44 protein-coding genes, 3 tRNA genes and 36 pseudogenes (2 of these 83 cut by a window edge) are annotated in these 55250 nt (G+C 48.0%); 35 read left to right on the top strand and 48 right to left on the bottom strand.

Annotation, left to right across the window (positions count from 1 at the left end; all coding sequences use genetic code 11):
- On the bottom strand, positions 1-768 hold the 5' portion of the coding sequence (locus ACQGXV_RS35125) for an Rpn family recombination-promoting nuclease/putative transposase (RefSeq protein ID WP_440864590.1). Its footprint begins 225 nt before the window's first position; the window shows 768 of its 993 coding nt (coding positions 1-768); the start codon lies at positions 766-768; the stop codon falls past the left edge of the window.
- A 23-nt stretch (positions 769-791) separates the two neighbouring features.
- Positions 792-1175 (bottom strand): hypothetical protein, encoded by a 384-nt coding sequence (locus ACQGXV_RS35120; RefSeq protein ID WP_440864589.1) that lies wholly within the window; start codon positions 1173-1175, stop codon positions 792-794.
- A gap of 87 nt (positions 1176-1262) precedes the next feature.
- Between ACQGXV_RS35120 and ACQGXV_RS35115 the strand changes: the two are divergent.
- The 3 genes and pseudogenes from ACQGXV_RS35115 to rmf form a co-directional block, all read left to right on the top strand.
- A pseudogene (locus tag ACQGXV_RS35115) lies at positions 1263-2033 on the top strand (ABC transporter ATP-binding protein); the annotation flags it as partial.
- Positions 2026-3081 (top strand): annotated as a pseudogene (locus tag ACQGXV_RS35110) (ABC transporter ATP-binding protein). The pseudogenes ACQGXV_RS35115 and ACQGXV_RS35110, both read left to right, overlap by 8 nt.
- A 267-nt stretch (positions 3082-3348) precedes the next feature.
- Positions 3349-3516: a ribosome modulation factor gene (rmf, locus tag ACQGXV_RS35105; RefSeq protein ID WP_195312963.1), complete on the top strand. Its 168-nt coding sequence runs from the start codon at positions 3349-3351 to the stop codon at positions 3514-3516.
- Between the two features lie 37 nt (positions 3517-3553).
- Here rmf and ACQGXV_RS35100 read toward each other — a convergent pair.
- From ACQGXV_RS35100 to ACQGXV_RS35085, 4 genes and pseudogenes are all read right to left on the bottom strand, one after another.
- Positions 3554-4688, bottom strand: a pseudogene (locus ACQGXV_RS35100) (IS256 family transposase); the annotation flags it as partial.
- Positions 4616-5149 (bottom strand): IS630 family transposase, encoded by a 534-nt coding sequence (locus ACQGXV_RS35095; RefSeq protein ID WP_440867641.1) that lies wholly within the window; start codon positions 5147-5149, stop codon positions 4616-4618. The pseudogene ACQGXV_RS35100 and the gene ACQGXV_RS35095, both read right to left, overlap by 73 nt.
- Positions 5073-5438 (bottom strand): IS630 transposase-related protein, encoded by a 366-nt coding sequence (locus ACQGXV_RS35090; RefSeq protein ID WP_440862584.1) that lies wholly within the window; start codon positions 5436-5438, stop codon positions 5073-5075. Before ACQGXV_RS35090 ends, ACQGXV_RS35095 begins: the two co-directional genes overlap by 77 nt.
- 39 nt (positions 5439-5477) lie before the next feature.
- Positions 5478-5768 (bottom strand): annotated as a pseudogene (locus ACQGXV_RS35085) (transposase); the annotation flags it as partial.
- 658 nt (positions 5769-6426) lie between these two features.
- On the opposite strand from ACQGXV_RS35085, the pseudogene ACQGXV_RS35080 reads away from it, so the two are divergent.
- Positions 6427-6621: pseudogene (locus ACQGXV_RS35080) on the top strand (holin); the annotation flags it as partial.
- A 221-nt stretch (positions 6622-6842) separates the two neighbouring features.
- Here the strand turns inward: ACQGXV_RS35080 and ACQGXV_RS35075 are convergent.
- A pseudogene (locus ACQGXV_RS35075) lies at positions 6843-7160 on the bottom strand (integrase core domain-containing protein); the annotation flags it as partial.
- Positions 7161-7202: 42 nt separating this feature from the next.
- Here ACQGXV_RS35075 and ACQGXV_RS35070 point away from each other — a divergent pair.
- Both ACQGXV_RS35070 and ACQGXV_RS35065 read left to right on the top strand, forming a co-directional pair.
- A pseudogene (locus ACQGXV_RS35070) lies at positions 7203-7639 on the top strand (transposase); the annotation flags it as partial.
- A 246-nt stretch (positions 7640-7885) separates the two neighbouring features.
- Positions 7886-8056, top strand: coding sequence for a hypothetical protein (locus tag ACQGXV_RS35065; RefSeq protein WP_440864588.1), 171 nt, complete (start codon positions 7886-7888; stop codon positions 8054-8056).
- A 13-nt stretch (positions 8057-8069) separates the two neighbouring features.
- On the opposite strand, the pseudogene ACQGXV_RS35060 reads toward ACQGXV_RS35065, so the two are convergent.
- Positions 8070-8507 (bottom strand): annotated as a pseudogene (locus ACQGXV_RS35060) (transposase); the annotation flags it as partial.
- A 124-nt stretch (positions 8508-8631) separates the two neighbouring features.
- Here ACQGXV_RS35060 and ACQGXV_RS35055 point away from each other — a divergent pair.
- Positions 8632-9384: pseudogene (locus ACQGXV_RS35055) on the top strand (transposase family protein); the annotation flags it as partial.
- A 29-nt stretch (positions 9385-9413) separates the two neighbouring features.
- Here the strand turns inward: ACQGXV_RS35055 and ACQGXV_RS35050 are convergent.
- On the bottom strand, positions 9414-9947 hold the full coding sequence (locus ACQGXV_RS35050; RefSeq protein ID WP_440862665.1) for an IS630 family transposase: 534 nt from the start codon (positions 9945-9947) through the stop codon (positions 9414-9416).
- The gene (locus tag ACQGXV_RS35045) at positions 9871-10236 is read right to left on the bottom strand and encodes an IS630 transposase-related protein (RefSeq protein ID WP_440862584.1); all 366 of its coding nucleotides are present in this window, start codon (positions 10234-10236) and stop codon (positions 9871-9873) included. The genes ACQGXV_RS35050 and ACQGXV_RS35045 overlap by 77 nt, the downstream gene beginning before the upstream one ends.
- 143 nt (positions 10237-10379) lie before the next feature.
- Here ACQGXV_RS35045 and ACQGXV_RS35040 point away from each other — a divergent pair.
- Positions 10380-10553 (top strand): annotated as a pseudogene (locus ACQGXV_RS35040) (transposase); the annotation flags it as partial.
- Between the two features lie 76 nt (positions 10554-10629).
- Here ACQGXV_RS35040 and ACQGXV_RS35035 read toward each other — a convergent pair.
- Positions 10630-11301 carry a transposase family protein gene (locus ACQGXV_RS35035; protein ID WP_440867803.1) on the bottom strand — a complete coding sequence of 224 codons (672 nt, stop codon included), beginning with the start codon at positions 11299-11301 and terminating at the stop codon, positions 10630-10632.
- A gap of 72 nt (positions 11302-11373) precedes the next feature.
- Between ACQGXV_RS35035 and ACQGXV_RS35030 the strand changes: the two genes are divergently transcribed.
- Positions 11374-12585: an IS256 family transposase gene (locus tag ACQGXV_RS35030; RefSeq protein ID WP_440862551.1), complete on the top strand. Its 1212-nt coding sequence runs from the start codon at positions 11374-11376 to the stop codon at positions 12583-12585.
- A 27-nt stretch (positions 12586-12612) separates the two neighbouring features.
- On the opposite strand, the gene ACQGXV_RS35025 is transcribed toward ACQGXV_RS35030, so the two are convergent.
- Entirely contained in the window at positions 12613-12822 is a 210-nt protein-coding gene (locus tag ACQGXV_RS35025; RefSeq protein ID WP_440864587.1) for a hypothetical protein, read from the bottom strand.
- Between the two features lie 85 nt (positions 12823-12907).
- On the opposite strand from ACQGXV_RS35025, the pseudogene ACQGXV_RS35020 reads away from it, so the two are divergent.
- From ACQGXV_RS35020 to ACQGXV_RS34995, 6 genes and pseudogenes are all read left to right on the top strand, one after another.
- Positions 12908-13015: pseudogene (locus tag ACQGXV_RS35020) on the top strand (transposase); the annotation flags it as partial.
- 77 nt (positions 13016-13092) lie between these two features.
- Positions 13093-14016 (top strand): IS5 family transposase, encoded by a 924-nt coding sequence (locus ACQGXV_RS35015; protein WP_440864586.1) that lies wholly within the window; start codon positions 13093-13095, stop codon positions 14014-14016.
- A gap of 55 nt (positions 14017-14071) precedes the next feature.
- Positions 14072-14677, top strand: a pseudogene (locus tag ACQGXV_RS35010) (IS256 family transposase); the annotation flags it as partial.
- Between the two features lie 38 nt (positions 14678-14715).
- Positions 14716-15603 (top strand): annotated as a pseudogene (locus ACQGXV_RS35005) (M3 family metallopeptidase); the annotation flags it as partial.
- A gap of 59 nt (positions 15604-15662) precedes the next feature.
- On the top strand, positions 15663-16637 hold the full coding sequence (locus tag ACQGXV_RS35000) for an IS30 family transposase (RefSeq protein ID WP_440862690.1): 975 nt from the start codon (positions 15663-15665) through the stop codon (positions 16635-16637).
- Positions 16638-16673: 36 nt separating this feature from the next.
- A pseudogene (locus ACQGXV_RS34995) lies at positions 16674-16922 on the top strand (M3 family metallopeptidase); the annotation flags it as partial.
- Between the two features lie 127 nt (positions 16923-17049).
- Here ACQGXV_RS34995 and glnQ read toward each other — a convergent pair.
- The 5 genes and pseudogenes from glnQ to rhtA all read right to left on the bottom strand — a co-directional run.
- Positions 17050-17772 carry a glutamine ABC transporter ATP-binding protein GlnQ gene (gene glnQ / locus ACQGXV_RS34990; RefSeq protein ID WP_440864585.1) on the bottom strand — a complete coding sequence of 241 codons (723 nt, stop codon included), beginning with the start codon at positions 17770-17772 and terminating at the stop codon, positions 17050-17052.
- Positions 17769-18428: a glutamine ABC transporter permease GlnP gene (gene glnP / locus ACQGXV_RS34985; RefSeq protein ID WP_222160302.1), complete on the bottom strand. Its 660-nt coding sequence runs from the start codon at positions 18426-18428 to the stop codon at positions 17769-17771. Before glnP ends, glnQ begins: the two co-directional genes overlap by 4 nt.
- A gap of 26 nt (positions 18429-18454) precedes the next feature.
- Entirely contained in the window at positions 18455-19198 is a 744-nt protein-coding gene (gene glnH, locus ACQGXV_RS34980) for a glutamine ABC transporter substrate-binding protein GlnH (protein WP_440864584.1), read from the bottom strand.
- Positions 19199-19554: 356 nt separating this feature from the next.
- Positions 19555-20061: a DNA starvation/stationary phase protection protein Dps gene (dps, locus tag ACQGXV_RS34975; RefSeq protein ID WP_440864583.1), complete on the bottom strand. Its 507-nt coding sequence runs from the start codon at positions 20059-20061 to the stop codon at positions 19555-19557.
- Between the two features lie 340 nt (positions 20062-20401).
- A pseudogene (gene rhtA, locus ACQGXV_RS34970) lies at positions 20402-21100 on the bottom strand (threonine/homoserine exporter RhtA); the annotation flags it as partial.
- Between the two features lie 60 nt (positions 21101-21160).
- Between rhtA and ACQGXV_RS34965 the strand changes: the two are divergent.
- Positions 21161-21424: pseudogene (locus ACQGXV_RS34965) on the top strand (transposase); the annotation flags it as partial.
- Between the two features lie 40 nt (positions 21425-21464).
- Here ACQGXV_RS34965 and ACQGXV_RS34960 read toward each other — a convergent pair.
- Positions 21465-21989 (bottom strand): annotated as a pseudogene (locus tag ACQGXV_RS34960) (IS30 family transposase); the annotation flags it as partial.
- Between the two features lie 127 nt (positions 21990-22116).
- Positions 22117-22533, bottom strand: coding sequence for a transposase (locus tag ACQGXV_RS34955; protein WP_440864582.1), 417 nt, complete (start codon positions 22531-22533; stop codon positions 22117-22119).
- 94 nt (positions 22534-22627) lie between these two features.
- Here ACQGXV_RS34955 and ACQGXV_RS34950 point away from each other — a divergent pair.
- Positions 22628-23666: pseudogene (locus ACQGXV_RS34950) on the top strand (IS256 family transposase); the annotation flags it as partial.
- A gap of 403 nt (positions 23667-24069) precedes the next feature.
- Here the strand turns inward: ACQGXV_RS34950 and ompX are convergent.
- Positions 24070-24585 (bottom strand): outer membrane protein OmpX, encoded by a 516-nt coding sequence (gene ompX / locus ACQGXV_RS34945; RefSeq protein WP_440864581.1) that lies wholly within the window; start codon positions 24583-24585, stop codon positions 24070-24072.
- Between the two features lie 387 nt (positions 24586-24972).
- Between ompX and ACQGXV_RS34940 the strand changes: the two are divergent.
- Positions 24973-25466 (top strand): annotated as a pseudogene (locus ACQGXV_RS34940) (IS5 family transposase); the annotation flags it as partial.
- A 47-nt stretch (positions 25467-25513) separates the two neighbouring features.
- Here the strand turns inward: ACQGXV_RS34940 and ACQGXV_RS34935 are convergent.
- Positions 25514-26440, bottom strand: coding sequence for an IS30 family transposase (locus ACQGXV_RS34935; protein ID WP_440864580.1), 927 nt, complete (start codon positions 26438-26440; stop codon positions 25514-25516).
- Here ACQGXV_RS34935 and ACQGXV_RS34930 point away from each other — a divergent pair.
- The 6 genes and pseudogenes from ACQGXV_RS34930 to ACQGXV_RS34905 all read left to right on the top strand — a co-directional run.
- A pseudogene (locus ACQGXV_RS34930) lies at positions 26384-26602 on the top strand (recombinase RecT); the annotation flags it as partial. The gene ACQGXV_RS34935 and the pseudogene ACQGXV_RS34930 sit on opposite strands and share 57 nt — an antisense overlap.
- Positions 26599-27279: a lambda exonuclease family protein gene (locus ACQGXV_RS34925; protein ID WP_440864579.1), complete on the top strand. Its 681-nt coding sequence runs from the start codon at positions 26599-26601 to the stop codon at positions 27277-27279. The pseudogene ACQGXV_RS34930 and the gene ACQGXV_RS34925, both read left to right, overlap by 4 nt.
- 17 nt (positions 27280-27296) lie before the next feature.
- On the top strand, positions 27297-27590 hold the full coding sequence (locus tag ACQGXV_RS34920) for a DUF1317 family protein (RefSeq protein ID WP_440864578.1): 294 nt from the start codon (positions 27297-27299) through the stop codon (positions 27588-27590).
- Between the two features lie 4 nt (positions 27591-27594).
- Positions 27595-27831 carry a hypothetical protein gene (locus tag ACQGXV_RS34915; RefSeq protein WP_440864577.1) on the top strand — a complete coding sequence of 79 codons (237 nt, stop codon included), beginning with the start codon at positions 27595-27597 and terminating at the stop codon, positions 27829-27831.
- On the top strand, positions 27824-28057 hold the full coding sequence (locus ACQGXV_RS34910; RefSeq protein ID WP_440864576.1) for a DUF4224 domain-containing protein: 234 nt from the start codon (positions 27824-27826) through the stop codon (positions 28055-28057). The genes ACQGXV_RS34915 and ACQGXV_RS34910 overlap by 8 nt, the downstream gene beginning before the upstream one ends.
- The gene (locus ACQGXV_RS34905; protein ID WP_440864575.1) at positions 28057-29067 is read left to right on the top strand and encodes a tyrosine-type recombinase/integrase; all 1011 of its coding nucleotides are present in this window, start codon (positions 28057-28059) and stop codon (positions 29065-29067) included. Before ACQGXV_RS34910 ends, ACQGXV_RS34905 begins: the two co-directional genes overlap by 1 nt.
- A 115-nt stretch (positions 29068-29182) precedes the next feature.
- Here the strand turns inward: ACQGXV_RS34905 and ACQGXV_RS34900 are convergent.
- Positions 29183-29269 (bottom strand) — tRNA-Leu (locus ACQGXV_RS34900).
- Positions 29270-29275: 6 nt separating this feature from the next.
- Positions 29276-29349, bottom strand: a tRNA-Cys gene (locus tag ACQGXV_RS34895).
- 572 nt (positions 29350-29921) lie between these two features.
- On the opposite strand from ACQGXV_RS34895, the pseudogene ACQGXV_RS34890 reads away from it, so the two are divergent.
- A pseudogene (locus ACQGXV_RS34890) lies at positions 29922-30083 on the top strand (transposase); the annotation flags it as partial.
- Positions 30084-30105: 22 nt separating this feature from the next.
- Here ACQGXV_RS34890 and ACQGXV_RS34885 read toward each other — a convergent pair.
- Positions 30106-30639, bottom strand: coding sequence for an IS630 family transposase (locus ACQGXV_RS34885; protein WP_440862665.1), 534 nt, complete (start codon positions 30637-30639; stop codon positions 30106-30108).
- Positions 30563-30928, bottom strand: a complete 366-nt coding sequence (locus tag ACQGXV_RS34880) for an IS630 transposase-related protein (protein ID WP_440862584.1) — start codon at positions 30926-30928, stop codon at positions 30563-30565. The genes ACQGXV_RS34885 and ACQGXV_RS34880 overlap by 77 nt, the downstream gene beginning before the upstream one ends.
- A 34-nt stretch (positions 30929-30962) precedes the next feature.
- On the opposite strand from ACQGXV_RS34880, the pseudogene ACQGXV_RS34875 reads away from it, so the two are divergent.
- Positions 30963-31201: pseudogene (locus ACQGXV_RS34875) on the top strand (transposase); the annotation flags it as partial.
- A 38-nt stretch (positions 31202-31239) separates the two neighbouring features.
- Here the strand turns inward: ACQGXV_RS34875 and ACQGXV_RS34870 are convergent.
- Entirely contained in the window at positions 31240-32214 is a 975-nt protein-coding gene (locus tag ACQGXV_RS34870) for an IS30 family transposase (protein WP_440863778.1), read from the bottom strand.
- 87 nt (positions 32215-32301) lie between these two features.
- On the opposite strand from ACQGXV_RS34870, the pseudogene ACQGXV_RS34865 reads away from it, so the two are divergent.
- Positions 32302-32655: pseudogene (locus tag ACQGXV_RS34865) on the top strand (ABC transporter ATP-binding protein); the annotation flags it as partial.
- A gap of 52 nt (positions 32656-32707) precedes the next feature.
- Here ACQGXV_RS34865 and ACQGXV_RS34860 read toward each other — a convergent pair.
- From ACQGXV_RS34860 to ACQGXV_RS34845, 4 genes are all read right to left on the bottom strand, one after another.
- Complete coding sequence (locus ACQGXV_RS34860) at positions 32708-33607, bottom strand: transposase family protein (protein ID WP_440862939.1); 900 nt, start codon at positions 33605-33607, stop codon at positions 32708-32710.
- Between the two features lie 158 nt (positions 33608-33765).
- Positions 33766-34272: an IS630 family transposase gene (locus ACQGXV_RS34855; RefSeq protein WP_440867802.1), complete on the bottom strand. Its 507-nt coding sequence runs from the start codon at positions 34270-34272 to the stop codon at positions 33766-33768.
- A 148-nt stretch (positions 34273-34420) separates the two neighbouring features.
- A complete protein-coding gene (locus ACQGXV_RS34850; protein WP_440864574.1) occupies positions 34421-34786 on the bottom strand; it encodes an IS630 transposase-related protein in 366 nt (121 codons plus the stop codon).
- Positions 34787-35513: 727 nt separating this feature from the next.
- Positions 35514-35663 carry a hypothetical protein gene (locus ACQGXV_RS34845; protein WP_440867846.1) on the bottom strand — a complete coding sequence of 50 codons (150 nt, stop codon included), beginning with the start codon at positions 35661-35663 and terminating at the stop codon, positions 35514-35516.
- Here ACQGXV_RS34845 and ACQGXV_RS34840 point away from each other — a divergent pair.
- A pseudogene (locus ACQGXV_RS34840) lies at positions 35596-36219 on the top strand (ABC transporter permease); the annotation flags it as partial. The gene ACQGXV_RS34845 and the pseudogene ACQGXV_RS34840 sit on opposite strands and share 68 nt — an antisense overlap.
- A 60-nt stretch (positions 36220-36279) precedes the next feature.
- Here the strand turns inward: ACQGXV_RS34840 and ACQGXV_RS34835 are convergent.
- A tRNA-Ser gene (locus tag ACQGXV_RS34835) sits at positions 36280-36369 on the bottom strand.
- A 183-nt stretch (positions 36370-36552) separates the two neighbouring features.
- On the opposite strand from ACQGXV_RS34835, the gene ACQGXV_RS34830 reads away from it, so the two are divergent.
- The gene (locus ACQGXV_RS34830; RefSeq protein WP_440864573.1) at positions 36553-37242 is read left to right on the top strand and encodes a transposase family protein; all 690 of its coding nucleotides are present in this window, start codon (positions 36553-36555) and stop codon (positions 37240-37242) included.
- A gap of 41 nt (positions 37243-37283) precedes the next feature.
- On the opposite strand, the gene ACQGXV_RS34825 is transcribed toward ACQGXV_RS34830, so the two are convergent.
- From ACQGXV_RS34825 to ACQGXV_RS34805, 5 genes and pseudogenes are all read right to left on the bottom strand, one after another.
- Positions 37284-38207 (bottom strand): IS5 family transposase, encoded by a 924-nt coding sequence (locus tag ACQGXV_RS34825; RefSeq protein ID WP_440864572.1) that lies wholly within the window; start codon positions 38205-38207, stop codon positions 37284-37286.
- A gap of 414 nt (positions 38208-38621) precedes the next feature.
- Positions 38622-39062: pseudogene (locus ACQGXV_RS34820) on the bottom strand (RpiB/LacA/LacB family sugar-phosphate isomerase); the annotation flags it as partial.
- A 37-nt stretch (positions 39063-39099) separates the two neighbouring features.
- A pseudogene (locus tag ACQGXV_RS34815) lies at positions 39100-40593 on the bottom strand (IS3 family transposase).
- 64 nt (positions 40594-40657) lie between these two features.
- Positions 40658-40858, bottom strand: a pseudogene (locus tag ACQGXV_RS34810) (hypothetical protein); the annotation flags it as partial.
- 92 nt (positions 40859-40950) lie between these two features.
- Positions 40951-41202 (bottom strand): hypothetical protein, encoded by a 252-nt coding sequence (locus tag ACQGXV_RS34805; protein WP_440864571.1) that lies wholly within the window; start codon positions 41200-41202, stop codon positions 40951-40953.
- On the opposite strand from ACQGXV_RS34805, the pseudogene ACQGXV_RS34800 reads away from it, so the two are divergent.
- Positions 41176-41574 (top strand): annotated as a pseudogene (locus ACQGXV_RS34800) (FecCD family ABC transporter permease); the annotation flags it as partial. The gene ACQGXV_RS34805 and the pseudogene ACQGXV_RS34800 sit on opposite strands and share 27 nt — an antisense overlap.
- 113 nt (positions 41575-41687) lie before the next feature.
- Here the strand turns inward: ACQGXV_RS34800 and ACQGXV_RS34795 are convergent.
- The 5 genes and pseudogenes from ACQGXV_RS34795 to ACQGXV_RS34775 all read right to left on the bottom strand — a co-directional run.
- Positions 41688-42498: pseudogene (locus ACQGXV_RS34795) on the bottom strand (IS3 family transposase); the annotation flags it as partial.
- A gap of 180 nt (positions 42499-42678) precedes the next feature.
- Positions 42679-42984, bottom strand: a pseudogene (locus ACQGXV_RS34790) (transposase); the annotation flags it as partial.
- 289 nt (positions 42985-43273) lie between these two features.
- Positions 43274-44179 (bottom strand): annotated as a pseudogene (locus tag ACQGXV_RS34785) (IS256 family transposase); the annotation flags it as partial.
- A gap of 62 nt (positions 44180-44241) precedes the next feature.
- Positions 44242-44760 (bottom strand): bifunctional 3-hydroxydecanoyl-ACP dehydratase/trans-2-decenoyl-ACP isomerase, encoded by a 519-nt coding sequence (fabA, locus tag ACQGXV_RS34780; protein ID WP_440864570.1) that lies wholly within the window; start codon positions 44758-44760, stop codon positions 44242-44244.
- Between the two features lie 90 nt (positions 44761-44850).
- The gene (locus ACQGXV_RS34775) at positions 44851-46578 is read right to left on the bottom strand and encodes an AAA family ATPase (RefSeq protein ID WP_440864569.1); all 1728 of its coding nucleotides are present in this window, start codon (positions 46576-46578) and stop codon (positions 44851-44853) included.
- A gap of 213 nt (positions 46579-46791) precedes the next feature.
- Here ACQGXV_RS34775 and matP point away from each other — a divergent pair, with 213 nt between their 5' ends.
- Positions 46792-47268, top strand: a complete 477-nt coding sequence (gene matP, locus ACQGXV_RS34770) for a macrodomain Ter protein MatP (protein ID WP_440864568.1) — start codon at positions 46792-46794, stop codon at positions 47266-47268.
- A gap of 85 nt (positions 47269-47353) precedes the next feature.
- Here the strand turns inward: matP and ompA are convergent, their stop codons facing one another.
- Together ompA and sulA are read right to left on the bottom strand one after the other, a co-directional pair.
- Positions 47354-48427 carry a porin OmpA gene (ompA, locus tag ACQGXV_RS34765; protein WP_440864567.1) on the bottom strand — a complete coding sequence of 358 codons (1074 nt, stop codon included), beginning with the start codon at positions 48425-48427 and terminating at the stop codon, positions 47354-47356.
- 359 nt (positions 48428-48786) lie between these two features.
- Positions 48787-49296, bottom strand: a complete 510-nt coding sequence (gene sulA / locus ACQGXV_RS34760) for an SOS-induced cell division inhibitor SulA (RefSeq protein ID WP_440864566.1) — start codon at positions 49294-49296, stop codon at positions 48787-48789.
- A 221-nt stretch (positions 49297-49517) separates the two neighbouring features.
- Here sulA and ACQGXV_RS34755 point away from each other — a divergent pair, with 221 nt between their 5' ends.
- Positions 49518-50135, top strand: a complete 618-nt coding sequence (locus tag ACQGXV_RS34755; protein ID WP_222157409.1) for a TfoX/Sxy family DNA transformation protein — start codon at positions 49518-49520, stop codon at positions 50133-50135.
- A gap of 128 nt (positions 50136-50263) precedes the next feature.
- Here the strand turns inward: ACQGXV_RS34755 and ACQGXV_RS34750 are convergent, their stop codons facing one another.
- The gene (locus ACQGXV_RS34750) at positions 50264-50482 is read right to left on the bottom strand and encodes a hypothetical protein (protein ID WP_440864565.1); all 219 of its coding nucleotides are present in this window, start codon (positions 50480-50482) and stop codon (positions 50264-50266) included.
- A gap of 21 nt (positions 50483-50503) precedes the next feature.
- Positions 50504-51259, bottom strand: a pseudogene (locus ACQGXV_RS34745) (IS3 family transposase); the annotation flags it as partial.
- 85 nt (positions 51260-51344) lie between these two features.
- Here ACQGXV_RS34745 and ACQGXV_RS34740 point away from each other — a divergent pair.
- A pseudogene (locus ACQGXV_RS34740) lies at positions 51345-51600 on the top strand (transposase); the annotation flags it as partial.
- A gap of 188 nt (positions 51601-51788) precedes the next feature.
- A pseudogene (locus ACQGXV_RS34735) lies at positions 51789-52466 on the top strand (IS5 family transposase); the annotation flags it as partial.
- Here ACQGXV_RS34735 and ACQGXV_RS34730 read toward each other — a convergent pair.
- Both ACQGXV_RS34730 and ACQGXV_RS34725 read right to left on the bottom strand, forming a co-directional pair.
- Positions 52453-52632, bottom strand: a complete 180-nt coding sequence (locus tag ACQGXV_RS34730) for a hypothetical protein (RefSeq protein ID WP_440864564.1) — start codon at positions 52630-52632, stop codon at positions 52453-52455. The pseudogene ACQGXV_RS34735 and the gene ACQGXV_RS34730 overlap by 14 nt on opposite strands.
- A gap of 73 nt (positions 52633-52705) precedes the next feature.
- Positions 52706-53039: pseudogene (locus ACQGXV_RS34725) on the bottom strand (FUSC family protein); the annotation flags it as partial.
- 54 nt (positions 53040-53093) lie between these two features.
- On the opposite strand from ACQGXV_RS34725, the gene ACQGXV_RS34720 reads away from it, so the two are divergent.
- The gene (locus ACQGXV_RS34720) at positions 53094-54305 is read left to right on the top strand and encodes an IS256 family transposase (protein WP_440864563.1); all 1212 of its coding nucleotides are present in this window, start codon (positions 53094-53096) and stop codon (positions 54303-54305) included.
- A gap of 35 nt (positions 54306-54340) precedes the next feature.
- On the opposite strand, the pseudogene ACQGXV_RS34715 reads toward ACQGXV_RS34720, so the two are convergent.
- A pseudogene (locus ACQGXV_RS34715) lies at positions 54341-55250 on the bottom strand (FUSC family membrane protein) (its annotated part continues 336 nt past the right edge of the window); the annotation flags it as partial.

Here is a 55250-nt window from a genome sequence, read left to right as displayed (position 1 = left end):
CTTCTGGATGCCCTTGGCTTCAAGCTGCTCTGCAATGGTCATGATGTCCTCCCGATAGTCAATGGCTGTGGCGGCGATATATTGTAGGAATTGCTCTTCATCCGACGTATTTCCCCGCTCTGCAATATAGTATATCAGGCTACGGAACTGCTCTTTCGGTATCGCCCATAGATTGAGTAGGCGGGCGATATCGGTTGCCAGTTCCAGCATGTCCCGTGTACGGATGTGTTTTTGCACCAATTCTAGCAGGGCTACCCGCCGATGGGACAGTATTTCATCATCCGGCATAGCGGTGATATCAACCAACGGGAATGCCTGCGTATAGACTGATTCTGCCATTTCAGGGTCAGCAAAGCAATCGAGCCATTGTGTGCTGTAGGGGTAGGGCGACGTGGTGCCGTGGTAGAACAGGAGCGGGATGACCACGGGCAAGGTCTCGTTACCTTGCTCAAGGTGCCGCTGCATGGCTGCCACACTGTACCGTAGCAGCCTGAATGCCATGAGCTTTTCTGGCCTGCTCTGGTGCTCGATGAGTGTATAAATGTAGCCTTTCCCCGCATTCGTCTGCACGGAATAGAGCATATCCGAACACTGGGTGCGCAGGTCGTCTTCGATAAAGCTGCCCGACTCCATTGCCAACGTACTGAAGTCGCAGCGTTCACGCAGGTGGGGCGGCAGATGGATTTCCAAAAAGTCTCGGGCCACAGCGATATCGCCGAGAAACTTTTTGAACAGCGAATCGTGTTGTGAGAGTGAAGATGTTGTCATTGGCGCAGTATACCTTGCTCAGGTTACGGTATGCCATCGAAATCCCCCTCCCTCAAGTCTGTCAAATTTGGGCGATTCTGGCGTAGTCGGCAAGTCGAAATGGACGGTAACGTATTGATAAAAATGTCGTGTATTGTTGTGTTTTGTTGTGTTTTTTCGCCTATTTTTTGAGTAGGAAAAACAATTATGATATTGATATTTATGGTTTTCATGTGTTTTAAGTCTGCTACAACATCAACATCAACATCAACATCAACATCAACATCAACATCAACATCAACAGCGGCAGCGTTACCCTGTTGGGACAGGATATGCTCAATGCCTCGGAGCGGACCCTGCGCCAGATGCGTGGCGGCTTTGTTGAATAATTTAAGATACTGATTTATATAAGCATTATAAAATTTCAACGACTAATTTTTCCTCTCGGAATGCTTTTTATTGTGCTAACTATTTGATTTGTCGTTCTAACAAAATACATTCTCTGTAAATGCATTCTAACTAAAGAAGATGTAAATCAAACGGTTAAATTATTCAACAAAGCCATGCGTGGCACCAAAGTGGCCATGATCTTTCAGGAACCGATGACGGCACTGAACCCAACGCGCCGCGTCGGTGATTTGATGCGCGAAGTTATCCAACAGCACCAACCGTTGAATAAACGTGATGCACACGCCCATGCGCGGGTATTGCTCTCAGAAATGCAAATTTCTGATGCGGAGCAGGTGATGAAGCGTTATCCGTTTGAGCTTTCCGGCGGGATGCGTCAGCGCGTAATGATTGCACTGGCCTTTTCCTGTAATCCTGAACTGATCATTGCCGATGAGCCCTCAACCGCCCTGGATGTTACGGTGCAGCGTCAGGTGTTGCGACTGTTAAAACAAAAGGCGCAGGAGCGCGGGACAGCAGTATTGTTTATCAGTCACGATATGGCGGTTGTATCACAACTGTGCGATCGGTTGTACGTCATGTATGCCGGAACGGTTATTGAGAGTGGAGCCACACAGGCCGTGATCCAAGGTCCCGCCCATCCCTACTCGCAAGGGTTGTTACGCTGCGCACCGGATGATGCTATACCGCGCGCTGTGCTGCCGGCTATCCCCGGCACGGTACCCAATTTGTCGCAGTTGCCTGAAGGCTGTGCGTTTCGTCCACTCTGTACGGAGGCGACGGAACGCTGCTATCAACGTCCTGAACTGCATACGCTGGCAACGTCCTCTCAACAGGTTGCCTGCTGGAATCCTCAGACGGAGGTGGGAAATGAATGACGCCTTATTGACGCTGCGTGATGTACACGTTCGCTTCCCGGCAAAGCGTAACTGGCGTGGCAAGGTGGTTGAACACGTCCATGCGCTTAACGGCCTCGATCTGACGATCAGCGATGGCGAAACGTTGGGCGTGGTCGGTGAGTCCGGCTGCGGGAAAATCACCTTGTGACAGGTATTGATGGGGATGCTAGCGCCTTCGCAAGGCGAGTGCGTGCGGGCGCGTTCACCGGGCTCCTGGCTGGCAAACGGGATGCAAATGGTGTTTCAGGACCCGCTGTCATCGCTCGATCCTCGGCTGCCCGTGTGGCGCACTATTACCGAGCCGGTCTGGTTGCAGGGGCACGGTACCGAAACGGAACGGAACGCAGAGCGCTGGCAAGCGAGTTGGCGACGTTGGTCGGCATTCGTCATGAATATCTCGACCGTTTGCCCCATGCGTTTTCCGGCGGTCAGCGTCAGCGTATCGCCATTGCGCGTGCGCTTTCTGCACAGCCCGATATCATTTTATTGGATGAACCTACCTCAGCGTTGGATATCTCTGTTCAGGCGCAAATTTTGAATTTACTGGTGATGTTACAGCGACAGCGGAAGCTCACCTACGTGCTGATATCGCATAATATTTCTGTAATTCGTCACATGAGCGATCGTGTCGCTGTGATGTATAGCCAACCGACTTAAAAATGATTACATCCTATGCCCTGATATGCGGCAAAGAAGCATAGCTGGCTGTTATCAAAATAATGTCGCTTGGCTATATTTAGGGCAAATCGTTGAATTAGGCACGGCACACCGTGTACTGAACCAGCCGCGCCATCCCTATACCCGTTTGTTGCTGGATTCAGTTCCTCGGCTTGACAGGCCGCTGTTGCAACCGGCTGGCGAGGAGATAAAAACCGGCGAATTGTCCAGCAATCGACGCTTACCGCAGGGCTGTTTTTTTCGGGAACGTTGCCCTTATGCGAGCGCGGCCTGTGGGCAGCCTCAATTATTGACGCCACTGAATGAAACCGATTCTGTTCGCTGTTGGCGTGCAGTCGTGGACTTGTAAGAATATTCCGATTTTATCGGATCGTAGCAGGAGACTCTCGCTCGCTTTTTTTTTGGTGGGGTAAACACCCGAATAAAAGCTTCCCGTAGATCAATCATTCTGCATACAGGAGACAACGTTCGCTGCGAAGCTTATAGCATTAATGTGACAGGATAGTGAATTTTTAGCCTTGACCTTCGTGCCCAGAATCGCTATTGATACCTTGTGGGTGCTCGAAAAGCAGTCACTGTTTTCTTTCCAGCAGATGAACAATGAGGGAAATGAGGCATGAAGAGACAGAAACGAGATCGTTTGGAACGGGCGCAATCACGCGGCTATCAAGCAGGACTTTCCGGAAAGTCGAAGGAACTTTGTCCTTATCAATCTATTAATGCCCGATCTGAATGGTTGGGAGGCTGGCGGCAAGCTATGGAGGACAGGGCGGTTACCGCGTAGGAGTCTGTAAAGAATTTCGTGTAAATGGCTCCATCGCTTAACCGGAAATCCGATCTCCATACATCAACATGAATTGGCTCATAGCCGGTTTCCAGTCTCTGATTGGTAGGGTCCATTTAGCCGAGATATAGCCAAGCGACATTATTTTGATAACAGCCAGCTATGCTTCTTTGCCGCATATCAGGGCATAGGATGTAATCATTTTTAAGTCGGTTGGCTATATTATGCAAGGCTAGATAGAATAATTTTAGCACCGAGTCATCCGTTGGAAATATTCGTCGCGTTTTCGTTATCTTGCGCAATGAAGCATTTAACGACTCTATCGCGTTGGTGGTGTAGATAACCTTGCGGATCTCCGGCGGAAAATCAAAAATGACGATGAGACGTTCCCAATTATTTCTCCACGATGGGCTGATCGTCGGGAACTGTTCATCCCATTTGGCCGCGAAGGCATCCAGGGCCTCTTCAGCGCCCTCTAGCGTTGCGGAAATATAGATAGTGCGCAGGTCAGCAGCAACGGCTTTACGCTCTTTGCAGCCGACGTAGCGCAGCGAGTTCCGCACCTGATGCACGATGCAGAGCTGTACCCGCGTATGCGGGTAAACAGCTTCAATGGCATCAGTAAAGCCCTTCAGGCCATCGCAGCAGGCGATGAAGATGTCCTGTAGCCCACGATTTTTCAGTTCTGTCATTACAGATAACCAGAACTTGGCCCCCTCGGTTTTGGCTATCCATAGCCCCAGCAGCTCTTTTTCGCCCTGGCCGTTGATGCCTAGAGCCAAGTAAACAGACTTGTTGGTCACGGCTCCGCCGTCCTGGCTTTTGACCACAATACAGTCAAGGTAAACAATGGGATAAAACGCATCCAGCGGCCGTTGCTGCCAGCGCTTAACGTCATCCATCACGGCATTGGTCACTTGAGAAATGAAGCCAGCGGAAACATCGACTCCGTAGACTTCTTTAAAGTGAGCCTGAATATCACGGGTTGATAGCCCTCTGGAATAGAGAGAAATAATGCGGTCATCGAAGCCGTTAAGCTGCTTTTCGTGCTTACCGAGCAGTGTCGGCTCGAAGGTATAGCCAAGCGACTTAATTTTGATTACACCATATGGACTGAGAACAAACTCTCTGTATCGCAACCCATCTCTCTTTTTTTGCTTTTTGCTTGTGCCCATTTATGCTCAATTGGGTTAAGATCTGGCGAATATGTAGGCAAATACTCCACCATATACCCTGCATCGATGATGAATTGTTGAATATTATGTTTTTTGTGAAAAGTGGCATTGTCCATCATGATTACACTGTTTTTAGGGAGTACTGGGATAAGGACTTGTGTGACCCAGGCATAGAAAACATCGCTGTTAATATTGATATCAAATAATCCGATAGCAAACAGCGTTGTGCCTAATAAAGCGCCGATAACATTTGTTCTTCCCCTAGCTCCCCAGTTCTTCAGGCCAAAACACCGTTGACCTTTTGGGGAATAGCCGTGAGTCCGTGGGGCATCGTGTGAAAAACCACTTTCATCAATAAAAACAATAGGTTTACCTTCTTTTTCATACTGTTGTTTTTTTTGTTGAAATCCCTGCCGGGCGTTTTCGTCGGCTTTCGGATGACGTAGAGTTTTTTTTATAGGTCAATCCCAGCTTTTTAAGCGCTTGCCAAATGGCCTTCTGACAAACGCCAAAACGCTCTGCACGTTCTTTTTGGTAAGCATCTGGATATTGTTCAACATCTTTTATCAACTCGGATTTATCGATCTTTCGCTGACGCGTGGTCGATGCTTTTGACTCTATTTGATTAATCCAACGCGATACAGAGGCAGGGCCAATCCGAAATTGCTTCGCTGTTTCTCGGATACTCAACCCTTCGTTTTTCCGTGTAGATATCACTTTACGTCTAAAATCAATTGAATAGCTCATTTAAATAATGTAATCAAAATTAAGTCGTTTAGCTATACTGTTGCGGTCGCGCGGAATATCGAGCTCGAGCGCCCCATTTTGGCTACGTACGCTCTTGGATGTCTTGCCATTGCGGGAGTTGCCTGAATTATTACCAGCCGGGTCATGCTTAGCATACCCAAGGTGTATCTCCATCTCAGCTTGAAGAACCCGTTCCGCCAGTCTTTTAGTCAGCTGCTTGAGTAGTCCTGATTCACCCAGAAGCTCCTGAGGGGAGTGGCAATCCTGAAGCAGTTGGTCGGCTTTGTTGAATAATTTAACCGTTTGATTTACATCTTCTTTAGTTAGAATGCATTTACAGAGAATGTATTTTGTTAGAACGACAAATCAAATAGTTAGCACAATAAAAAGCATTCCGAGAGGAAAAATTAGTCGTTGAAATTTTATAATGCTTATATAAATCAGTATCTTAAATTATTCAACAAAGCCCAGTTGGTCAATAAGTTCGTTGCTGATAGGCATTTTTTGTCCTCTGAAGGTTTTCCTCAAAATGCCATTTACACAGATCTTTTTACACTCTCGGGCTTTTTATTTATATAAATTACAATCAGTTGTAAAATATAATAATGATCTCCTAATCGTTATTAATAGGTTATGCCATGATTGTTAATGTAAACAGAAGTGTTCCAGTACAACCGTTCCAAAATACTTCAGCTACATGCCCTGGAGAAATGTCACCCCTCGCTCGTAATTTGAATCAGATTTCAAATAATACTGAACAACATTTACCGACGAAAATTAGTAAAAGACGAATAGCGGTAAGTCTGAGACCGACCACTACTCCTAAAATGGTTTATCAACAACAGATAGGTAACATTAGATTACATTTAGGTAATGTAATTTATATAAATGACTAATCTATTTTAGTTCTGTAAGGCTGCGCTCCGGCGTGGCCTTTTTTATTTTCCCTTTCAATAATATATCGCCATCCCTGCCGGGAGGTGAGGGTATGACACGAATGAGCACTATCTACAGCAGGCTTTCATACGGAAGCGGGACGGGGCTAATAGGGCTGGGCCCGTCTGCCAGAGCCTACGCCGCATCAACGACAGAGAGCGTATGGCTGCTTGCGGATAAAATGGCAGGGTTAACGCTCGGTGACTGGGCAATGATTGTCGGTATGGTCTGTACCATCGGCACCTGCACTGGTCAAGTAAATCAGGACACTTTTTTCTCAGCCATTTGTTGGCTTTGTTGAATAATTTAACCGTTTGATTTACATCTTCTTTAGTTAGAATGCATTTACAGAGAATGTATTTTGTTAGAACGACAAATCAAATAGTTAGCACAATAAAAAGCATTCCGAGAGGAAAAATTAGTCGTTGAAATTTTATAATGCTTATATAAATCAGTATCTTAAATTATTCAACAAAGCCCCATTTGTTCATAACGCACCGGAGACAGATCCCCGTTAGCGGCATGATGCCTGTCTAGGTTGTAGTAGCGGATATACGTCGCCACATCCTGCTCCATGTAAGCCCGTGTTGGCTGGGGTACCAGCAGCAACCATTCATGTTTCAGACTGCCCCAGAAGCGCTTCATCACCGCATTATCCCAGCAGGTACCCACGTCTCCCATACTGCTCCTCAGCCTGTAGCTGCTCAGCAGAGCCTGAAAGCGTTGTCCCGTGTACTGCGCCCCCCTGTCCGTATTGTAGTGGCATACTGAATTTGGCCACCTAAGTAGAGGTGATATGCTTACCTCATAATTTTTATAGGTGCCAAAATGAGTAAAATAATTACTGCTGAATTTAAATGTGAAACCGCCAAATTAGTCCTTGACCAAAATTATACCTACCAGGAAGCCGCGAAAGCCATGAACGTCAGTCTTTCAGCGATTAGCCGGTGGGTAAGAGCCCTTCGTTTAGAACGTCAAGGGAAAACATCGCCTGGTCTGCCATTAACACCTGAACAAATTGAGTTCAGAGAAATGAAGAAAAAAATCCACCGACTGTAAATGGAGAATGCCATCTTAAAAAAGGCTACTGCGCTCTTAATGTCCGACTCACTGAAAAATTCTCGGTAGTTGAAAAGCTAAGAGCGCTTTATCCAGTGAAAGCGTTGTGTCGTATTTTTAATGTTCACCGAAGCAGTTATCGCTATTGGTGTCGACCTAAGGAGCCAGATATTGAGCGGACGATAAAACGTAGCCTGGTCAGCGAAGCGGGCTTTGTTGAATAATTTAACCGTTTGATTTACATCTTCTTTAGTTAGAATGCATTTACAGAGAATGTATTTTGTTAGAACGACAAATCAAATAGTTAGCACAATAAAAAGCATTCCGAGAGGAAAAATTAGTCGTTGAAATTTTATAATGCTTATATAAATCAGTATCTTAAATTATTCAACAAAGCCAGCGAAGCGTGGAACGTTAGTGGCGGGTCTGCGGGCGCAAGGACTATCGCCACGATGGTTACCAATACACACGACGTGAAACTTGGGCGGTGGTTAGCGGGTAAGTTGATGAAAGAATTAACCCTCGTTAGTTGCCAAACAAGAAAACATCAATACAACCGCGGTGGAAATGAACGTATTGATATTCCAAATTTGCTCAATGAGTCTGTAAAGAATTTCGTGTAAATGGCTCCATCGCTTAACCGGAAATCCGATCTCCATACATCAACATGAATTGGCTCATAGCCGGTTTCCAGTCTCTGATTGGTAGGGTCCATTTAGCCGAGATATTATGTAAGGCTAGATAGAATAATTTTAGCACCGAGTCATCCGTTGGAAATATTCGTCGCGTTTTCGTTATCTTGCGCAATGAAGCATTTAACGACTCTATCGCGTTGGTGGTGTAGATAACCTTGCGGATCTCCGGCGGAAAATCAAAAATGACGATGAGATGTTCCCAATTATTTCTCCACGATGGGCTGATCGTCGGGAACTGCTCATCCCATTTGTCCGCGAAGGCATCCAGGGCCTCTTCAGCGCCCTCTAGCGTTGCGGAACTATAGATAGTGCGGAGGTCAGCAGCAACGGCTTTACGCTCTTTCCAGCCGACGTAGCGCAGCGAGTTCCGCACCTGATGCGGCTTTGTTGAATAATTTAAGATACTGATTTATATAAGCATTATAAAATTTCAACGACTAATTTTTCCTCTCGGAATGCTTTTTATTGTGCTAACTATTTGATTTGTCGTTCTAACAAAATACATTCTCTGTAAATGCATTCTAACTAAAGAAGATGTAAATCAAACGGTTAAATTATTCAACAAAGCCGGTGCAGGGCAGAAAGGATTTATCCCAACCCCATTAGATAAACTGCTTTTTATTTTATTGTATTTAAAATGTTATCCGACCTATGATTTGCAAGGACTTCTTTTTGGTTTAGATAGAACACGGGTATGTCGCTGGGTAAAAATATTATTGCCGGTTTTAGAGATGACCTTGGGGCGAGAATGTGTTTTGCCCGCTCGTCAAATTCGCTCTGCTGAGGAATTTTTTCGCGCCTTTCCTGGAGTTAAAGACGTCTTTATTGATGGGACAGAGCGACCTGTCCAAAAGCCTAAGAATCTGCGTCGGCGAAAAAAAATGTATTCGGGAAAGAAAAGACAGACCACTCGAAAAGGGCTTATTATGACTGACGAAACAAGGCAAATTGGATTTATCCCCATGAGCAAAAATGGGCGCCGTCACGATAAACGCTTACTCGATAAAGTCGATATAATTCGCCATATTCCTCCTGAGGTAACCATCTGGGCAGATACCGGTTTTCAAGGTATAGATAAACAGCATCCTAATACACAAATCCCAAAAAAAGGAACTCGAAAAAGACCTTTATCGCCTGAACAAAAACAAGAAAATAAAATAATCTCGGGCATCCGTATTACAGTTGAAGACGCCATCGCGGGTATCAAGCGCCTCGGTTGCATGACCCAAATTTTACGGAATCGTAGACCCTTTATTGATGATATAGCCAAGCGACTTAATTTTGATTACACCATATGGACTGAGAACAAACTCTCTGTATCGCAACCCATCTCTCTTTTTTTGCTTTTTGCTTGTGCCCATTTATGCTCAATTGGGTTAAGATCTGGCGAATATGTAGGCAAATACTCCACCATATACCCTGCATCGATGATGACTTGTTGAATATTATGTTTTTTGTGAAAAGTGGCATTGTCCATCATGATTACACTGTTTTTAGGGAGTACTGGGATAAGGACTTGTGTGACCCAGGCATAGAAAACATCGCTGTTAATATTGATATCAAATAATCCGATAGCAAACAGCGTTGTGCCTAATAAAGCGCCGATAACATTTGTTCTTCCCCTAGCTCCCCAGTTCTTCAGGCCAAAACACCGTTGACCTTTTGGGGAATAGCCGTGAGTCCGTGGGGCATCGTGTGAAAAACCACTTTCATCAATAAAAACAATAGGTTTACCTTCTTTTTCATACTGTTGTTTTTTTTGTTGAAATCCCTGCCGGGCGTTTTCGTCGGCTTTCGGATGACGTAGAGTTTTTTTTATAGGTCAATCCCAGCTTTTTAAGCGCTTGCCAAATGGCCTTCTGACAAACGCCAAAACGCTCTGCACGTTCTTTTTGGTAAGCATCTGGATATTGTTCAACATCTTTTATCAACTCGGATTTATCGATCTTTCGCTGACGCGTGGTCGATGCTTTTGACTCTATTTGATTAATCCAACGCGATACAGAGGCAGGGCCAATCCGAAATTGCTTCGCTGTTTCTCGGATACTCAACCCTTCGTTTTTCCGTGTAGATATCACTTTACGTCTAAAATCAATTGAATAGCTCATTTAAATAATGTAATCAAAATTAAGTCGTTTAGCTATACCTTCTTACTCCTTAGCGCCGGTCTTTGGAATTTCCATCTCAGAACAGCGTAAAATTTACTTCAATCACCGAAACACCCTTATTTCACTATTAAGCAACACGCTTTCTCTATTCCAGAGGGTTATCAACCCATGATATTCAGGCACACTTTAAAGAAGTCTACGGGGTCGATGTTTCCGCTGGCTTCATTTCTCAAGTGACCAATGCTGTGATGGATGACGTTAAGCGCTGGCAGCAACGGCCGCTGGATGCGCTTTATCCCATTGTTTACCTTGACTGTAAGCGTGTTGCTTAATAGTGAAATAAGGGTGTTTCGGTGATTGAAGTAAATTTTACGCTGTTCTGAGATGGAAATTTCAAAGACCGGCGCTAAGGAGTAAGAAGGTATCATCAATAAAGGGTCTACGATTCCGTAAAATTTGGGTCATGCAACCGAGGCGCTTGATACCCGCGATGGCGTGTTCAACTGTAATACGGATGCCCGAGATTATTTTATTTTCTTGTTTTTGTTCAGGCGATAAAGGTCTTTTTCGAGTTCCTTTTTTTGGGATTTGTGTATTAGGATGCTGTTTATCTATACCTTGAAAACCGGTATCTGCCCAGATGGTTACCTCAGGAGGAATATGGCGAATTATATCGACTTTATCGAGTAAGCGTTTATCGTGACGGCGCCCATTTTTGCTCATGGGGATAAATCCAATTTGCCTTGTTTCGTCAGTCATAATAAGCCCTTTTCGAATGGTCTGTCTTTTCTTTCCCGAATACATTTTTTTTCGCCGACGCAGATTCTTAGGCTTTTGGACAGGTCGCTCTGTCCCATCAATAAAGACGTCTTTAACTCCAGGAAAGGCGCGAAAAAATTCCTCAGCAGAGCGAATTTGACGAGCGGGCAAAACACATTCTCGCCCCAAGGTCATCTCTAAAACCGGCAATAATATTTTTACCCAGCGACATACCCGTGTTCTATCTAAACCAAAAAGAAGTCCTTGCAAATCATAGGTCGGATAACATTTTAAATACAATAAAATAAAAAGCAGTTTGAGACTGTAAAATAATCTGTGTAAATGGCATTTTGAGGAAAACCTTCAAAGGATAACAAAATGCCTATCAGCAACGAACTTATTGACCAACTGCTTCAAGATTGTCACTCCCCTCAGGATCTGCTGGGTGAATCAGGCCTACTCAAGGTGCTGACTAAAAGACTGGCGGAACGGGTTCTTGAAGCTGAGATGGAGATGCACCTTGGGTATGCTAAGCATGACCCGGCTGGTAATCATTCAGGCAACTCACGCAATGGCAAGACATCCAAGAGCGTACGTAGCCAAAATGGGGAGATCGAACTCGATATTCCGCGCGACCGCAACAGTACCTTCGAGCCGACACTGATCGGTAAGCACGAAAAACAGCTTAACGGCTTCGATGACCGCATTATTTCTCTCTATTCCAGAGGGTTATCAACCCGTGATATTCAGGCACACTTTAAAGAAGTCTACGGGGTCGATGTTTCCGCTGGCTTCATTTCTCAAGTGACCAATGCTGTGATGGATGAAGTTAAGCGCTGGCAGCAACGGCCGCTGGATGCGCTTTATCCCATTGTTTACCTTGACTGTATTGTTGTCAAAAGCCAGGACGGCGGAGCCGTGGCCAACAAGTCTGTTTATCTGGCCCTCGGCGTCAACGGCCAGGGCGAAAAAGAGCTGCTGGGGCTATGGATAGCCAAAACTGAGGGGGCCAAGTTCTGGTTATCTGTGATGACAGAACTGAAAAATCGTGGGCTAAAGGACATCTTCGTCGCCTGCTGCGATGGCCTGAAAGGCTTTCCTGATGCCATTGAAGCTGTTTACCCGCATACGCGGGTACAGCTCTGCATTGTGCATCAGGTGCGGAACTCGCTGCGCTACGTCGGCTGGAAAGAGCGTAAGGCCGTTGCTGCTGACCTGCGCACCATCTATAGTTCCGCAACGCTAGAGGGCGCTGAAGAGGCCCTGGATGCCTTCGCGGCCAAATGGGATGAACAGTTCCCGACGATCAGCCCATCGTGGAGAAATAATTGGGAACGTCTCATCGTCATTTTTGACTTTCCGCCGGAGATCCGCAAGGTTATCTACACCACCAACGCGATAGAGTCGTTAAATGCTTCATTGCGCAAGATAACGAAAACGCGACGAATATTTCCAACGGATGACTCGGTGATAAAATTACTCTATCTAGCCTTGCATAATATCTCTGCTAAATGGACCTTGCCAATCAGAGACTGGAAACCTGCTATGAGCCAATTCATGTTGATGTATGGAGAACGAATCTCCGGTTAAGCAATGGAGCCATTTACACAAAATTCTTTACAGACTCAGCAGTTTATCTAATGGGGTTGGGATAAATCCTTTCTGCCCTCCACCCATCTGCCGCTCGTGATCTTTTCGATTCTTTTTCCGATAAATCAAATAACAAGCTGAAAATTCAGCGGCTAAATTTTTCAATTCTTCGACTGATAATCCAATGATTGCTTTACATAAACGATTATCTCGTAACAACCGCTCTTTGTTGATCATTTCAAACCTTTATTCTCTAAGTTAAACCTCTTTTTATTCTCAATAGCCTGACAAAAAATGCAAGTCTCTATTCAGCAACTAGTTTTGTATTGTTGTCAAAAGCCAGGACGGCGGAGCCGTGGCCAACAAGTCTGTTTATCTGGCCCTCGGCGTCAACGGCCAGGGCGAAAAAGAGCTGCTGGGGCTATGGATAGGGCTTTGTTGAATAAATCGAACTTTCAGGGGATCGCCGGATCAAAGCACTATCATCGCTTCCGATAGCAGCTCCCCATGGCAAAGCAAAAGTTTAAAATCACCAACTGGCCCACCTACAACAAAGCACTCAGACAACGCGGCTCCCTGACGGTCTGGCTTGATGAGTCGGCCATCGCTGCATGGACTGACAGTTCTTCGCCTGAAGGTCGTGGTCGGCCGCTTTACTACACCGATATGGCTGTTACCACGGTTTTGATGATAAAGCGCGTGTTTAACCTGTCGCTCCGGGCATTACAGGGCTTTGTCGACTCGGTTTTTACACTGATGAGCCTGCCACTGCGCTGCCCGGACTACTCTCTGGTCAGTCGGCGGGCAAAAACCGTCAGTATCAGCATAAAAACGCCAACGCGTGGTGAAATCTCGCATCTGGTCATCGACAGTACCGGTCTGAAGGTCTTTGGCGAAGGTGAATGGAAAGTCAGGCAGCATGGGGCTGACAGACGAAGAGTGTGGCGCAAGCTTCATCTGACAGCAGACAGTGCGACGCATGAGATTATCTGTGCCGACTTATCGCTCAGCGGAACGACAGATGCGCAGGCACTGCCGGGCCTGATTAACCAAACCCACCGAAAAATCAGGGAAGTGTCAGCAGACGGTGCTTATGACGCCCGTTACTGCCACGATGCGTTGCTAAGAAAGAAAATCAGGCCCCTTATCCCGCCGCGAAGCGGAGCCAAATACTGGCCGGACAAGTACCATGAACGTAACCATGCGGTGGCGAATCAGCGTCTGAGCGGGAGTAATGATATGTGGAAAAAGAAAGTGGGTTATCACCGGCGTTCAGTGGCAGAAACAGCGATGTTCCGCATAAAAACTTTGCTGGGTGGCCATCTGAGCCTGCGTGACTATGAGGCTCAAGTAGGTGAAGCCATAGCGATGGTCAAAGCGCTGAACCGTATGACGTTGTTGGGTATGCCACACAGCGTCAGGATAGGATAACAGGTGTAGCAGAGGGAGTCATCCTGTCGGCTAATTCTGATTTATTCAACAAAGCCTATGGATAGCCAAAACTGAGGGGGCCAAGTTCTGGTTATCTGTGATGACAGAACTGAAAAATCGTGGACTAAAGGACATATTCGTCGCCTGCTGCGATGGCCTGAAAGGCTTTCCTGATGCCATTGAAGCTGTTTACCCGCATACGCGGGTACAGCTCTGCATTGTGCATCAGGTGCTGAACTCGCTGCGCTGCGTCGGCTGGAAAGAGCGTAAGGCCGTTGCTGCTGACCTGCGCACCATCTATAGTTCCGCAACGCTAGAGGGCGCTGAAGAGGCCCTGGATGCCTTCGCGGCCAAATGGGATGAGCAGTTCCCGACGTTCAGCCCATCGTGGAGAAATAATTGGGAACGTCTCATCGTCATTTTTGACTTTCCGCCGGAGATCCGCAAGGTTATCTACACCACCAACGCGATAGAGTCGTTAAATGCTTCATTGCGCAAGATAACGAAAACGCGACGAATATTTCCAACGGATGACTCGGTGATAAAATTACTCTATCTAGCCTTGCATAATATCTCTGCTAAATGGACCTTGCCAATCAGAGACTGGAAACCTGCTATGAGCCAATTCATGTTGATGTATGGAGAACGAATCTCCGGTTAAGCAATGGAGCCATTTACACAAAATTCTTTACAGACTCCCAACTGGATCCCTATTTTCCTTTCTCCGCCTCGTTAGAACGCTGGATTAACAGCTTTAAGCGACTGCATATCGGGTTTAACGGTGCAGAGATGCAATTGGATCTGTTGGTGCGCAAAGGCAAATATGAAAATGGCTTTATGCACGGCCCGGTTCCCCCCTTTATGCAGGAAGGGCAGTGGCTGCCAGCAAAAATCAATTTCACCAGTCTGGCTAAACCGGATCAAGTGGGCAGCGGTGCCACGCGCATTAATACCCTGTTTCATGAAGGTGGTCATGCGGCGCATTTTGCCAATATTCGTCAGAATGCACCTTGCTTCTCGCAGGAATTCCCTCCTACATCAATGGCCTATGTGGAAACGCAATCCATGTTTTGCGACAGCCTGCTGCACGACGCTGACTGGTTAAAGCGTTATGCGAAGAATCGTCAGGGCGAGGTCCTCTCTGATGCGTTGATCAAAGCGGATATCGCTGTGCGTCAACCGATGCGTGCCTTTAACGAGCGCCACATTTTGCTGCTGCCTTACTTTGAATGGCAGCTTTACAACATGGAAGATGAGGCACGCACGCCAGCAGCTATTACACAGCTGGCGCGTGACATTGATCAGCGTATTTTAGGCATTGGCGGCAGCCCACGTCCTACCATTGCCATTCCACATTTGTTGTCGATGGAGTCGGCCTGTTCGTACCAAGGTTATCTGTTGGCACTGATGGCGGTCGAGCAGACGCGGCATTTCTTTCTTAAGCGCGATGGTTATCTTACGGATAACCCTGCCATTGGTCCGGATCTGGCACAGCATTACTGGCGTCCTGGTAACAGCGTCAGCCACGATGACACGCTGCGCAGTTTGACCGGCGAAGCCCCATTCCCACTCGAAACGCAACAAAGTGACCCACTGGCCAGACCCGGATAAAATCACCGTTCTGGCCCTACTGGAGATCCCGTTGCATGCAGGGAAAACATCTGACTCACAAAGAGCGGTTCTACATCGAAAAACGGCGTGGTGATGGGGTTAACCAGGCCACCATCGCCCGGGAACTGGAGCTTCCTCGTTCTACCATCAGCAGGGAACTCAGACGCAATACCGACGCCGCTTTCAACGGGGTCTATTCCTGCAGAAGGGCCGAAACGTTGGCCAGAGGGCGGCGGCAGAAAACTCGGCCGGACAGCGTGATTAACCAGCTTGAACCGCACATTCAGGACTTTATCAGAACGGCGCTGTCTACCCACACCTCACCTGAGGTCATTAGTGGGCGCCTGGTCCTGGAATTTGGCCTGTCCGTCAGCAAGAACTCGCTCTATCGCTATATCCAGCAGGAGCGCCGGGCCGGCGGTGAGCTGTATCAGCAGCTCCCTCATCGGGGTAAACGGTATAACTATCAGACCGATGAGAACAAACGCGGTCCTATTCCCAACCGTGTTGGCATTGAGCAGCGGCCGGCCGTTGCTGACCTCAAGCAGGAACCCGGTCATTTCGAGATTGACACCATCTTTGGCAAAGATCAGAAATCATTCCTGCTGACGGTGGTCGATAAAGCCGTCAAGCTGGTCATCATTCGCAAACTGCCCAACAAGCGAGCAGAGACAGTGGTAGCGGCCTTCAGGGACATCGTTGCCAATACCTTCTGCGAGTTTAAAACCCTGACTGCTGACAACGGTTCTGAATTTTCCCAGCACGGGGAAATTACAAAAGTCACGGGGGCACCGGTCTACTTTGCCCGGCCATATCATTCCTGGGAACGCGGGTTGAATGAGCATACCAACGGGCTGATACGGCGTTTTTACCCGAAGGGAACGGACTTCAATTATGTCACCCATCGCAAGGTTGCAGCACTCGAACACCTGCTCAATACGCGAGGCCGAAAATCGCTGGGTTATCGTTCTCCAAATGAGGTATTTTTAACGCACTTACAGGCGGCATAATGCCCTACCGTTTTGTTGCGTTTCGACTGGGAATGGGGCGAAGGGTTCAATCCGGCTTATCTGGCCGAAGCCTGTAATTTGACGGTTGAGCAGGCGTGGCAACAGGCGCAAGCGGCTATCCAACATGCTGCCGAGCATGCGCAACCTGAGGCTGATGCCGATTTGAATGCCCACATTCGTATCGTCGATGGTACGCGCATATTGGCAGATAATCGGGAGGGCGATCGTGCGATGTGTGAGGCGTTTTCGGCGTTCATCGAACGTGAATACCCGTATATAGCATGAGTCTCTAGGTTGGGGGCGTGCTGGCTACAGCGGGGGATTTCGGTCGGGAACGCAAGGGACTGTGACAAATAAAAGGGGGAGACCGGCAAGGTGCTCCCCCCTTTTTTAGTGCATTACGGCTACCGTATCAGGAGACATGCTGCAAGAACTCACGCAACCGCTCACTGGGAGGATTGGTGATCAGCTCTTCAGGATCGCCATCTTGGGCGATACGGCCTTTATCAATGAAAATCAAACGTGAAGCGACTTTATGAGCGAATCCCACTTCGTGCGTAACGATGACCATGGTCATGCCTTCGTCGGCAAGATCTTTCATTACTGTCAGTACTTCGTGACGTAATTCTGGGTCGAGTGCCGACGTTGGCTCATCAAACAGCATCAGTTTGGGTTTGACGGCAAGTGCACGTGCGATTGCCACGCGCTGCTGCTGGCCGCCCGAAAGCTCGGAGGGAAAGTGGTTGGCACGTTCAGACAGGCCCACTTTCGCCAACAGTTCCAGCGCCAGCTTTTCGGCTTCCGCTTTGCTGGCACCGCGCATGCGAATCGGGCCAAATGCCACGTTTTCCAGCGCGGTCAGATGCGGGAAAAGATAAAATTGTTGAAACACCATACCCGCTTCCTGGCGGATAAGGCGCTCATCAACTTTAGGATCGTTCACTTTCAGGCCATCGACAATCAACTCACCGCTGGTAATGTCTTCCAGCTTATTGATGCAGCGCAGCAGCGTGGATTTACCGGAGCCTGACGGACCGATAATCACCACTACTTCACCCTGGTTGATATTCAGATTGATGTCATGCAACACCTTTGTCTGAACAAAGTGTTTAGAAACGTTCTTGAATTCAATCATATAATCTTAAGTTTTCTTTCCAACTGACGCAAAATGAAACTCAGTACCAAGGTGATGACAAGGTAGATCACCGCAACCGCACTCCAGATTTCCAGCGCACGGAAATTACCCGCAATGATTTCTTGCCCGGAACGCGTCAGTTCCGCCACGCCGATAACGATGAACAGCGAGGTATCTTTGATACTGATGATCCATTGGTTGCCTAATGGCGGTAACATTCGACGCAACGCCAACGGTGCAATCACATGGCGTAGCGTATCGCGTTTTGATAACCCCAGTGCCAAACCCGCCTCACGAAATCCTTTGTGAATCGACAATACCGATCCGCGTGTAATCTCCGCGATATAGGCACCAGAGTTGATCATGATGGTGACCACCGCGGCAGCGAAGGGATCGATACGCACCGACGTCAGGATCATCGGCAAGGCGAAGTAAATAAACATGACTTGTACAACAATCGGTGTACCGCGGATGATTTCAATAAACACCAACGCGATTTTGTTGGAAATCCAACTCCCGTAAACGCGGGCAAAGCCCGCGACGACACCGATAACCAAGCCACCCAGCAGACCCAGCACGGAAATCAGCAAGGTCATTTTTGCCCCTTCTAACAGAAGGGGCAGAGAAGGCCAGATGGCACTCCAATCAAACTGCATGAACGTTCTCCAGACTGATACGGCAATTATTTCGGTTCAGTGCCGAACCATTTTTTATAAATTTCAGCATAGGTGCCGTTATCACGCAGCGTTTGCAATGCCGCATTCACTTTTTCACGCAGTTCGCTGCCTTTCGGGAAGGCGACACTGTATTGCTGCGCCTTGATGGAATCACCCACCGCTTTAAACTGACCATTGCCCGCTGTTTTGATGAAGTACAGGATGTTCGGCGTATCATGCAGTACTGCATCGGCACGACCGATACCTAACTCCATGTAGGCATTGTCAATATTCGGGAACTGGCGCAGTTCTTTGGTTTTGATATTGGCCTTGGCGTAGTCAACCGAACCGGTGCCACTTTTCACTGCTACTACTTTGCCCGCCAGATCCTGTTCACCCTGAATGCTGGTGTTATCTGATTTTACCATGACCAGCAAGCCGCTGTTGTAATAACCATCAGAAAAATCGACTGCACGTTTACGCTCTTCCGTAATGGTGATCCCGGCCAGTGCCAAATCAACGTTGAGGGCTTGCAGGGCAGGAATGATACCTGCTAAATCCATCGGTTTCAGGGTGTATTCCAGTTTCAACTCTTTCGCGATAGCATCCCAGAGGTCGATGTCAAAGCCGACGTATTTATCGCCTTGCTTAAACTCGAAGGGAACAAACGCTGTGTCTGTGGCAACGATGAGAGGCTTGTCCGCCGCGTAGCTGGAAACGCTCATGGTCAGCGCCAGCGCTGCCAATGAGGCCTTAAGTAGTGATTTCATCCGATCCTTCCTAATTAGCGGTTTGTGGGAAGCCTGTTTCAAGCAGGCACTACTAATAATAGTATTTAAGAGAAAAGCTGTAGAAACAGAGGGTTATGTTTTATAACTCCTTGTTTTTATTCAGTGTCGCCAATGCACGCAAACATCGCCTCCGGCACGGGACGCCGCTATGAATAACTGATTATGCTGCGGGACACAACCGTTGATTGTGTTTGAATGGATAAAAACTAACTTTTTGTACGAATTTTAAGAGGAAAATGTATGAATGGCAGGATAGATGAACGTTAACATAATAGGCAGGCCATCGTGTCCGAGATAGCTACGATAGCCTGATACTATTTATAGCATGCCAGGGTTTATTCTGCGATGTTGGCTTCGATAAACCACAGGAACTTATCCAGATCGCTAGAGGCTGCCGTTAACATATCCGCACTGTCTTCATCTTCTGTTTTCGCAATAGCACTGCGCACTTCGTTGGCGACAACGCTGTAACGCTCCGCCAACGCTTTCAGGTGATCCTGCACGCTGTGGATATTAGTCGGGTAGCTTTTTAGCGAAGTTTCTTTATTAATGACCTGCACCGTGCCCAGTGCGACACCACCCAGTTGAACCACGCGCTCTGCCAGTGTATCCAGATGGTCGGTCAGGGCGGTGCGGAAGCCGTCCAGCATTTCGTGAACAGCGATGAAATTGGCGCCACGCATGTTCCAGTGTGCTTGCTTGGTGATCAATGATAAATCGATTAAGTCGACAACTAACTTGTCCAACAGTTTGATGGTGGACGTTTTGACGTGCTCATCCAGATTATTGCGAGTATAGATGAGGTCGGATGCTGCTGCTTTTACCAATTTAGCCGTAGCCATAAGGTATCTCATCCTGATAAATGAAATAATAATCTGACTGCTCAATGCAAATAACTATAGCAGAGTTCGAAGCAGGCAATAACAAGGTAATACCTATTATAGAAATTGCCCACAGACAATGCAGGTGAATATCTTTTTCACTGATTTAATTATAGAAATTGCACGTCATCATGACAGTAAATAACGATAATGAATGAAAATTATTTAGCGCTAGTAATAACCTGTACCTATTCAGGCGCGGGTATCATTCGTGGTGCAATATAGCTGAAAGGACCCTTCTCTTGCCGCAGTAGGCTGCCTGCAAGAGAAGAAACATGATTAAATTCAGGCGGGAATGGGGTCAACCTTGGGCGCTATTGATGATGCGTGCTCGTTTTACTGTAAGCGTAGCGCCAAGGGAAGCGGCGATGATACAAAACAGTGCTAGCCATTGTGTCAGCAGCAGATGCTCACTGAGAAACAGAATGCCGGATAGGGCGTCAATCGCCGGCTCCATGCTCATCAACGTGCTGAAGGTTTTGGCCGGGAGGCGGGTCAGTGCCACCATCTCGAGCGAGTAAGGCAGTGCTGTTGAGAGGATCGCAATGGCGATGCCTAGCGGCAGAATAGCAGGGGAGAGCGATGAGGTATCCGCAAAATAGACCCCCAGGGGGCAAAACACCACCGCCGCCACCAATGAACCAATCGCCACTGTCGCCGGACCATGGTTAGCACCTGCGCTTTTTCCGAACACAATATATAACGCCCAGCAGGCACCTGCGCCGATGGCACAGAGCGCGCCCTGCATATCGACGTTGGCAATGTCGTTATCCAGCGGCAATAGAAACCACATGCCGGTTAGTGCCAAAAGGATCCAAAGAAAATCAAGTGCCCGACGTGACGAAAAAATGGCCACGGCGAGCGGGCCGGTAAATTCAAGCGTGACCGCGACACCCAGTGGAACAGTTCGAATAGAGAGGTAGAACAAAAAGTTCATGCCACCAAGGGTCAAACCGTACAGCAGCAAGGGTAATCGATTCCCCTGAATACGCATGCGCCAGGAGAGTGTAAAAAGATCTGTGTAAATGGCATTTTGAGGAAAACCTTCAGATGACAAAAAATGCCTATCAGCAACGAACTTATTGACCAACTGCTTCAGGATTGCCACTCCCCTCAGGAGCTTCTCGGCGAATCAGGCATACTCAAGGAGCTGACTAAAAGACTGGCGGAACGGGTTCTTCAAGCTGAGATGAAGATACACCTTGGGTATGCTAAGCATGACCCGGCTGGTAATAATTCAGGCAACTCCCGCAATGGCAAGACATCCAAGAGCGTACGTAGCCAAAATGGTGCGCTCGAGCTCGATATTCCGCGCGACCGCAACAGCCCCATTCCCAGTCGAAACGCAACAAAACGGTAGGGCATTATGCCGCCTGTAAGTGCGTTAAAAATACCTCAATTGGAGAACGATAACCCAGCGATTTTCGGCCTCGCGTATTGAGCAGGTGTTCGAGTGCTGCAACCTTGCGATGGGTGACATAATTGAAGTCCGTTCCCTTCGGGTAAAAACGCCGTATCAGCCCGTTGGTATGCTCATTCAACCCGCGTTCCCAGGAATGATATGGCCGGGCAAAGTAGACCGGTGCCCCCGTGACTTTTGTAATTTCCCCGTGCAGGGAAAATTCAGAACCGTTGTCAGCAGTCAGGGTTTTAAACTCGCAGAAGGTATTGGCAACGATGTCCCTGAAGGCCGCTACCACTGTCTCTACTCGCTTGTTGGGCAGTTTGCGAATGATGACCAGCTTGACGGCTTTATCGACCACCGTCAGCAGGAATGATTTCTGATCTTTGCCAAAGATGGTGTCAATCTCGAAATGCCCGGGTTCCTGCTTGAGGTCAGCAACGGCCGGCCGCTGCTCAATGCCAACACGGTTGGGAATAGGACCGCGTTTGTTCTCATCGGTCTGATAGTTATACCGTTTACCCCGATGAGGGAGCTGCTGATATAGCCAACCGACTTAAAAATGATTACATCCTATGCCCTGATATGCGGCAAAAAAGCATAGCTGGCTGTTATCAAAATAATGTCGCTTGGCTATACAGCTCACCGCCGGCCCGGCGCTCCTGCTGGATATAGCGATAGAGCGAGTTCTTGCTGACGGACAGGCCAAATTCCAGGACCAGGCGCCCACTGATGACCTCAGGTGAGGTGTGGGTAGACAGCGCCGTTCTGATAAAGTCCTGAATGTGCGGTTCAAGCTGGTTAATCACGCTGTCCGGCCGTGTTTTCTGCCGCCGCCCTCTGGCCAACGTTTCGGCCCTTCTGCAGGAATAGACCCCGTTGAAAGCGGCGTCGGTATTGCGTCTGAGTTCCCTGCTGATGGTAGAACGAGGAAGCTCCAGTTCCCGGGCGATGGTGGCCTGGTTAACCCCATCACCACGCCGCTTTTCGATGTAGAACCGTTCTTTGTGAGTCAGATGTTTTCCCTGCATGCAACGGGATCTCCAGTAGGGCCAGAACGGTGATTTTATCCGACTCTGGCCAGTGGGTCACTTTGTTGCGTTTCGAGTGGGAATGGGGCACAGTACCTTCGAGCCGACACTGATCGGTAAGCACGAAAAGCAGCTTAACGGCTTCGATGACCGCATTATTTCTCTCTATTCCAGAGGGCTATCAACCCGTGATATTCAGGCTCACTTTAAAGAAGTCTACGGGGTCGATGTTTCCGCTGGCTTCATTTCTCAAGTGACCAATGCCGTGATGGATGACGTTAAGCGCTGGCAGCAACGGCCGCTGGATGCGTTTTATCCCATTGTTTATAGCCAACCGACTTAAAAATGATTACACCCTATGCCCTGATATGCGGCAAAGAAGCATAGCTGGCTGTTATCAAAATAATGTCGCTTGGCTATACCTTGACTGTATTGTGGTCAAAAGCCAGGACGGCGGAGCCGTGACCAACAAGTCTGTTTACTTGGCTCTAGGCATCAACGGCCAGGGCGAAAAAGAGCTGCTGGGGCTATGGATAGCCAAAACCGAGGGGGCCAAGTTCTGGTTATCTGTAATGACAGAACTGAAAAATCGTGGGCTACAGGACATCTTCATCGCCTGCTGCGATGGCCTGAAGGGCTTTCCTGATGCCATTGAAGCTGTTTACCCGCATACGCGGGTACAGCTCTGCATCGTGCATCAGGTGCGGAACTCGCTGCGCTACGTCGGCTGGAAAGAGCGTAAAGCCGTTGCTGCTGACCTCCGCACTATCTATAGTTCCGCAACGCTAGAGGGCGCTGAAGAGGCGCTGGATGCCTTCGCGTCCAAATGGGATGAGCAGTTCCCGACGATCAGCCCATCGTGGAGAAATAATTGGGAACGTCTCATCGTCATTTTTGATTTTCCGCCGGAGATTCGCAAGGTTATCTACACCACCAACGCGATAGAGTCGTTAAATGCTTCATTGCGCAAGATAACGAAAACGCGACGAATATTTCCAACGGATGACTCGGTGCTAAAATTATTCTATCTAGCCTTGCATAATATCTCGGCTAAATGGACCCTACCAGTCAGAGACTGGAAACCGGCTATGAGCCAATTCATGTTGATGTATGGAGATCGGATTTCCGGTTAAGCGATGGAGCCATTTACACGAAATTCTTTACAGACTCACGTTGGTAGCGCGTATTCTTGCATAAATTATCTTAACGGCTTTGTTGAATAATTTAACCGTTTGATTTACATCTTCTTTAGTTAGAATGCATTTACAGAGAATGTATTTTGTTAGAACGACAAATCAAATAGTTAGCACAATAAAAAGCATTCCGAGAGGAAAAATTAGTCGTTGAAATTTTATAATGCTTATATAAATCAGTATCTTAAATTATTCAACAAAGCCTATCTTAACGTCAAGATAATCATTTTCCATCCCAGCGCTGTCGTTTCGTGTCACAAACAAAAAAAATCCGCCATAATGGCGGATTTTCATACAACATCGCATTCTGGTTCAGAATCACGCTTCTGACCGCGCGACATACTTAGAAACGGTAGCCTACACCAACCGCCCAGGTGCCAACATCGATGCTACGGATACGGCTTTGCTCATAACCAACATCCAGGGCAACGTCCTGAATCGGGTTGAATTGCAGACCTGCACCGTAGGTGAAACCATAATCATCGTTATGGTTGTTGTCAGTACCGTCTACCGCATTGTGGGTGTATTTACCGTGGCTCAGGCCAATCACGCCATAGACGCTTGCCCAATCATTGATACGGTAAGCCGGGCCCGCAGTAAAGCCCATGTATTGGCCTTTATTGTAGTAACCGTCGTTGGACTGACTGTCTTCCAAATAGGTGAAGGAGCTGATCACGCCAACTTGGCTGTCATCAAACTCATAGCGATATTTAAGGTTAAAACCTTTCGCTTTGTTCACTACGCCCTGGGCATCACCCTGAGCATAACCGGCGGATACGGTACTTTGGCCGGCGAATGCGGAACCTGAGCTTACTGCAAATACGCAAGCCAGTGCGGAAAGACACGCAAATTTTTTCATATATTGCCTCGAATTCATCTTATGAAAGAAGTTTAAGCAGCATTAATATAACAAAAAAAACCTGATGTGCTGCCCATTAAATATTTATCAAACCGCTTATAGATGTAACAAACATTTTCAGGGAATAGATAAATCGATAATTTTTAATCACAAAAAAACACTCACCACGAAACTAAAATTAATTCCCACCCGACAGTAAAATACAGACAAATCTTAATTCTGCGTTCAGTTAATATACAGCCTGCTATTCATCCCGCACTGCAAATAAATATATCGTAAATAAAAGTCAATTAAAGTAAGCGCAGTGCCGACAAATTCTTTACACTAGGCTGTGTCCCTTAATTGCTTGAGCTATAGTATCCATATGTTTCTAAAACACTTTGAATTATGGCTCGCTACGATCTTTCTGATGAAGCATGGGCAATCATTGAGCCCTTGTTACCAACCGTTTTGACATCTCCGCAGGCAGGCCGGCCATGGGCAGAACATCGCAAAATCGTCAACGGCATGTTCTGGATACTGTGTTCAGGTGCCCCATGGCGTGATTTACCTGAACGTTACGGCCCATGGAAAACCGTTTATAACCGTTTCAATAGATGGTCAAAGTCTGGAGTTATTAACATTATTTTTAATAGGTTACTTTCATTTCTTGATGCTCATGGACTTGTTGACTGGTCAGCCATTGCGCTGGATGGCAGCAATATCCGTGCGCTCAAATGTGCGGCTGGCGCTCAAAAAAACATCCCGATATTACCAACGATAACAGCCTGGGTCGCTCACGAGGTGGTTATGGCACCAAAATCTACATGGCGAATGACGGAAGCGGCATCCCGCTAAATATCGTACTGAGTGCTGGGCAGGCTCACGAAAGCCTGTTCGCGTTACTCAGGCCCCATTCCCAGTCGAAACGCAACAAAACGGTAGGGCATTATGCCGCCTGTAAGTGCGTTAAAAATACCTCATTTGGAGAACGATAACCCAGCGATTTTCGGCCTCGCGTATTGAGCAGGTGTTCGAGTGCTGCAACCTTGCGATGGGTGACATAATTGAAGTCCGTTCCCTTCGGGTAAAAACGCCGTATCAGCCCGTTGGTATGCTCATTCAACCCGCGTTCCCAGGAATGATATGGCCGGGCAAAGTAGACCGGTGCCCCCGTGACTTTTGTAATTTCCCCGTGCTGGGAAAATTCAGAACCGTTGTCAGCAGTCAGGGTTTTAAACTCGCAGAAGGTATTGGCAACGATGTCCCTGAAGGCCGCTACCACTGTCTCTGCTCGCTTGTTGGGCAGTTTGCGAATGATGACCAGCTTGACGGCTTTATCGACCACCGTCAGCAGGAATGATTTCTGATCTTTGCCAAAGATGGTGTCAATCTCGAAATGCCCGGGTTCCTGCTTGAGGTCAGCAACGGCCGGCCGCTGCTCAATGCCAACACGGTTGGGAATAGGACCGCGTTTGTTCTCATCGGTCTTATAGTTATACCGTTTACCCCGATGAGGGAGCTGCTGATACAGCTCACCGCCGGCCCGGCGCTCCTGCTGGATATAGCGATAGAGCGAGTTCTTGCTGACGGACAGGCCAAATTCCAGGACCAGGCGCCCACTGATGACCTCAGGTGAGGTGTGGGTAGACAGCGCCGTTCTGATAAAGTCCTGAATGTGCGGTTCAAGCTGGTTAATCACGCTGTCCGGCCGTGTTTTCTGCCGCCGCCCTCTGGCCAACGTTTCGGCCCTTCTGCAGGAATAGACCCCGTTGAAAGCGGCGTCGGTATTGCGTCTGAGTTCCCTGCTGATGGTAGAACAGCCGAGCGCCAGCCAGAGCGCGACGTTACGCCTGCCAATCTGGACATACTGCAAACCATCAGCGACATGCTCACATCCATGGATAAAACGTGGGACGACGACCTGTTGCCGCTGTGCTCAAAAATATTCCGGCGTGAACTGCGTGAGGCGAAGGATTTAACAGAGGTTGAGGCGGTTAAGGCTCTAGGGTTCCTGAAAAATAAGGCGGCAGCATGACACCAGAAATCATCATGGAGCGCACAGGGATAGATGTGCTGCAGGTTGAGCAAGGAAGCTATGACTGGCAGCGCCTGCGACTGGGGGTGATCACCGCCTCAGGCGTGCATAACGTTATTTCAAAACCACGCAGCGGGAAGAAATGGACGGACATGAAAATGTCCTACTTCCTGACGTTATTGGCGGAGGTTTGCACTGGCGTAGCGCCAGAGGTTAACGCTAAGGCGTTGGCATGGGGTAAAGAGCATGAGGACGACGCCAGAACGGTTTTTGAGTTCACAGCAGGCGTTACCGTTGCATCTGCGCCAATCATCTATCGAGATGAGGAAATGCGCGTGGCGTGCTCTCCTGATGGCCTATGCAGTAATGGATTCGGACTGGAGCTTAAATGCCCTTTCACCTCTCGCGATTTCATGCGGTTCAGGCTTGGCGGATTGGATGCCGTCAAGTCAATGTACATGGCTCAGGTGCAATTCAGTATGTGGGTAACTGGAAAGGATGCATGGTATTTCGCTAATTACGACCCGCGCATGAAGCGTGAAGGTATCCACCATGTTGTTATTGAGCGCGATGAAACCTACATGAGCGACTTTAACGAAATGGTTCCTGACTTCATCGAGAAGATGGATTTATCACTTAATGAAATCGGATTCAAATTCGGAGAACAGTGGCGTTAACCATATGCGAGGCTGATATGGAAAATAATACTGACGACATAAAAGTCGGCGGCACGAAAATCAGATATTACGACTCATACGGAGCATGGTTGCTCCCTGATAAAACTTTCACAAATAACCCACTTAAAGCCCAGCGCGCTGCCGAGGAAATAGAAAATAAACGACACAAACCGAAACTGGCATGGGAGATTTGGGAAATTCAGTTCGTGATGGAGAAAAAGCGGGATTGCAATTTCAGAAGCGTCGCAATGAAACTAGACAGGGATGTTCTCGACGTCAAACAACTGGTAACAGCTATCAGGGCGGATTAATCCCATGACTAACCTCTACTTAACAGCGGCTAATAAAGCCGCTTCACTCGAACGCGGCGTGGCGTTCCAGTCGAAATCGAAACTGGTCGCCAAGCTTGCCGCCGATGGACGACTGGAACACCGGAAAGAAAGCCAGCAATCGGCGTGGGGGCTGATGACGTGGGAGCATTACGCTCTAACTCACGCTGGACGTATTGCTTACTGTAAAAGCTGTGATGATGCGGGGGGTGATAATGTCTGACTCGCCAGAAAACGACATCATTTCTGATGCTGACATTGAAACGCTGACCGGTTATAAAAACCCATCAAAGCAATGCAGATCCTTGCGTGATGCTGGTATATTTTTTATAACTCGGCGTGATGGTCGCCCTCGAACAACGTGGGAGCACTTCAACAACCCATTGTCGCAACGTCAGAAAATAATCGGTTGTGGCAATCCTGAGCCAAACTTTGGAGCACTCGATTAATGCCAAAAGCCAGAAAAAACAAAGAAGATACATGGATGCCTCCGAGGGTATACCTCGGACGTTCAGCGTATGAATATCACCCTAAAGGCGGCGGGAATATCCGCCTGTGTGACAAAACCAGTACCCAAGCGCAGGTGTGGACTGCATGGGAAGCACTTATCAATGATCGCCCAGATGATTCATTGTTTTCTGGATTAGTCGAGCGTTTTTTCAAGTCAGGTGATTTTTATGAATTGGCACCTGAGACGCAGAAAGACTACCGTAAATACTCCGCTAAAGTTCTCGCGGTTTTTGGACAAATGCCCTCTGATGCTATAAAGCCTGAGCACGTACGCCGATATATGGATAAACGAGGTGTTAAAAGCCGCACGCAAGCCAACCGGGAAAAGGCTTTTATGTCACGCGCCTATCGTTGGGCATATGAGCGAGGCATGGTCAAAGGGAATCCTACCAAGGGTGTAAGGCAATACAAGGAGGTGAGCCGAGATCGATACATCACGCACGAAGAATATCAAGCGCTCTATTCTGTTGCACCGGATGTAGTGAAGGTTGCCATGGAGCTTGCCTACCTTTGCTGTGCACGTCAAAACGATGTATTGGAAATCAAAAAGGGCCAAATATTGGATGACGGCATTCTGATTAAACAAAGTAAAACAGCGGTAGCACAAATTAAAGCATGGAGTCCTCGCCTGGAAACCGTTATGAAACTTGCGCAATCACTGCCTCTGAATGATGGAATGAGTAGCCTGTACGTTATCCATCAACCAGCCGGAGGAAAATACACCCGTGATGGTTTTAACAGCCGCTGGCGCAAAGCAAAGCAAGAAGCAAAAGAGCGTTTTCCCGCACTGAGCTTTGACTTTACGTTCCACGATCTAAAGGCCAAAGGAATTTCAGATTTGAAAGGCAATCTCTATGAGAAACAAGCTATATCGGGTCATAAAAACATCGAACAAACCGCCCGGTATGACCGAAAGATAGCTATTGTTCCGGTTGTTGGTGGGCAGTGACGACAGCAATAATATTATGAAAGGATATTATGAAATGGTGGTTGTTGAAGAAAAAAAGCCACCTTGCGGTGGCGTAATAATATTTATAACTAATTGTTTTTATTAACTTAAATGATGGTGCCCGGGGCGGGACTTGAACCCGCACAGCGCGTACGCCGAGGGATTTTAAATCCCTTGTGTCTACCGATTTCACCACCCGGGCGAAAATTGGAGGCGCGTCCCGGAGTCGAACCGAGGTGGGCGGATTTGCAATCCGCTGCATGGCCACTCTGCCAACGCGCCTTTATTCTGCTTATCGGCCCGCTGCTTTAGGCCGAATCAATAATCTCTTACTTATAACTTATTGATTAAATAAGATTTTTTCATTTACGTTTAAGGAATGGACGCTATTATGGACTGGTTACGTGCTGATGGCAAGCCCTTTGTCGCCGGGATAAAACCGAATGCTCAAAAGCTCACCACGACCGCTCATTATTTGCAACTCTCGCTGCATTTAGCAGCAAAATGGCTGTTTAGTCGACAAATATGCACTAGTCTAGACCGCAGAAACATCATTACTCGGACTCAGCGGCAATGTCGGACAGCGACCAAAGCGTACAACATCCGCCACTGCCCGTAAACCCGGCGACTGGGATTGATACTGCACCAGCAATTTCAGTGGTGTCGACATGGTCACTGTCAGTAACCGTTGTCGTGGTTAAGCGCATGTTCAATCATCGAGCCTGCAATGCGCGATGAATTGCTTTATAATCTGTCTATGCCAGATAGAACACCCGTGTCTATTCACCGCGCTAGGCTGTGTCCCTTAATTGCTTGAGCTATAGTATCCATCTGTTTCTAAGACACTTTGGATTATGGCTCGCTACGATCTTTCTGATGAAGCATGGGCAATCATTGAGCCCTTGTTACCAACCGTTTTGACATCTCCGCAGGCAGGCCGGCCATGGGCAGAACATCGCAAAATCGTCAACGGCATGTTCTGGATACTGTGTTCAGGTGCCCCATGGCGTGATTTATAGCCAAGCGACTTAATTTTGATTACACCATATGGACTGAGAACAAACTCTCTGTATCGCAACCCATCTCTCTTTTTTTGCTTTTTGCTTGTGCCCATTTATGCTCAATTGGGTTAAGATCTGGCGAATATGTAGGCAAATACTCCACCATATACCCTGCATCGATGATGACTTGTTGAATATTATGTTTTTTGTGAAAAGTGGCATTGTCCATCATGATTACACTGTTTTTAGGGAGTACTGGGATAAGGACTTGTGTGACCCAGGCATAGAAAACATCGCTGTTAATATTGATATCAAATAATCCGATAGCAAACAGCGTTGTGCCTAATAAAGCGCCGATAACATTTGTTCTTCCCCTAGCTCCCCAGTTCTTCAGGCCAAAACACCGTTGACCTTTTGGGGAATAGCCGTGAGTCCGTGGGGCATCGTGTGAAAAACCACTTTCATCAATAAAAACAATAGGTTTACCTTCTTTTTCATACTGTTGTTTTTTTTGTTGAAATCCCTGCCGGGCGTTTTCGTCGGCTTTCGGATGACGTAGAGTTTTTTTTATAGGTCAATCCCAGCTTTTTAAGCGCTTGCCAAATGGCCTTCTGACAAACGCCAAAACGCTCTGCACGTTCTTTTTGGTAAGCATCTGGATATTGTTCAACATCTTTTATCAACTCGGATTTATCGATCTTTCGCTGACGCGTGGTCGATGCTTTTGACTCTATTTGATTAATCCAACGCGATACAGAGGCAGGGCCAATCCGAAATTGCTTCGCTGTTTCTCGGATACTCAACCCTTCGTTTTTCCGTGTAGATATCACTTTACGTCTAAAATCAATTGAATAGCTCATTTAAATAATGTAATCAAAATTAAGTCGTTTAGCTATACCTGAACGTTACGGCCCATGGAAAACCGTTTATAACCGTTTCAATAGATGGTCAAAGTCTGGCGTTATTAACATTATTTTTAATAGGTTACTTTCATTTCTTGATGCTCATGGACTTGTTGACTGGTCAGCCACTGCGCTGGATGGCAGCAATATCCGTGCGCTCAAATGTGCGGCTGGCGCTCAAAAAAACATCCCTATATTACCAACGATAACAGCCTGGGTCGCTCACTAGGGCCCCATTCCCACTCGAAACGCAACAAAGCGGTAGAGGGTTATGCCACCAGTAAGTGCGTTAAAAATACCTCATTGGGGGAACGATAGCCCAGCGATTTTCTGCCCCTTGTATTGAGTATGTGTTCGAGTTCGGCAATCTTACGATGACTGACCTGACTGAAGTCTGTTCCCTTTGGGTAAAAACGTCGTATCAGCCCGTTGGTGTGCTCATTCAAGCCCCTCTCCCAGGAATGATAAGGATGGGCAAAGTAGACCTGCGCCCCTGTGATTTGAGTAATTTGCTCGTGCAGAGCGAATTCAGGGCCGTTATCAGCTGTTAGGGTCTTAAACTTGCAAAAGGTATTAGCTTCAATGTCCCTGAAAGCAGCAACCACAGTCTCCGCACGCTTATTAGGCAGTTTGCGAATGATGACGGTTTTCAATGCTTTATCTACGATGGTTAACAAGAATGACTTCTGGTCTTTGCCAAAAATAGTGTCAATTTCGAAGTGGCCAGGCTCCTGTTTAAGCTCGGCTTGAGCTGGGCGATACTCAATACCAACACGGTTGGGAATAGGGCCTGATTTGAGGTTTTCGGCATTGTACCTGTAACGTTTTCCCCGATGAGGAAGTTGCTGATATAGCTCCCCGCCAGCCTGTCTCTCCTGCAGGATATAGCGATATAGCGTATTCTTGCTGACAGATATACCGAATTCCAGGTGCAAACGGCCACTGATGATTTCAGGTGAAGAGTGAGTGGAAAGCGCCTGCCTGATGAAGTTCTGAATGTGTGGCTCCAACGGGTAAAAAGCATTGTTTGGCAGAGGCTTATGACGGCGTTCCCGGGCCAGAGTGTCCGCCCTTCTACAGCAGTAGACACCATTGAAAGTAGGGTCGGTATTGCGTCTGAGTTCCCTGCTGATGGTCGAGCGAGGCAGAGCAAGCTCTCTGGCGATGGTAGCTTGGTTGACACCTTCACCACGCCGCTTTTCGATGTAGAACCGTTCTTTGTGAGTCAGATGTTTTCCCTGCATGCAACAGGCTCTCCAGTATGGCCAGAACGGTGATTTTATCCGACTCTGGCAAGTGGGTCACTTTGTTGCGTTTCGAGTGGGAATGGGGCAGGGCTGATGCAACCGACGGATGGCAGCATCGACTTTGCTGGCGTTCGGGTCGCTGAGGCGCGTTTTAGCGCACCGCCGGAGCAACGTGATTTAGGCATGGTTTTTCAGGATTATGCGTTATGGCCGCATATGACGGTGCGTGAGAACGTTGCCTTTCCGTTGAAGATGCGCGGACTAAACGCGGCGTGCCGTAAAGAGAAAACGGATGCCGCTTTGGAGCGTGTTGGGCTGTATGCCTTGGCCGATCGCTATCCCGCCGCGTTGTCGGGTGGGCAACAACAGCGCGTCGCTTTGGCGCGTGCCGTCGTGGCTGAGCCACGAATCCTGCTGTTCGATGAACCGCTTTCCAATAAGCGTGTTGCTTAATAGTGAAATAAGGGTGTTTCGGTGATTGAAGTAAATTTTACGCTGTTCTGAGATGGAAATTCCAAAGACCGGCGCTAAGGAGTAAGAAGGTATCATCAATAAAGGGTCTACGATTCCGTAAAATTTGGGTCATGCAACCGAGGCGCTTGATACCCGCGATGGCGTGTTCAACTGTAATACGGATGCCCGAGATTATTTTATTTTCTTGTTTTTGTTCAGGCGATAAAGGTCTTTTTCGAGTTCCTTTTTTTGGGATTTGTGTATTAGGATGCTGTTTATCTATACCTTGAAAACCGGTATCTGCCCAGATGGTTACCTCAGGAGGAATATGGCGAATTATATCGACTTTATCGAGTAAGCGTTTATCGTGACGGCGCCCATTTTTGCTCATGGGGATAAATCCAATTTGCCTTGTTTCGTCAGTCATAATAAGCCCTTTTCGAGTGGTCTGTCTTTTCTTTCCCGAATACATTTTTTTTCGCCGACGCAGATTCTTAGGCTTTTGGACAGGTCGCTCTGTCCCATCAATAAAGACGTCTTTAACTCCAGGAAAGGCGCGAAAAAATTCCTCAGCAGAGCGAATTTGACGAGCGGGCAAAACACATTCTCGCCCCAAGGTCATCTCTAAAACCGGCAATAATATTTTTACCCAGCGACATACCCGTGTTCTATCTAAACCAAAAAGAAGTCCTTGCAAATCATAGGTCGGATAACATTTTAAATACAATAAAATAAAAAGCAGTTTATCTAATGGGGTTGGGATAAATCCTTTCTGCCCTGCACCCATCTGCCGCTCGTGATCTTTTCGATTCTTTTTCCGATAAATCAAATAACAAGCTGAAAATTCAGCGGCTAAATTTTTCAATTCTTCGACTGATAATCCAATGATTGCTTTACATAAACGATTATCTCGTAACAACCGCTCTTTGTTGATCATTTCAAACCTTTATTCTCTAAGTTAAACCTCTTTTTATTCTCAATAGCCTGACAAAAAATGCAAGTCTCTATTCAGCAACTAGTTTAATCTTGATCGCGATCTCCGTGAGTCACTCAGTAAAGAGATGTCGGTGTTATAGCCAAGCGACTTAATTTTGATTACACCATATGGACTGAGAACAAACTCTCTGTATCGCAACCCATCTCTCTTTTTTTGCTTTTTGCTTGTGCCCATTTATGCTCAATTGGGTTAAGATCTGGCGAATATGTAGGCAAATACTCCACCATATACCCTGCATCGATGATGACTTGTTGAATATTATGTTTTTTGTGAAAAGTGGCATTGTCCATCATGATTACACTGTTTTTAGGGAGTACTGGGATAAGGACTTGTGTGACCCAGGCATAGAAAACATCGCTGTTAATATTGATATCAAATAATCCGATAGCAAACAGCGTTGTGCCTAATAAAGCGCCGATAACATTTGTTCTTCCCCTAGCTCCCCAGTTCTTCAGGCCAAAACACCGTTGACCTTTTGGGGAATAGCCGTGAGTCCGTGGGGCATCGTGTGAAAAACCACTTTCATCAATAAAAACAATAGGTTTACCTTCTTTTTCATACTGTTGTTTTTTTTGTTGAAATCCCTGCCGGGGGCTTTGTTGAATAATTTAACCGTTTGATTTACATCTTCTTTAGTTAGAATGCATTTACAGAGAATGTATTTTGTTAGAACGACAAATCAAATAGTTAGCACAATAAAAAGCATTCCGAGAGGAAAAATTAGTCGTTGAAATTTTATAATGCTTATATAAATCAGTATCTTAAATTATTCAACAAAGCCCCTGCCGGGCGTTTTCGTCGGCTTTCGGATGACGTAGAGTTTTTTTTATAGGTCAATCCCAGCTTTTTAAGCGCTTGCCAAATGGCCTTCTGACAAACGCCAAAACGCTCTGCACGTTCTTTTTGGTAAGCATCTGGATATTGTTCAACATCTTTTATCAACTCGGATTTATCGATCTTTCGCTGACGCGTGGTCGATGCTTTTGACTCTATTTGATTAATCCAACGCGATATAGAGGCAGGGCCAATCCGAAATTGCTTCGCTGTTTCTCGGATACTCAACCCTTCGTTTTTCCGTGTAGATATCACTTTACGTCTAAAATCAATTGAATAGCTCATTTAAATAATGTAATCAAAATTAAGTCGTTTAGCTATACTTCGTCAGCTAGGCACGACAGCGGTGTATAGCCAAGCGACATTATTTTGATAACAGCCAGCTATGCTTCTTTGCCGCATATCAGGGCATAGGATGTAATCATTTTTAAGTCGGTTGGCTATATGTCACGCACGACCGCGAAGAGGCGAACACCATGGCGGATGCGGATGCGACCTTATCCGCGGGTCAACTGGTCTCCGTTTCCACGGCTTTGTTGAATAATTTAAGATACTGGTTTATATAAGCATTATAAAATTTCAACGACTAATTTTTCCTCTCGGAATGCTTTTTATTGTGCTAACTATTTGATTTGTCGTTCTAACAAAATACATTCTCTGTAAATGCATTCTAACTAAAGAAGATGTAAATCAAACGGTTAAATTATTCAACAAAGCCCGTTTCCACCTTAGATGCAGAGTAGGGGAGTTATACGATGAACATGAACACGGCTTTGTTGAATAAATAGATATTATTCTGCGCAGCCATAAAGGCTGCGGATTCCCTTGAGGTAAAATCAGTATGTTACATCTAGAGCGTAGTGATGCATCCCGGAGCGATCAGCATTTTAATCCAAAAAAGGCGTGTCATAACAGCATTATTCCCTATTATTCAACAAAGCCCATGAACACAATAAACAGCAGCACCGTTTATCTCAGTAAAACGTTAACAGCGGGAGTATAGCCAACCGACTTAAAAATGATTACATCCTATGCCCTGATATGCGGCAAAGAAGCATAGCTGGCTGTTATCAAAATAATGTCGCTTGGCTATATTAACAGGTATGGCGCTTTCTTTGGCCATGGCAAGCGGCACTGCGCTACTGACAGGGATTGTCGGCACATTGGTTGCCTGGTTGGTAACGGTGAGACGCGTTCGCGGTGCAGCGCTATTGGGTGGCCTCTCTCTGTTGCCTGTGGCGCTTCCTGGCATTGTGGTTGGTGTGGGGCTGATATTGGCGTGGAACCGAAGCTTTTGGCCGGTTACGCCCTACAACACTTGGGTGATTCTCCTGTTGGCGTACAGTTGCTTACTGTTGCCTTATCCCATCCGCTATGTGAGTGCGGCATTACGCCAACTTGGCCCTAACCTGGAAGCTGCTGCACGCGTTCACGGCGGCTCGACGTTGAGGGCATTGCGCTACGTGGTGGCACCGCTGGTCTTCCCCAGCTTGCTGGCGGCGATGTTACTGGTGTTTGCCGTAGCCGTTCGTGAGTTGGTGACCTTATTGCTTTTGGCTCCGGCAGGGGTGCAAACCACTGCGATCTTTATCTGGCGACAGTTTGAGCAAGGGTCTGTAGGGCAGGGAATGGCGATGGCAACGGTGGCAATGACGGTAAGTCTGGCAACCATGCTGTTGGGGATACATTTGTATCAGCGTTTTCAGCCGGGGGAATAAGAATCTGGCTGTAGGCTAAAAGCAAAAACGCCCCTGATTGCTCAGGGGCGTTCTTTTATATGGCGGTGAGAGAGGGGTTCGAACCCTCGATACGCTTTCGCGTATACACACTTTCCAGGCGTGCTCCTTCAGCCACTCAGACACCTCACCGGGGGTTACCGTTCAAGTGCAACGGGGCGGTACTATAGGGAGTCGACCGCTTTCGGTCAAGCAGAATTTTATGGATTTCACGCATCTGATTACACAGTAAACTAGTTGCTGAATAGAGACTTGCATTTTTTGTCAGGCTATTGAGAATAAAAAGAGGTTTAACTTAGAGAATAAAGGTTTGAAATGATCAACAAAGAGCGGTTGTTACGAGATAATCGTTTATGTAAAGCAATCATTGGATTATCAGTCGAAGAATTGAAAAATTTAGCCGCTGAATTTTCAGCTTGTTATTTGATTTATCGGAAAAAGAATCGAAAAGATCACGAGCGGCAGATGGGTGCAGGGCAGAAAGGATTTATCCCAACCCCATTAGATAAACTGCTTTTTATTTTATTGTATTTAAAATGTTATCCGACCTATGATTTGCAAGGACTTCTTTTTGGTTTAGATAGAACACGGGTATGTCGCTGGGTAAAAATATTATTGCCGGTTTTAGAGATGACCTTGGGGCGAGAATGTGTTTTGCCCGCTCGTCAAATTCGCTCTGCTGAGGAATTTTTTCGCGCCTTTCCTGGAGTTAAAGACGTCTTTATTGATGGGACAGAGCGACCTGTCCAAAAGCCTAAGAATCTGCGTCGGCGAAAAAAAATGTATTCGGGAAAGAAAAGACAGACCACTCGAAAAGGGCTTGTTATGACTGACGAAACAAGGCAAATTGGATTTATCCCCATGAGCAAAAATGGGCGCCGTCACGATAAACGCTTACTCGATAAAGTCGATATAATTCGCCATATTCCTCCTGAGGTAACCATCTGGGCAGATACCGGTTTTCAAGGTATACATAAACAGCATCCTAATGGCTTTGTTGAATAAATCAGAATTAGCCGACAGGATGACTCCCTCTGCTACACCTGTTATCCTATCCTGACGCTGTGTGGCATACCCAACAACGTCATACGGTTCAGCGCTTTGACCATCGGTATGGCTTCACCTACTTGAGCCTCATAGTCACGCAGGCTCAGATGGCCACCCAGCAAAGTTTTTATGCGGAACATCGCTGTTTCTGCCACTGAACGCCGGTGATAACCCACTTTCTTTTTCCACATATCATTACTCCCGCTCAGACGCTGATTCGCCACCGCATGGTTACGTTCATGGTACTTGTCCGGCCAGTATTTGGCTCCGCTTCGCGGCGGGATAAGGGGCCTGATTTTCTTTCTTAGCAACGCATCGTGGCAGTAACGGGCGTCATAAGCACCGTCTGCTGACACTTCCCTGATTTTTCGGTGGGTTTGGTTAATCAGGCCCGGCAGTGCCTGCGCATCTGTCGTTCCGCTGAGCGATAAGTCGGCACAGATAATCTCATGCGTCGCACTGTCTGCTGCCAGATGAAGCTTGCGCCACACTCTTCGTCTGTCAGCCCCATGCTGCCTGACTTTCCATTCACCTTCGCCAAAGACCTTCAGACCGGTACTGTCGATGACCAGATGCGAGATTTCACCACGCGTTGGCGTTTTTATGCTGATACTGACGGTTTTTGCCCGCCGACTGACCAGAGAGTAGTCCGGGCAGCGCAGTGGCAGGCTCATCAGTGTAAAAACCGAGTCGACAAAGCCCTGTAATGCCCGGAGCGACAGGTTAAACACGCGCTTTATCATCAAAACCGTGGTAACAGCCATATCGGTGTAGTAAAGCGGCCGACCACGACCTTCAGGCGAAGCACTGTCAGTCCATGCAGCGATGGCCGACTCATCAAGCCAGACCGTCAGGGAGCCGCGTTGTCTGAGTGCTTTGTTGTAGGTGGGCCAGTTGGTGATTTTAAACTTTTGCTTTGCCATGGGGAGCTGCTATCGGGAGCGATGATATAGCCAAGCGACATTATTTTGATAACAGCCAGCTATGCTTCTTTGCCGCATATCAGGGCATAGGATGTAATCATTTTTAAGTCGGTTGGCTATAGTGCTTTGATCCGGCGATCCCCTGAAAGTTCGATTTATTCAACAAAGCCACTCCTTAGCGCCGGTCTTTGGAATTTCCATCTCAGAACAGCGTAAAATTTACTTCAATCACCGAAACACCCTTATTTCACTATTAAGCAACACGCTTAGTGAACGCCTAAGGGGAAATGGGCTGAATAGAATGTGATAACACGGCGATCGACATGTGAAAAGCGCTGGCTGGTGCATAAAAAAACCGCAAGTGTTTCCACCTGCGGTTGATAAACCGATACCGCAACTTTCCCTTTAGGGGAATTATGCCAGCAGCGATTTGATAAAGCTGGTCAGTTCTGCATCTTTGCTGTTGGCAAAGAAGTATTCCTGGAATTTAGCACCAGAAATAGCACCTTTAACCAGATCCTGATCCAGACCTTTCAGGATTGAGATCAGATCGTTATAGGTAACTTCTTTCACTGCGTCCAGGATCTTCTTGTTACGCTGTTGCGGAACAACGCGGTCGCTCGGGTAGCCACGGCCACCTTCTTCTTTGAACGGTTGAGTGAACAGGTTTTCCAGGTTCAGCTCAGCGCCCCAGCCGAAGCCTTTGGCATACGGCAGAGAAACGGCGTTACCGTTGTTGATCTGGGAGAACAGGTACGCATCGGACGGGTCAACAACCAGACCACAGATCACACCCGGGAAAGATTTACAGGCCAGCATCGCGCCCTGGCCAGTACCACAACCGGTTACCACGAAAGCGGTGCGTGTCAAGGTAGTTGTCGCCCCAGTTGATTCATACGGCCTGTTTTTCCCGTTCCGGATTTAGCCACACTTCGTCCTGCCGCTCCCAGTTTCTTGTTGGCCCTGACCAACGATGCGGGTTCTGCATTTTTGCTGCCTCATACACCGATTTTCGCTTTACCAGCAACTGGCTGTCTTCGCCTCTGTGCCGCTGGCCCGGCGTGACATACCGGATACCGCTATGGCGATGTTCCTCGTTGTACCAGCCGACGAAGGTTTCCACCCAGGCTCGCGCATCTTCCAGCGTTGCAAAGCCTTTTTCAGACCATGCAGGCACGTATTTCTGCATCCTGAACAGCGATTCCACGTGGGCGTTGTCGTTGCTTACCCGCGGCCGACTGTGTGACGGGGTTATCTTCAGCTCCGCAAGCTTCACCTGCAGTACCTGTGACTTCATCGGTGCACCGTTATCCGCATGCAGTACCAGCGGCTCCTGCCAGCAGCGCTCGCTCAGCACCGTTCGCTTCAGCAGTTCTGCTGCATACTCGCCGCTTTCGACCGGGTACACCTCATAACCCACTATTTTGCGACTGAACACATCTTCTATGAGATACAGGTAGAACCAGTGACCCGCCGTCAGCGACTTCAGCCAGGTGATGTCCCACGACCACACCTGGTTCGGCGCGATCGCCTTCCATGTCGACAGCGGCTTACTTTGCGGGGCCTGCTGACGCCCGCGATGACTGACCTCTCCGGCACGGCGCAACACCCGGTAAAACGTCGATTCACTGGCAACGTAACGCCCCTCATCGGCTAGTGCCGGTACGATTTGCGCCGGCGACAGACTGGCGAATCGTGGCTCATGGCAGATGGCCAGCACCTGCTGTTCCGCTTCAGCACTGAGCCTGTTTTTCGGCATCGGCCGTGATGCCGTCGGTCGCCGGTCGTCAGGACTTAGCCGCCAGCGCTGGAACGTCCGCTCGCTAATACCTACAGACCTGCAGGCATCGCTTTGCCGGACGCCGGCAGTGGCAGCCTCCTCCAGCATCTTCATCAGCCGTAACCTGTCGGCTGTGCGCGTCATTCGACCTCGCGTTCTTCGTCGAAGAACGCCTTGAGCTTTTTTTCCAGGATGAGCAGTGCCGCCGCTTCGGCGAGGGCTTTGTCCTTGCGGGCTATTTCACGATTAAGCTGCTGAATTTCTTTTTGCTGTTTCTTTATTAAGGCTCTTTCTGCACGCTGACCTGGCTGCATAAACTCGTCCTTCCACTGCTGAATCTGTTCAGGATAGAGGCCTTTACGGCGACAGTATTCAGCCACAGCATGAGCAGAAAGCGGCGCGGTTTCAACGATAACGGCGAAGCGCGCATCCTGAGACCACTCCAGGTGGAGTTTACTCTCACTGGCTGCCGACTGAGTCGGAATTCCAGCCTGAGACCGCCAGCCATAAAGCGTATTGGCGGGATATCTGGTAAATAGACTGACTATGCGGCGGCAACATTCTGGCGATCACAGCCGCTTTACGTTCTGGCGAATAGCTTCCCATGAACAGCTTCTCCAGCCCCCTAGATTTTTTTCACTCAGAGGCGACAACTACCCTGACATGGGGGGAAATCAGCAGCACCAGAGTTCAGCAGGATAGCTGCCAGAATACCGTTCTGGATGTAGGTCAGTTGTGCAGCGTCATCAACGGCGTACTGACCGTAGTTGTATATGGTGTGACCTTGCGGTGCAACGGCTTTAGTCAGCGCTTCGGCAATAATAGCGTTCTTGGCAGCCTGGCTGTTCTCGTTAATCAATGCAATTTTCATGTTCGTTCCTTTATTGTGATGGACAAATAAAAATACTAAAAACTATTTCATTTTGATGGGTGTAGTATGCTTTGTCAAAAATAAAGCGCAAATCATCCCAGCGCAGAATTGCCAAACCGGGCCTGTGCCACATTTTCATTGTTATACATTACCTGACAAACAACCAGCACAAGAGGCTCTACTATGCATAGATACAGGTACCGCTCGCCTGACGAGCGCAGATGATATAGCCAAGCGACATTATTTTGATAACAGCCAGCTATGCTTCTTTGCCGCATATCAGGGCATAGGATGTAATCATTTTTAAGTCGGTTGGCTATAATGCGCTGGTGTCCATGCTGCAATTCATTGCCAATGAAGATACGTTGCAAGGATTGGTATTCTGGACCATGGGCAGTCTGGCCCGCGCCTCATCGGAAAAGCTAGGCATACTGCTGCTGGCACTGGCGATATTAATGCCGCTGTCGTTTATGAGTTCATGGAAACTCACCGCCTTACGCCTTGGGGAAGATCGCGCTACCAGTTTTGGCATCAACGTGCGCCGCTTACGTCTGACGACGCTGCTGCGCATCAGTATCCTCTCTGCGCTGTCGGTGGCGTTTATCGGCCCGATCGGTTTTATTGGTCTGGTTGCGCCACACATCGCCCGCATGGTATTCGGCGAAGAACACCGTTTCTATCTGCCCGCCAGCGCCCTGATTGGTGCGCTGGTGTTATAGCCAACCGACTTAAAAATGATTACATCCTATGCCCTGATATGCGGCAAAGAAGCATAGCTGGCTGTTATCAAAATAATGTCGCTTGGCTATAATTGCACTGGTCAAGTAAATCAGGACACTTTTTTCTCAGCCATTTGTTCATAACGCACCGGAGACAGATCACCGTTAGCGGCATGATGCCTCTCTAGGTTGTAGTAGCGGATATACGTCGCCACATCCTGCTCCATGTAAGCCCGTGTTGGCTGGGGTACCAGCAGCAACCATTCATGTTTCAGACTGCCCCAGAAGCGCTCCATCACCGCATTATCCCAGCAGGCACCCACGTCTCCCATACTGCTCCTCAGCCTGTAGCTGCTCAGCAGCGCCTGAAAGCGTTGTCCCGTGTACTGCGCCCCCCTGTCCGTATGCACCACCAGGCCCGGCGGGGGAGTTCGCAGGTTATATGCCTTCATCAGGGCCCCGCAGACCAGCGATGAGGTCATCCGTCTGTCCACCTGCCAGCCCACTATCTGCCGGGAGTACAAATCCATAATAGCCGCCAGATACAGCCAGCCTTCACCGGTCTTCAGATACGTGATGTCACTCGCCCACACCTGATTTGGCCCCGGCGGGTTAAAATTCTGGTTCAGCAGGTTTGGGGCCACCTCTGCACCCGGGCGGGGTTTTGTCGTGACCTTATATAGCCAACCGACTTAAAAATGATTACAGCCGATGCCCTGATATGTGGCAAAGAAGCATAGCTGGCTGTTATCAAAATAATGTCGCTTAGCTATAAGTCCGGCGCTGTTGGCAGACCAGCCCCTCTTCCTGCATGAGTTTCCTCACCCGCCAGCGGCTGATTATGATGCCTTCTCCACGAAGCCTTTTGACCAGCGTCCGGCTTCCTGCTCCCTGCCTGCTGGCGGCGAACAGCGCCTTTAACCTGACCCGGACCTCCACGTCTTTTTGCAGCGGTTCGGCGGGCTTTTTTCGCCATGCATACCAGGCAGAGGCTGTCACACGCATGACCCGACAGAGTGTACGAACGCTGAAGTTAGTGGCATTGTCGAGAATGAACCGGTATCGAGTCTGTAAAGAATTTCGTGTAAATGGCTCCATCGCTTAACCGGAAATCCGATCTCCATACATCAACATGAATTGGCTCATAGCCGGTTTCCAGTCTCTGATTGGTAGGGTCCATTTAGCCGAGATATTATGCAAGGCTAGATAGAATAATTTTAGCACCGAGTCATCCGTTGGAAATATTCGTCGCGTTTTCGTTATCTTGCGCAATGAAGCATTTAACGACTCTATCGCGTTGGTGGTGTAGATAACCTTGCGGATCTCCGGCGGAAAATCAAAAATGACGATGAGACGTTCCCAATTATTTCTCCACGATGGGCTGATCGTCGGGAACTGTTCATCCCATTTGGGGCTTTGTTGAATAATTTAAGATATAGCCAAGCGACATTATTTTGATAACAGCCAGCTATGCTTCTTTGCCGCATATCAGGGCATAGGATGTAATCATTTTTAAGTCGGTTGGCTATACTGATTTATATAAGCATTATAAAATTTCAACGACTAATTTTTCCTCTCGGAATGCTTTTTATTGTGCTAACTATTTGATTTGTCGTTCTAACAAAATACATTCTCTGTAAATGCATTCTAACTAAAGAAGATGTAAATCAAACGGTTAAATTATTCAACAAAGCCCCCATTTGGCCGCGAAGGCATCCAGGGCCTCTTCAGCGCCCTCTAGCGTTGCGGAACTATAGATAGTGCGGAGGTCAGCAGCAACGGCTTTACGCTCTTTCCAGCCGACGTAGCGCAGCGAGTTCCGCACCTGATGCACGATGCAGAGCTGTACCCTATGCGGGTAAACAGCTTCAATGGCATCAGGAAAGCCCTTCAGGCCATCGCAGCAGGCGATAAAGATGTCCTGTAGCCCACGATTTTTCAGTTCTGTCATTACAGATAACCAGAACTTGGCCCCCTCGGTTTTGGCTATCCATAGCCCCAGCAGCTCTTTTTCGCCCTGGCCGTTGATGCCTAGAGCCAAGTAAACAGACTTGTTGGTCACGGCTCCGCCGTCCTGGCTTTTGACCACAATACATTCAAGGTAAACAATGGGATAAAACGCATCCAGCGGCCGTTGCTGCCAGCGCTTAACGTCATCCATCACGGCATTGGTCACTTGAGAAATGAAGCCAGCGGAAACATCGACCCTGTAGACTTCTTTAAAGTGAGCCTGAATATCACGGGTTGATAGCCCTCTGGAATAGAGAGAAATAATGCGGTCATCGAAGCCGTTAAGCTGCTTTTCGTGCTTACCGATCAGTGTCGGCTCGAAGGTACTGTTGCGGTCGCGCGGAATATCGAGCTCGAGCGCACCATTTTGGCTACGTACGCTCTTGGATGTCTTGCCATTGCGGGAGTTGCCTGAATGATTACCAGCCTGGTCATGCTTAGCATACCCAAGGTGTATCTCCATCTCAGCTTGAAGAACCCGTTCCGCCAGTCTTTTAGTCAGCTCCTTGAGTAGGCCTGATTCACCCAGAAGCTCCTGAGGGGAGTGGCAATCCTGAAGCAGTTGGTCAATAAGTTCTTTGCTGATAGGCATTTTTTGTCCTCTGAAGGTTTTCCTCAAAATGCCATTTACACAGATCTTTTTACACTCTCCGATTAGAACGCGGTAGTGTCTTTGAACAGGCCCACTTTTAATTCGTTAGCTGTGTAGATCTGCTTTCCATCAACCAACACTTCACCATCGGCAATGCCCATCACCAAACGGCGATTGATAACGCGCTTGAAGTGAATACGGTAGGTGACTTTTTTAGCCGTCGGCAAGACCTGCCCAGTGAATTTCACTTCACCCACGCCCAGCGCACGACCTTTACCTTCACCGCCCAGCCAGCCGAGATAGAACCCGACCAACTGCCACATGGCATCCAATCCCAGGCAGCCAGGCATCACCGGATCGCCGATAAAGTGGCAACCAAAGAACCACAGATCGGGAGTAATATCCAATTCGGCTTCAACGTAGCCTTTGCCGTGATTACCACCGTCTTCCGTCATTTTGACGACACGATCCATCATCAACATGTTTGGGGCAGGCAACTGTGGGCCTTCAGGGCCTAACAGTTCACCACGGCTAGAGGCAAGAAGGTCTTCTTTCGTATAAGATTCGCGTTTATCTACCATATTCTCAGTAAGCCTTATTCTAGTGAAGCACGCAGGTTAGCTTACACCTGTAAGCTGAGCAACCCAGAAACATCTGGTTAAACCAGTTTCTCACCGAAAAAACCATGGGAAGCGGCGTCGCTCCGGCGGTGAGAATTGTGCAATACGCTCTTTGATCAAGCCCAACAGATTGGGCTGCTGTTCATCGTCATAGAGCATATTCGTTAGTAACGTGATGGCTTCCGGCACCGTTTCCACGGGAATGATATGGAATTGTCCAGCACGAACGGCGTCTACCACATCGGCATTCAGACTCAAGTGACGAAGATTGGCCGCTGGAATAATGACACCCTGATTGCCGGTGAGTTCTCGACGCTGACAAATTTCGAAGAAGCCTTCAATCTTCTCGTTGACGCCACCAATGGGCTGCACGCGGCCAAATTGATCGACAGAACCGGTGATCGCGAGCTGTTGATTAATGGGTTGCAGTGACAAGGCGCTGATTAATGCGCACAGTTCCGCCAGCGACGCACTGTCACCATCAACTTCACTGTAGGACTGCTCAAACACCAGCGATGCAGAGAAGGGCAACTGTTGTTCAAACTCCAGTTCGGAAATCAGAAATGCCTGCATGATCATCATGCCCTTGGCGTGCAAGTTACCCGCCAGCTCGGCTTTGCGATCGACATCCGTAAATTCACCATCGCCAGGGTGAACCACACAGCTAATGCGTGTGGGCTCACCAAATGCCACCGGATGGCCAGGGTATTCGAGTACCGAGAGTCCGTTGATTTGACCAACGACTTCGCCCTCGGTTTCGATCACAATCTTACCCAGCTCAATTTCGTCATGCATACGCTCAGCCAGGTAGCCTTCTCGCCAGCGTTGGGCGGCGATCGCCTTCGTGATGGTTTGAGCGGTGATAGGCGCTTCCTGGGCGTATATGGCAATGTGCTTGAGCTGATGCGTAAGCCATTGTGGGCAAAGCGGCAGGCTGCCCTGATCGCCGCTGTAGCGCACGGCTAATTGCAGCAGTGAAGGCCAGGCATCCGCCGCGAGCATGGGAAGATGATTGGCGGTGCATAGCGCATTAATGTATGCACACCAGCGTGACATGTCATCTTCGTCAATCAGCGGTAATTCGGATTCAAATTCGCCGTAAACCGCCAGGTCACGCGAGTCGGGTTCAATATCGTGCAGATCGCCAAGACTCTCGCGGTCGCCGACCACAATCAACCGAATGTTCATCGGCATCGGCGGAATAGCTAGAGGTAAAGGACGCCTTTCATCAGGTGAAAGCCAATGATACAGGCCTTCTGCAATAATCTGCTTCAGGCGTAACAACAACAATGGCTGTGCTAACAAGGTTCGTGCGGTCAGGATCAACGTACCACCATTGATACGGTGTAATAAGCCGGGTTGCAGGCTAATGCGTTCTTGGAAATAACGGACACAGCCGAATAACTGTTCTGCTTCGATCCATGCCTGGAATTCGCATGCCTGCTGGGCCGCAAAATTATCATCACGTTGCTGCGCCGGTTCAATCTCAACCCGATCGTGCTCAATGCGATAACGGCTACCGCGAGGGGCTGAGATCGGTGGGCACAAATGCCTTACTGCCCCTGTAATGAGCGCGAGGTAATCGTGGGTCTCTTCGGCCTTCACCAACATATAGGGCGACGGCGATCGCGGATGGCAAAATACCTTTAGGCTATCCGCCAGTCGGGGCTGAAGCGCAGCAAAATCCAGCGGTTCAAGCTTGTCTGCCCGATCGAACAGAGACTGGTAAGGCGTGTGGTCGGGCAGCAGATGCTGCCATGCAAGTTGGTTACTGGTCAAAGTATCAAAGGTAGTTGTCGGAATGAAGAGCGTGATTATACAAGAATAATACCCGCTGCACAGACGAAGTGTTGGAACGTTATGGAAATAGATAATTGATGTGTGATGACGCCACCGCTTGACGTTGATGGCAAAAACGCGAGCCCTGAGAGGAAAGTTGACTAAAAACTGTTATGCTAAGGTAAGCGTTACACGGTCACTGAAGAATTTATCATGAAATATCAACAGTTAGAGAATCTTGAGTGCGGTTGGAAATGGAAATATCTGGTGAAAAAACACCGGGAAGGTGAAGCCATCACACGCTTCATTGAGCAAAGTGCGGCTGATGATGCGGTAGACGCGTTGCTAAAAATGGCGAACCAACCGGTGCTGGTGCTTGCCTGGATTAAGCAGTGCATGAACCCTGCCTTGGAAAATCGCCTTAAGCAAACGATACGTGCACGTCGCAAGCGCCATTTCAATGCCGAAAGCCAGCTCACGCGTAAAAAATCTATCGATCTTGAATATCTGGTTTGGCAACGGCTGGCGGCATTGGCAACCCGTCGTCATTCGACTTTGTCAGAAACCGTTGTGCAACTGATAGAAGATGCTGAGTCCAAAGAGCGCTATGCGAATCAAATGTCATTGCTAAAACAGGATCTGAAAGCGATCTTGTCTCAAGATAACAGCGACATAGAAAAGAACGGATAAAAAAGATCTGTTCAAAAATGAAGAAAAAAAAACCTCGCAATCGCGAGGTTTTTTATCAGTATAAGGTTATTCAGAAACGAGTAACTTAAGCCTGAGGCTGAGAAACAACGTCTTTGATGCCTTTAACTTCGATCTCAACGCGACGATCCGGTGCAAGGCAGTCGATCAGCGCTGCACGCGGTTTGGTGTTATCGCAGGTAGAACCGGTAACCGGGTTGGATTTACCCATGCCACGAGCAGAGATCTTGTTAGCCGGGATACCTTTGGATACCAGGTAAGACACGACGTTCTGCGCACGACGTTCTGACAGCGCCTGGTTAGCTTCTACAGAACCGATGCGGTCAGTGAAGCCCAGAACAACAACAGAACCGTCTTTAGGATCCAGATTGCTCAGTTGGCTGTACAGTTGGTCCAGAGACTGACGACCTTCTGGTTTCAGGGTGTCTTTACCGAAGTTGAACAGAACGTCAGAACGTAGTGTGAAACGCTTGGTTTCTACAACCGGTGCTGGTGCTGGTGCTGGTGCTGCAACAGGTGCCGGAGCATCACCCTGACCTAAACGGTAGGAAACGCCAACGCTCATCAACAGGTTATCAGGACGTGCACCAACGGTGCCTGCATCGCCAATATTGTTGGTCCACTGGTAGTCAACGCGTACAGCCCAGTCACGATCGAAAGCATATTCGATACCGACAGCAGCCAGCGGGGATACGCCAGTGTCGCTGTCGCTCAGCTGATTCGGGTTAACGGTGCCATTAGCATCAACGCGCCATACCATGCCGCCCAGACGAGTATAAACGTCCAGATCTTGCATTATCGGGTAGCTTAATTTAGCAGCCAACTGAACGCCCTGAGCTTTGAAAGCGGCACTGTCAGTTGCGCTGGTCGCAGAGCCTGAATATTTCAAACGGCCCAGCCAGTCATAACCTAATTCAAAGCCCAAATATTGGTTTGCCTGATAGCCGACGAATGCGCCTGCGCCCAGTTTGCTGTTGATCGGGTTGTTGTTAAGACTTTCAAAACCATTACCGTAGAAACCGGTGTCATGGAACTGGGATACACCCAGTTTACCGCCAACGTACCAGGTTTCTTCTTTGGGGGCTGCTTGTGCGACTGTAGCAAAGCCAGCCAGTGCCACTGCAATTGCTGTTTTTTTCATTTTACGCCTCATTATCATCCAAACCGGCAATTAGCATTAATGCCAATAGGCCTTTGGTTAAATCCTTGACTTAAGCCACTGCTCTTAATTTATAACTAAATGCCAGCCAACTGGCATTATGCAAAGAGCAACTCCAGCGCGTTAAAGTCTACAACGTGATACGAAAGTTACAAGTACGATATGATCTGCCTTGTAGAAAAAACAGAGTTTCATACATACTTCCTAACAAATAATAGTTTATTTTGGCGAATCGCAACGTTTATCCGTAATGGTTGACACGCATCACACCTGCATATCCGTGGTTTTGGCGTAAAACAAACCGGGATGACAATACCCAGATGAGAAAACTCTTAATTTACTTAATGGTACAGCTTTGAGTGAATTTTTAGGCGAGAAAATAGCCCATCCTCTTCTCTGCTTATGCACTGTGGTCTCATGATAAATCCGTAGGCGTTTCCTTTTTGAGCAGCTTGCCTCAAACGCATACTTTCTTCTTCCGTCAAATTGTGCTCAAGCCAGCATAAGACAACGCTGTAATTTCCCGTTAACAGAGCTTTTTCCATGGCATCTACGGTTTCATTAGGGTTGAGGTGATAAGGTTGAATCACTTTATCTAAGGGCAAACCCGATTGCTGTAACCAGTGGCGGCTGATTTTTTGTTGGGGGGCCAGCCACAGCAACCAGCGCGACTGCGCGGCTAATTGTTTCAAAAGTGGAAGTAACAGAAGCGTTGTCATTGGATGCTCAACACTGTAGTCGCTTTCGCTGATGATACCGCTGCCGTATCCGGCAACCGTGTGCCGTGGAAATGGTGCACTGTGCAGTGAGGCCGACTGATGACGTTCTGAACGAATAGAGTGCGCACGCATGATGGGTTTCATCCTTAGTTTTACTGTATGTGTATACAGTATATCAGCTATGGATGAGAATCAACCTGCTTTTTTTGGAAGCGCTTCGCATAATTGGCATGGCAGTGGGCAGAGATCACATTTTGTGTTTGAAGCCTTACCAACCTTGTGATTAATTACTTTAACACGTTAAGAACACATATACAGACAGAGGATTGATTTTCAATACTAAAAGGTGTTGTATGAATCAGTTATGCAAAAAAAGGATTTTGCAATCAAAAGTTTCTTTCTCCTCATTGGGAGAAATTACCACCCGTTCTCAATTTGGCGGTTATAGCATCGCGGCAAATAAAACGATCTTTGGTCTTATCTCCAACGGAGAGCTTTATTTACGTGCGAACAAGCGCTGTGAGCCACATTTCCTTGCACTGAATATGCCGCATTTGGTTTATACCAAACGAGGCATGCCCGTACCGTTGAGTTACTATCTGGTGGGGGAGGTCTTATGGGAGGAACCGACTCAACTGCTGAAATTGGCCAAAATGTCGCTTGAGGGCGCAGAGCAGGATAAATCAGAGCGTGAGCATTGCACACGGTTAAAGGATTTGCCCAATCTGAATCACGATCTTGAGCGGATGTTATGGAAGGCGGGAATAAAAAATGCTGACGAGCTGCAACAACACGGTGCAAAGGAGAGCTACTTGAAGTTAAAAGCGGTCAGTAAACATGCCAGTGTGAATATTTTACTGGCGTTGGCGGGCGCGATTTGCAGAACGCATCAAGCCGCTTTGCCAAAAGGGGTCAGAAACGAGCTGATTGAATGGTATAAACACCATTCAGCACCGTTGCCTAAAACCTAAAGCGCCAACGTGCGCGGTATCTTCAAGGCAATGATACCGCGCTACATGTTTTACGCTTCGCATCTTCTCTTCACAATTTTTGACAGTGCGTACTTCACCAGACAGTCCCCTTCAACGGATAGCCCCTTTCAGCGGATAGTTCCTTTCAACAGCGTCAGCTCCGGCAAGACATCGATGATCAGACCGATTTGCTGCAAGACCAGTTGCTCCTTACTGTCGGGATCGGGGGCAAGCTGCTGTACCTGCTGTTGACGTGTCAACAACGCCTCTCGCTGCGTTTGTACGTCAATGTCAGGATGATGCAGTGCTGCATCAATATAGCAAATGGCATCATCGAGCAGTTGCAACGTCTGCGGTATTTGTAGTGGTCAACTAAATTTGGCCACCCTACCTGACTGTTGATGGAACAGCCGTTCTGATTCATTTGGTGTTAACCCACCGTTATACCAGTGAGGTCTGACATCGCTATAATAATGGGTTATGTAGCGAATAATGGATGATTGAGCAGTACTAAAGCTTTGGTAGCCAGTCGTTGGCACCCATTCAGTCTTCAGACTACGGAAGAATCGCTCCATCGGACTATTATCCCAACAATTTCCTCTGCGACTCATACTTTGGGTCATCTGATAACGCCAAAATGTCTGCCTATACTGACGACTGGTGTAATGGCTTCCTTGGTCACTATGAAACATGACTTGTTTGGGATGCCCACGCAGTTCCCAAGCCATTTGTAGTGCTTTGGCTGTTAATTCTGAATCTGGCGAAAACGACATTGCCCGACCCACGGGTTTTCGGGCAAATAAATCTAATACCACCGCCAGATACGCCCATCGGTCGCCTGTCCAAATATAGGTTACATCGCCGCACCAAACCTGGTCAAGCTTGGTAACAGCGAACTGCCTATTGAGCAGATTTGGAATATCAATACGTTCATTTCCACCGCGGTTGTATTGATGTTTTCTTGTTTGGCAACTAACGAGGGTTAATTCTTTCATTAACTTACCCGCTAACCACCGCCCAAGTTTCACGTCGTGTGTATTGGTAACCATCGTGGCGATAGTCCTTGCGCCCGCAGACCCGCCACTAACGTTCCACGCTTCGCTGACCAGGCTACGTTTTATCGTCCGCTCAATGGCTTTGTTGAATAAATCGAACTTTCAGGGGATCGCCGGATCAAAGCACTATCATCGCTCCCGATAGCAGCTCCCCATGGCAAAGCAAAAGTTTAAAATCACCAACTGGCCCACCTACAACAAAGCACTCAGACAACGCGGCTCCCTGACGGTCTGGCTTGATGAGTCGGCCATCGCTGCATGGACTGACAGTTCTTCGCCTGAAGGTCGTGGTCGGCCGCTTTACTACACCGATATGGCTGTTACCACGGTTTTGATGATAAAGCGCGTGTTTAACCTGTCGCTCCGGGCATTACAGGGCTTTGTCGACTCGGTTTTTACACTGATGAGCGGCTTTGTTGAATAATTTAACCGTTTGATTTACATCTTCTTTAGTTAGAATGCATTTACAGAGAATGTATTTTGTTAGAACGACAAATCAAATAGTTAGCACAATAAAAAGCATTCCGAGAGGAAAAATTAGTCGTTGAAATTTTATAATGCTTATATAAATCAGTATCTTAAATTATTCAACAAAGCCCTGATGAGCCTGCCACTGCGCTGCCCGGACTACTCTCTGGTCAGTCGGCGGGCAAAAACCGTCAGTATCAGCATAAAAACGCCAACGCGTGGTGAAATCTCGCATCTGGTCATCGACAGTACCGGTCTGAAGGTCTTTGGCGAAGGTGAATGGAAAGTCAGGCAGCATGGTGCTGACAGACGAAGAGTGTGGCGCAAGCTTCATCTGGCAGCAGACAGTGCGACGCATGAGATTATCTGTGCCGACTTATCGCTCAGCGGAACGACAGATGCGCAGGCACTGCCGGGCCTGATTAACCAAACCCACCGAAAAATCAGGGAAGTGTCAGCAGACGGTGCTTATGACGCCCGTTACTGCCACGATGCGTTGCTAAGAAAGAAAATCAGGCCCCTTATCCCGCCGCGAAGCGGAGCCAAATACTGGCCGGACAAGTACCATGAACGTAACCATGCGGTGGCGAATCAGCGTCTGAGCGGGAGTAATGATATGTGGAAAAAGAAAGTGGGTTATCACCGGCGTTCAGTGGCAGAAACAGCGATGTTCCGCATAAAAACTTTGCTGGGTGGCCATCTGAGCCTGCGTGACTATGAGGCTCAAGTAGGTGAAGCCATAGCGATGGTCAAAGCGCTGAACCGTATGACGTTGTTGGGTATGCCACACAGCGTCAGGATAGGATAACAGGTGTAGCAGAGGGAGTCATCCTGTCGGCTAATTCTGATTTATTCAACAAAGCCGCTGAAAGACTGACGTTCATGGCTTTTGCGGCTTCCTGGTAGGTATAATTTTGGTCAAGGACTAATTTGGCGGTTTCACATTTAAATTCAGCAGTAATTATTTTACTCATTTTGGCACCTATAAAAATTATGAGGTAAGCATATCACCTCTACTTAGGTGGCCAAATTCAGTATGCCACTACAAAACAGGGTGGCATGGGCATATTGTACGTTGCGAAAGGCAAAGAACAGCACGCCGCTGATAACAATCAGTGTTTCCTTCAAGCGAAGGAACAAAATAGAGTACCGGCATTCCAATCAGGATGCCCGCCAGCGTCCCGATGATACGTAAGGCCAACCGTCGTCGCGTCGCATTGTAGTTTGGCTGGCACACAAACAGGCTGGTGAGCAGAATACGATACCCGTGCTGCATGTGTGTCAGTAGAATAAGTGCATAACCTCCGCAAAGCAGGGCAGACATACGGATCGCGTGGCGGAACAGTGCTGAACGGGGGGTAAGATGACGACCAATGGAGAGTGTAAAAAGATCTGTGTAAATGGCATTTTGAGGAAAACCTTCAGAGGACAAAAAATGCCTATCAGCAACGAACTTATTGACCAACTGCTTCAGGATTGCCACTCCCCTCAGGAGCTTCTGGGTGAATCAGGCCTACTCAAGGAGCTGACTAAAAGACTGGCGGAACGGGTTCTTGAAGCTGAGATGGAGATACACCTTGGGTATGCTAAGCATGACCCGGCTGGTAATAATTCAGGCAACTCCCGCAATGGCAAGACATCCAAGAGCGTACGTAGCCAAAATGGGGCGCTCGAGCTCGATATTCCGCGCGACCGCAACAGTACCTTCGAGCCGACACTGATCGGTAAGCACGAAAAGCAGCTTAACGGCTTCGATGACCGCATTATTTCTCTCTATTCCAGAGGGCTATCAACCCGTGATATTCAGGCTCACTTTAAAGAAGTCTACGGGGTCGATGTTTCCGCTGGCTTCATTTCTCAAGTGACCAATGCCGTGATGGATGACGTTAAGCGCTGGCAGCAACGGCCGCTGGATGCGTTTTATCCCATTGTTTACCTTGACTGTATTGTGGTCAAAAGCCAGGACGGCGGAGCCGTGACCAACAAGTCTGTTTACTTGGCTCTAGGCATCAACGGCCAGGGCGAAAAAGAGCTGCTGGGGCTATGGATAGCCAAAACCGAGGGGGCCAAGTTCTGGTTATCTGTAATGACAGAACTGAAAAATCGTGGGCTACAGGACATCTTCATCGCCTGCTGCGATGGCCTGAAGGGCTTTCCTGATGCCATTGAAGCTGTTTACCCGCATACGCGGGTACAGCTCTGCATCGTGCATCAGGTGCGGAACTCGCTGCGCTACGTCGGCTGGAAAGAGCGTAAAGCCGTTGCTGCTGACCTCCGCACTATCTATAGTTCCGCAACGCTAGAGGGCGCTGAAGAGGCCCTGGATGCCTTCGCGGCCAAATGGGATGAACAGTTCCCGACGATCAGCCCATCGTGGAGAAATAATTGGGAACGTCTCATCGTCATTTTTGATTTTCCGCCGGAGATCCGCAAGGTTATCTACACCACCAACGCGATAGAGTCGTTAAATGCTTCATTGCGCAAGATAACGAAAACGCGACGAATATTTCCAACGGATGACTCGGTGCTAAAATTATTCTATCTAGCCTTGCATAATATCTCGGCTAAATGGACCCTACCAATCAGAGACTGGAAACCGGCTATGAGCCAATTCATGTTGATGTATGGAGATCGGATTTCCGGTTAAGCGATGGAGCCATTTACACGAAATTCTTTACAGACTCGACCAATGCGCAGCCGAATATCACTCCAGCCCGTCAGCCCGTCATCAGCCAGACCTTCTTCCATCTGTTGTTGCGATTCAAGCCATTGCTCTGATTCAATATTCATTAACTGAGCATCAATGGCGCGCAGGTTATTCAGCAGATGGCGTAGCGCTTTTCCTTGGGCTGTATTTGCGCCATCTTTGGTAAAAAAAGCATGCAGTGCAGCATCCAGATAAACAAACGCTCGTTCGATACGCCCATCGTGCTGATATTTTTGCTGTATAGCCAAGCGACATTATTTTGATAACAGCCAGCTATGCTTCTTTGCCGCATATCAGGGCATAGGATGTAATCATTTTTAAGTCGGTTGGCTATAACAGAATGGATTGTGCCAATTGGCGACAGGCACGTGCCTGCATCGTCAGTAAACGTTGAAAACGAAAAAGAATATCACTGTGGCGAAAGGTTTCACGTAACTAAGCGTATTGCACGTGCGAGGAACTGGCGCGTTCGTGAATATCTTGTGCTGCAAAATAGTAGTGCAGCGTGCGGCGGGTGCCACGCTGTCCGCGATCGCCGCGTAGCCGAGTTAATAAAGAGGCTTTGGCTTGATTGAGCGTTGCAACCACATCACTGTTAACCAGTGCCACATCGTTCAATGGGTTATCGGTCGAATCATCAATATCGGGATCAAACAGTGTCGCTTTGGCATCCAGATAGTGGGAAAGTTGCTCAAAACACCGCGCCAGACTGTCCTGCAAAGGACGAATGGGAAAGACAACATGCCCCAGCAACGTCAGCAGGTTGTACCATAACGCACCCGCGAGCAGCAAAAGCGGCTGTTGATACCAATTGTCATACAGGGACACGCCCAGCATAGTGTAAATGGCAATCAGCAGAGAGCCAAAAGCAATAGTGGCGTAGCG

The organism is Symbiopectobacterium purcellii (assembly GCF_052050035.1).
Classification (GTDB): domain Bacteria; phylum Pseudomonadota; class Gammaproteobacteria; order Enterobacterales; family Enterobacteriaceae; genus Symbiopectobacterium; species Symbiopectobacterium purcellii_A.
Note: the sequence above shows the minus strand (reverse complement) of the source record. Positions and strands in the feature narration are given on the sequence as shown.

What these genes read in the sequence shown, in the direction of transcription:
- ACQGXV_RS34825 (WP_440864572.1), bottom strand. Translation starts at nt 38,207, where the DNA reads ATGGCAAAGCAAAAGTTTAAAATCACCAACTGGCCCACCTACAACAAA.
- ACQGXV_RS34905 (WP_440864575.1), top strand. Translation starts at nt 28,057, where the DNA reads ATGCCAAAAGCCAGAAAAAACAAAGAAGATACATGGATGCCTCCGAGG.
- ACQGXV_RS34920 (WP_440864578.1), top strand. Translation starts at nt 27,297, where the DNA reads ATGGAAAATAATACTGACGACATAAAAGTCGGCGGCACGAAAATCAGA.
- ACQGXV_RS34925 (WP_440864579.1), top strand. Translation starts at nt 26,599, where the DNA reads ATGACACCAGAAATCATCATGGAGCGCACAGGGATAGATGTGCTGCAG.
- ompX (WP_440864581.1), bottom strand. Translation starts at nt 24,585, where the DNA reads ATGAAAAAATTTGCGTGTCTTTCCGCACTGGCTTGCGTATTTGCAGTA.
- ACQGXV_RS34860 (WP_440862939.1), bottom strand. Translation starts at nt 33,607, where the DNA reads ATGATCAACAAAGAGCGGTTGTTACGAGATAATCGTTTATGTAAAGCA.
- glnP (WP_222160302.1), bottom strand. Translation starts at nt 18,428, where the DNA reads ATGCAGTTTGATTGGAGTGCCATCTGGCCTTCTCTGCCCCTTCTGTTA.
- ACQGXV_RS34830 (WP_440864573.1), top strand. Translation starts at nt 36,553, where the DNA reads ATGATCAACAAAGAGCGGTTGTTACGAGATAATCGTTTATGTAAAGCA.
- ACQGXV_RS35030 (WP_440862551.1), top strand. Translation starts at nt 11,374, where the DNA reads ATGCCTATCAGCAACGAACTTATTGACCAACTGCTTCAAGATTGTCAC.
- glnQ (WP_440864585.1), bottom strand. Translation starts at nt 17,772, where the DNA reads ATGATTGAATTCAAGAACGTTTCTAAACACTTTGTTCAGACAAAGGTG.
- ACQGXV_RS34880 (WP_440862584.1), bottom strand. Translation starts at nt 30,928, where the DNA reads ATGAGCTATTCAATTGATTTTAGACGTAAAGTGATATCTACACGGAAA.
- ACQGXV_RS34910 (WP_440864576.1), top strand. Translation starts at nt 27,824, where the DNA reads ATGTCTGACTCGCCAGAAAACGACATCATTTCTGATGCTGACATTGAA.
- sulA (WP_440864566.1), bottom strand. Translation starts at nt 49,296, where the DNA reads ATGCGTGCGCACTCTATTCGTTCAGAACGTCATCAGTCGGCCTCACTG.
- ACQGXV_RS35000 (WP_440862690.1), top strand. Translation starts at nt 15,663, where the DNA reads ATGCAGGGAAAACATCTGACTCACAAAGAGCGGTTCTACATCGAAAAA.
- ACQGXV_RS34755 (WP_222157409.1), top strand. Translation starts at nt 49,518, where the DNA reads ATGAATCAGTTATGCAAAAAAAGGATTTTGCAATCAAAAGTTTCTTTC.
- ompA (WP_440864567.1), bottom strand. Translation starts at nt 48,427, where the DNA reads ATGAAAAAAACAGCAATTGCAGTGGCACTGGCTGGCTTTGCTACAGTC.
- ACQGXV_RS34870 (WP_440863778.1), bottom strand. Translation starts at nt 32,214, where the DNA reads ATGCAGGGAAAACATCTGACTCACAAAGAACGGTTCTACATCGAAAAG.
- matP (WP_440864568.1), top strand. Translation starts at nt 46,792, where the DNA reads ATGAAATATCAACAGTTAGAGAATCTTGAGTGCGGTTGGAAATGGAAA.
- ACQGXV_RS34915 (WP_440864577.1), top strand. Translation starts at nt 27,595, where the DNA reads ATGACTAACCTCTACTTAACAGCGGCTAATAAAGCCGCTTCACTCGAA.
- ACQGXV_RS35065 (WP_440864588.1), top strand. Translation starts at nt 7,886, where the DNA reads ATGGTTACCAATACACACGACGTGAAACTTGGGCGGTGGTTAGCGGGT.
- dps (WP_440864583.1), bottom strand. Translation starts at nt 20,061, where the DNA reads ATGGCTACGGCTAAATTGGTAAAAGCAGCAGCATCCGACCTCATCTAT.
- rmf (WP_195312963.1), top strand. Translation starts at nt 3,349, where the DNA reads ATGAAGAGACAGAAACGAGATCGTTTGGAACGGGCGCAATCACGCGGC.
- ACQGXV_RS35045 (WP_440862584.1), bottom strand. Translation starts at nt 10,236, where the DNA reads ATGAGCTATTCAATTGATTTTAGACGTAAAGTGATATCTACACGGAAA.
- ACQGXV_RS34730 (WP_440864564.1), bottom strand. Translation starts at nt 52,632, where the DNA reads ATGAGTAAAATAATTACTGCTGAATTTAAATGTGAAACCGCCAAATTA.
- ACQGXV_RS34850 (WP_440864574.1), bottom strand. Translation starts at nt 34,786, where the DNA reads ATGAGCTATTCAATTGATTTTAGACGTAAAGTGATATCTACACGGAAA.
- glnH (WP_440864584.1), bottom strand. Translation starts at nt 19,198, where the DNA reads ATGAAATCACTACTTAAGGCCTCATTGGCAGCGCTGGCGCTGACCATG.
- ACQGXV_RS34955 (WP_440864582.1), bottom strand. Translation starts at nt 22,533, where the DNA reads ATGCAGGGAAAACATCTGACTCACAAAGAACGGTTCTACATCGAAAAG.
- ACQGXV_RS35025 (WP_440864587.1), bottom strand. Translation starts at nt 12,822, where the DNA reads ATGATCAACAAAGAGCGGTTGTTACGAGATAATCGTTTATGTAAAGCA.
- ACQGXV_RS34720 (WP_440864563.1), top strand. Translation starts at nt 53,094, where the DNA reads ATGCCTATCAGCAACGAACTTATTGACCAACTGCTTCAGGATTGCCAC.
- ACQGXV_RS35015 (WP_440864586.1), top strand. Translation starts at nt 13,093, where the DNA reads ATGGCAAAGCAAAAGTTTAAAATCACCAACTGGCCCACCTACAACAAA.
- fabA (WP_440864570.1), bottom strand. Translation starts at nt 44,760, where the DNA reads ATGGTAGATAAACGCGAATCTTATACGAAAGAAGACCTTCTTGCCTCT.
- ACQGXV_RS35090 (WP_440862584.1), bottom strand. Translation starts at nt 5,438, where the DNA reads ATGAGCTATTCAATTGATTTTAGACGTAAAGTGATATCTACACGGAAA.